This is a genomic window from Shewanella rhizosphaerae (assembly GCF_019457655.1).
GTDB classification, from domain to species: Bacteria; Pseudomonadota; Gammaproteobacteria; order Enterobacterales; family Shewanellaceae; genus Shewanella; species Shewanella loihica.
The window spans coordinates 514,882-572,552 of sequence record NZ_CP080420.1; the positions used below are offsets into that span (position 1 = coordinate 514,882).

44 protein-coding genes and 1 riboswitch (2 of these 45 only partly in view) are annotated in these 57,671 nt (G+C 56.4%); of the genes, 22 read left to right on the forward strand and 22 right to left on the reverse strand.

Annotated features, from left to right (window positions below; all coding sequences use genetic code 11):
• From K0I63_RS02370 to K0I63_RS02380, 3 genes are all read right to left on the reverse strand, one after another.
• Window positions 1-159 carry the 5' portion of a c-type cytochrome domain-containing protein gene (locus K0I63_RS02370; RefSeq protein ID WP_011864271.1) on the reverse strand. The gene continues 252 nt to the left of window position 1, outside the view, so 159 of the gene's 411 nt are visible here — the first part of the coding sequence; its start codon is at window positions 157-159; its stop codon lies off the left edge, out of view.
• A gap of 196 nt (window positions 160-355) precedes the next feature.
• Window positions 356-3,430, reverse strand: coding sequence for an efflux RND transporter permease subunit (locus tag K0I63_RS02375; protein ID WP_220082399.1), 3,075 nt, complete (start codon window positions 3,428-3,430; stop codon window positions 356-358).
• Window positions 3,431-3,433: 3 nt separating this feature from the next.
• Window positions 3,434-4,516, reverse strand: a complete 1,083-nt coding sequence (locus tag K0I63_RS02380; RefSeq protein ID WP_220082400.1) for an efflux RND transporter periplasmic adaptor subunit — start codon at window positions 4,514-4,516, stop codon at window positions 3,434-3,436.
• Window positions 4,517-4,712: 196 nt separating this feature from the next.
• Here K0I63_RS02380 and K0I63_RS02385 point away from each other — a divergent pair, with 196 nt between their 5' ends.
• Complete coding sequence (locus tag K0I63_RS02385; RefSeq protein ID WP_011864274.1) at window positions 4,713-5,657, forward strand: LysR family transcriptional regulator; 945 nt, start codon at window positions 4,713-4,715, stop codon at window positions 5,655-5,657.
• Here the strand turns inward: K0I63_RS02385 and K0I63_RS02390 are convergent, their stop codons facing one another.
• Both K0I63_RS02390 and K0I63_RS02395 read right to left on the reverse strand, forming a co-directional pair.
• The gene (locus K0I63_RS02390) at window positions 5,658-6,329 is read right to left on the reverse strand and encodes a Qnr family pentapeptide repeat protein (RefSeq protein ID WP_220082401.1); all 672 of its coding nucleotides are present in this window, start codon (window positions 6,327-6,329) and stop codon (window positions 5,658-5,660) included. It abuts the gene before it with no gap.
• 16 nt (window positions 6,330-6,345) lie between these two features.
• Window positions 6,346-7,713, reverse strand: a complete 1,368-nt coding sequence (locus K0I63_RS02395) for an MATE family efflux transporter (protein ID WP_011864276.1) — start codon at window positions 7,711-7,713, stop codon at window positions 6,346-6,348.
• A gap of 227 nt (window positions 7,714-7,940) precedes the next feature.
• Here K0I63_RS02395 and K0I63_RS02400 point away from each other — a divergent pair, with 227 nt between their 5' ends.
• From K0I63_RS02400 to K0I63_RS02415, 4 genes are all read left to right on the forward strand, one after another.
• Window positions 7,941-8,231, forward strand: coding sequence for a co-chaperone GroES (locus K0I63_RS02400; protein WP_011864277.1), 291 nt, complete (start codon window positions 7,941-7,943; stop codon window positions 8,229-8,231).
• A gap of 48 nt (window positions 8,232-8,279) precedes the next feature.
• Window positions 8,280-9,929, forward strand: coding sequence for a chaperonin GroEL (gene groL, locus K0I63_RS02405; protein WP_220082402.1), 1,650 nt, complete (start codon window positions 8,280-8,282; stop codon window positions 9,927-9,929).
• A 478-nt stretch (window positions 9,930-10,407) separates the two neighbouring features.
• Window positions 10,408-10,554, forward strand: a complete 147-nt coding sequence (locus tag K0I63_RS02410; protein ID WP_162838621.1) for a hypothetical protein — start codon at window positions 10,408-10,410, stop codon at window positions 10,552-10,554.
• 43 nt (window positions 10,555-10,597) lie between these two features.
• Window positions 10,598-11,254, forward strand: a complete 657-nt coding sequence (locus K0I63_RS02415; protein ID WP_220082403.1) for a hypothetical protein — start codon at window positions 10,598-10,600, stop codon at window positions 11,252-11,254.
• A 457-nt stretch (window positions 11,255-11,711) separates the two neighbouring features.
• On the opposite strand, the gene K0I63_RS02420 is transcribed toward K0I63_RS02415, so the two are convergent.
• Window positions 11,712-12,761 (reverse strand): nuclease-related domain-containing protein, encoded by a 1,050-nt coding sequence (locus K0I63_RS02420; RefSeq protein ID WP_220082404.1) that lies wholly within the window; start codon window positions 12,759-12,761, stop codon window positions 11,712-11,714.
• Between the two features lie 206 nt (window positions 12,762-12,967).
• Here K0I63_RS02420 and K0I63_RS02425 point away from each other — a divergent pair, with 206 nt between their 5' ends.
• Together K0I63_RS02425 and K0I63_RS02430 are read left to right on the forward strand one after the other, a co-directional pair.
• On the forward strand, window positions 12,968-13,993 hold the full coding sequence (locus tag K0I63_RS02425) for a tetratricopeptide repeat protein (RefSeq protein ID WP_220082405.1): 1,026 nt from the start codon (window positions 12,968-12,970) through the stop codon (window positions 13,991-13,993).
• A 135-nt stretch (window positions 13,994-14,128) separates the two neighbouring features.
• Complete coding sequence (locus tag K0I63_RS02430) at window positions 14,129-14,533, forward strand: hypothetical protein (RefSeq protein WP_220082406.1); 405 nt, start codon at window positions 14,129-14,131, stop codon at window positions 14,531-14,533.
• A 55-nt stretch (window positions 14,534-14,588) separates the two neighbouring features.
• Here K0I63_RS02430 and K0I63_RS02435 read toward each other — a convergent pair whose 3' ends face one another.
• Complete coding sequence (locus K0I63_RS02435) at window positions 14,589-15,245, reverse strand: Qnr family pentapeptide repeat protein (protein WP_220082407.1); 657 nt, start codon at window positions 15,243-15,245, stop codon at window positions 14,589-14,591.
• A 422-nt stretch (window positions 15,246-15,667) separates the two neighbouring features.
• Between K0I63_RS02435 and K0I63_RS02440 the strand changes: the two genes are divergently transcribed.
• Together K0I63_RS02440 and K0I63_RS02445 are read left to right on the forward strand one after the other, a co-directional pair.
• On the forward strand, window positions 15,668-16,834 hold the full coding sequence (locus K0I63_RS02440; protein WP_220082408.1) for a BamA/TamA family outer membrane protein: 1,167 nt from the start codon (window positions 15,668-15,670) through the stop codon (window positions 16,832-16,834).
• A gap of 2 nt (window positions 16,835-16,836) precedes the next feature.
• Window positions 16,837-17,649 carry a hypothetical protein gene (locus K0I63_RS02445; RefSeq protein WP_220082409.1) on the forward strand — a complete coding sequence of 271 codons (813 nt, stop codon included), beginning with the start codon at window positions 16,837-16,839 and terminating at the stop codon, window positions 17,647-17,649.
• Window positions 17,650-17,744: 95 nt separating this feature from the next.
• Here K0I63_RS02445 and K0I63_RS02450 read toward each other — a convergent pair whose 3' ends face one another.
• From K0I63_RS02450 to K0I63_RS02470, 5 genes are all read right to left on the reverse strand, one after another.
• On the reverse strand, window positions 17,745-19,016 hold the full coding sequence (locus K0I63_RS02450; protein ID WP_220082410.1) for a hypothetical protein: 1,272 nt from the start codon (window positions 19,014-19,016) through the stop codon (window positions 17,745-17,747).
• 34 nt (window positions 19,017-19,050) lie between these two features.
• The gene (locus K0I63_RS02455; RefSeq protein ID WP_220082411.1) at window positions 19,051-19,680 is read right to left on the reverse strand and encodes an excalibur calcium-binding domain-containing protein; all 630 of its coding nucleotides are present in this window, start codon (window positions 19,678-19,680) and stop codon (window positions 19,051-19,053) included.
• A gap of 92 nt (window positions 19,681-19,772) precedes the next feature.
• Window positions 19,773-20,789, reverse strand: coding sequence for a permease (locus K0I63_RS02460; protein ID WP_220082412.1), 1,017 nt, complete (start codon window positions 20,787-20,789; stop codon window positions 19,773-19,775).
• A 27-nt stretch (window positions 20,790-20,816) separates the two neighbouring features.
• Entirely contained in the window at window positions 20,817-21,065 is a 249-nt protein-coding gene (locus K0I63_RS02465) for a thioredoxin family protein (protein ID WP_011864293.1), read from the reverse strand.
• A 10-nt stretch (window positions 21,066-21,075) separates the two neighbouring features.
• Window positions 21,076-21,468, reverse strand: coding sequence for an ArsR/SmtB family transcription factor (locus K0I63_RS02470; protein ID WP_220082413.1), 393 nt, complete (start codon window positions 21,466-21,468; stop codon window positions 21,076-21,078).
• Window positions 21,469-21,745: 277 nt separating this feature from the next.
• Here K0I63_RS02470 and K0I63_RS02475 point away from each other — a divergent pair, with 277 nt between their 5' ends.
• On the forward strand, window positions 21,746-22,159 hold the full coding sequence (locus K0I63_RS02475; RefSeq protein ID WP_220082414.1) for a hypothetical protein: 414 nt from the start codon (window positions 21,746-21,748) through the stop codon (window positions 22,157-22,159).
• A gap of 118 nt (window positions 22,160-22,277) precedes the next feature.
• Complete coding sequence (locus K0I63_RS02480) at window positions 22,278-24,305, forward strand: dipeptidyl-peptidase 5 (protein WP_220082415.1); 2,028 nt, start codon at window positions 22,278-22,280, stop codon at window positions 24,303-24,305.
• Window positions 24,306-24,387: 82 nt separating this feature from the next.
• Here the strand turns inward: K0I63_RS02480 and K0I63_RS02485 are convergent, their stop codons facing one another.
• The 3 genes from K0I63_RS02485 to K0I63_RS02495 form a co-directional block, all read right to left on the reverse strand.
• Window positions 24,388-24,642: a DUF2999 family protein gene (locus K0I63_RS02485; protein WP_011864297.1), complete on the reverse strand. Its 255-nt coding sequence runs from the start codon at window positions 24,640-24,642 to the stop codon at window positions 24,388-24,390.
• A gap of 111 nt (window positions 24,643-24,753) precedes the next feature.
• Window positions 24,754-26,346 (reverse strand): bacteriohemerythrin, encoded by a 1,593-nt coding sequence (locus tag K0I63_RS02490; protein ID WP_220082416.1) that lies wholly within the window; start codon window positions 26,344-26,346, stop codon window positions 24,754-24,756.
• Between the two features lie 161 nt (window positions 26,347-26,507).
• A complete protein-coding gene (locus K0I63_RS02495) occupies window positions 26,508-27,014 on the reverse strand; it encodes a hypothetical protein (protein WP_220082417.1) in 507 nt (168 codons plus the stop codon).
• A 244-nt stretch (window positions 27,015-27,258) separates the two neighbouring features.
• Between K0I63_RS02495 and K0I63_RS02500 the strand changes: the two genes are divergently transcribed.
• Window positions 27,259-28,011: a hypothetical protein gene (locus K0I63_RS02500; RefSeq protein WP_220082418.1), complete on the forward strand. Its 753-nt coding sequence runs from the start codon at window positions 27,259-27,261 to the stop codon at window positions 28,009-28,011.
• A gap of 223 nt (window positions 28,012-28,234) precedes the next feature.
• Complete coding sequence (locus K0I63_RS02505; protein ID WP_041406326.1) at window positions 28,235-28,897, forward strand: hypothetical protein; 663 nt, start codon at window positions 28,235-28,237, stop codon at window positions 28,895-28,897.
• A 354-nt stretch (window positions 28,898-29,251) separates the two neighbouring features.
• On the opposite strand, the gene K0I63_RS02510 is transcribed toward K0I63_RS02505, so the two are convergent.
• Window positions 29,252-30,625 (reverse strand): alanine/glycine:cation symporter family protein, encoded by a 1,374-nt coding sequence (locus K0I63_RS02510; RefSeq protein ID WP_220082420.1) that lies wholly within the window; start codon window positions 30,623-30,625, stop codon window positions 29,252-29,254.
• A 176-nt stretch (window positions 30,626-30,801) separates the two neighbouring features.
• Window positions 30,802-30,921: riboswitch (glycine riboswitch) on the reverse strand.
• 518 nt (window positions 30,922-31,439) lie between these two features.
• Between K0I63_RS02510 and dauA the strand changes: the two genes are divergently transcribed.
• The gene (dauA, locus tag K0I63_RS02515) at window positions 31,440-33,149 is read left to right on the forward strand and encodes a C4-dicarboxylic acid transporter DauA (protein WP_258406990.1); all 1,710 of its coding nucleotides are present in this window, start codon (window positions 31,440-31,442) and stop codon (window positions 33,147-33,149) included.
• Window positions 33,150-33,154: 5 nt separating this feature from the next.
• Here the strand turns inward: dauA and K0I63_RS02520 are convergent, their stop codons facing one another.
• Complete coding sequence (locus tag K0I63_RS02520; RefSeq protein WP_220082422.1) at window positions 33,155-33,784, reverse strand: flavin reductase family protein; 630 nt, start codon at window positions 33,782-33,784, stop codon at window positions 33,155-33,157.
• A 145-nt stretch (window positions 33,785-33,929) separates the two neighbouring features.
• On the opposite strand from K0I63_RS02520, the gene K0I63_RS02525 reads away from it, so the two are divergent.
• From K0I63_RS02525 to K0I63_RS02540, 4 genes are all read left to right on the forward strand, one after another.
• Window positions 33,930-35,282: a M24 family metallopeptidase gene (locus tag K0I63_RS02525; RefSeq protein ID WP_220082423.1), complete on the forward strand. Its 1,353-nt coding sequence runs from the start codon at window positions 33,930-33,932 to the stop codon at window positions 35,280-35,282.
• Window positions 35,283-35,370: 88 nt separating this feature from the next.
• On the forward strand, window positions 35,371-36,387 hold the full coding sequence (locus K0I63_RS02530) for a DUF2846 domain-containing protein (protein WP_220082424.1): 1,017 nt from the start codon (window positions 35,371-35,373) through the stop codon (window positions 36,385-36,387).
• Window positions 36,388-36,631: 244 nt separating this feature from the next.
• Window positions 36,632-36,916, forward strand: coding sequence for a DUF134 domain-containing protein (locus tag K0I63_RS02535; protein WP_220082425.1), 285 nt, complete (start codon window positions 36,632-36,634; stop codon window positions 36,914-36,916).
• 9 nt (window positions 36,917-36,925) lie between these two features.
• Window positions 36,926-37,453 carry a NifB/NifX family molybdenum-iron cluster-binding protein gene (locus K0I63_RS02540; protein ID WP_220082426.1) on the forward strand — a complete coding sequence of 176 codons (528 nt, stop codon included), beginning with the start codon at window positions 36,926-36,928 and terminating at the stop codon, window positions 37,451-37,453.
• 5 nt (window positions 37,454-37,458) lie between these two features.
• Here the strand turns inward: K0I63_RS02540 and K0I63_RS02545 are convergent, their stop codons facing one another.
• Window positions 37,459-37,800 carry a thioredoxin family protein gene (locus K0I63_RS02545; protein WP_220082427.1) on the reverse strand — a complete coding sequence of 114 codons (342 nt, stop codon included), beginning with the start codon at window positions 37,798-37,800 and terminating at the stop codon, window positions 37,459-37,461.
• 259 nt (window positions 37,801-38,059) lie between these two features.
• Here K0I63_RS02545 and K0I63_RS02550 point away from each other — a divergent pair, with 259 nt between their 5' ends.
• Window positions 38,060-39,271: an NnrS family protein gene (locus K0I63_RS02550; protein ID WP_220082428.1), complete on the forward strand. Its 1,212-nt coding sequence runs from the start codon at window positions 38,060-38,062 to the stop codon at window positions 39,269-39,271.
• A gap of 56 nt (window positions 39,272-39,327) precedes the next feature.
• Window positions 39,328-40,686 (forward strand): ammonia-forming cytochrome c nitrite reductase subunit c552, encoded by a 1,359-nt coding sequence (locus K0I63_RS02555; protein ID WP_220082429.1) that lies wholly within the window; start codon window positions 39,328-39,330, stop codon window positions 40,684-40,686.
• A 68-nt stretch (window positions 40,687-40,754) separates the two neighbouring features.
• On the opposite strand, the gene K0I63_RS02560 is transcribed toward K0I63_RS02555, so the two are convergent.
• Window positions 40,755-41,672: a LysR family transcriptional regulator gene (locus K0I63_RS02560; protein ID WP_220082430.1), complete on the reverse strand. Its 918-nt coding sequence runs from the start codon at window positions 41,670-41,672 to the stop codon at window positions 40,755-40,757.
• A 127-nt stretch (window positions 41,673-41,799) separates the two neighbouring features.
• Here K0I63_RS02560 and K0I63_RS02565 point away from each other — a divergent pair, with 127 nt between their 5' ends.
• Window positions 41,800-42,891, forward strand: coding sequence for an alkene reductase (locus K0I63_RS02565; RefSeq protein ID WP_220082431.1), 1,092 nt, complete (start codon window positions 41,800-41,802; stop codon window positions 42,889-42,891).
• Between the two features lie 73 nt (window positions 42,892-42,964).
• Here K0I63_RS02565 and K0I63_RS02570 read toward each other — a convergent pair whose 3' ends face one another.
• On the reverse strand, window positions 42,965-44,122 hold the full coding sequence (locus K0I63_RS02570; RefSeq protein WP_220072991.1) for a putative sulfate/molybdate transporter: 1,158 nt from the start codon (window positions 44,120-44,122) through the stop codon (window positions 42,965-42,967).
• Window positions 44,123-44,387: 265 nt separating this feature from the next.
• On the opposite strand from K0I63_RS02570, the gene K0I63_RS02575 reads away from it, so the two are divergent.
• Window positions 44,388-44,813 carry a hypothetical protein gene (locus K0I63_RS02575; RefSeq protein WP_220082432.1) on the forward strand — a complete coding sequence of 142 codons (426 nt, stop codon included), beginning with the start codon at window positions 44,388-44,390 and terminating at the stop codon, window positions 44,811-44,813.
• Between the two features lie 52 nt (window positions 44,814-44,865).
• On the opposite strand, the gene K0I63_RS02580 is transcribed toward K0I63_RS02575, so the two are convergent.
• Both K0I63_RS02580 and K0I63_RS02590 read right to left on the reverse strand, forming a co-directional pair.
• Window positions 44,866-55,923, reverse strand: a complete 11,058-nt coding sequence (locus K0I63_RS02580; RefSeq protein ID WP_491573757.1) for a VCBS domain-containing protein — start codon at window positions 55,921-55,923, stop codon at window positions 44,866-44,868.
• Window positions 55,924-56,728: 805 nt separating this feature from the next.
• Window positions 56,729-57,671: the 3' portion of an HlyD family type I secretion periplasmic adaptor subunit gene (locus tag K0I63_RS02590; protein ID WP_011864317.1), read on the reverse strand. 383 nt of this gene lie beyond the right edge of the window; 943 of the gene's 1,326 nt are visible here — the last part of the coding sequence; its start codon lies beyond the right edge, outside the window; its stop codon occupies window positions 56,729-56,731.

The following is a 57,671-nucleotide window of genomic DNA, read 5'->3' on the forward strand; positions in this document are numbered from 1 at the left end:
GCCTTCGCCTGCACCCGAATGACAGCTGATGCAGGAGGCGTTGAGTATGGGCTGTACTTCGGATGAGAAGCTCACCGGCCGCTCACAGCCCAGTAGCGCCGTGGCGGCCAATGCTGCCACCAGTAATAGGCGCCTGTCGATGGAGTGATGAGCATACATAGTATCCTCCCAATAACCTTGTATTATGTACGGTTTAAGTATAGTCCCGCCGCGCCTAATCCTCCTGTGTGGTGAGTGAGACAAGGCGCCTGTGGTGAGCGGGTGTAAATCCAGCTTGCCGCTAAAACCGAGATGAACCAAAGAAAAAGCCCGACTCTCTCGAGCCGGGCACGCCGGGAAGCGAAATGGAAAGGGGTTATGCGGTCTTAGGCACCTTGATGCCGAAGACCAGGGTGTAGGCCACCGGCAGCACCACCAGGGTGAGCACAGAGGCGAAGCCCAGGCCGAAGATGATGGTGATCGCCATGGAGCCGAAGAAGGCATCCGGCAGCAGAGGGATCATCCCCAGCATTGTGGTTATCGCCGCCATCAACACCGGACGCACACGGCTCACCGAGGAGTCGAATACCGCGCGGTAGGCGTCCTTACCCTGGCTCAGCTCGAGGTTTATCTGATCCACCAGGACGATACCGTTCTTGATGATCATCCCGGTCAGACTCAGCAGGCCCAGCAGCGCCATGAAGCTGAAGGGGGCATCGAACAGCAGCAGGCCTGAGACCACGCCGATCAGCGCCAGCGGCACGGTAAACCAGATCACCAGGGGCTGTCTGACCGAGTTAAACAGCAGCACGGTTATCAGGAACATCGCCAGGTAGCCAAGTGGGATCGAGCTAAATACCGATTGCTGCGCCTCGCTTGAGGTCTCATATTCGCCGCCCCATTCCAGCTCATAGCCGGCAGGCAGGCTGATGGCCTCGACCTTAGGTCGTAGCTTTCTAAATACCGAGTCTGCGGTCTCGTTGCCGCCGTTCACCGGGTCGGCGAGCACAGAGATCACTCGCTTACGGTCGCGGCGCATGATCAACGGATCTTCCCACTCTGTGGTGAAGTCACTGACCACCTGAGAGATGGGCACGAAGACGTTGTTTTCCGTGCTCCACACCTGCAGCGCCGAGATGCTGTCGGCATTGAGACGCTCATCGGCCGGCGCGCGGGCGATAATCGGCAGCAGATGGCTGTTCTCACGATACAGGCCGACATGCTTGCCGCTGAAGTTGGTCAGCAGGGCATTATCCAGATCTTGCTTACTGATGCCGGTTTCCCGGGCCTGAGCCAGTGCCAGCTGTGGACGCACCAGGGTCACCTGGTTACGCCAGTTATGGCGCACGCTGGTGGCGCTCGGCTCGGCGAGGAAGATCTCGCTCGCCTGCTGGGCCAGCTGTCTCAGCACCTCTGGGTCTTCACCGTAGAAGCGCGCCTCGATCTTGGCCGCCGGGCTGGGGCCATTCTCCATATACTTGAAGCGATATTCCGCCTCTGGGTAGTGCTGTACCAGGTCCTGCTCGAGCCTGCGCATATAGGCATTGAGGGTCTCTAGGTTGCTCATCTCGATCAGCAGCTGGCCATAGGCGGCGTAGCCCTTCTCCGGCACATAGGGCAGCACGAAGCGCTGGGCGCCCTGGCCGACCACGCTGGTGATGTTTACCAGGCCGAGATCCTGTTTTGCCTGCTCCGCCATCAAGTCCTGCTCGATACGACCCAGCAGCGCCTCGGTGGCCTTGATGTCGCTGCCTTCCGGCATCCACACATCCACGAAGAAGATAGGGGTGTTAGAGGCAGGGAAGAAGACATTCTTCACCTGACCGAAGCCCATGACCGAGCCCACCAGGGCCAGCAGCACGACCAGCAGGGTCAGGCCGCGAAAACGCATCGCCAGGCTCAGGCTGCCGCGATAGAGCTGGAACAGCCAACCCTTGTAGGGGTCGCTATCCGCCTCATCGGGGATCTCGCCATCCTTAAACAGCAGATCACAGAAGAAAGGGGTCAGTGTCATGGCGGTGATCCAGCTGATAAACAGGGAGATCAGCAGCACCAGGAACAGAGAGATACAAAACTCACCCGTGGCGTTATCCGACAGACCGATAGGCGCGAAGGCGATGATGGCAATAACCGTCGCCCCCAAGAGTGGCCACTGGGTCTGGGTGATCACCTGCTTGGCGGTCTCCAGACGCGACTGGCCGCGCTTGAGGCCTATGATGATCCCTTCGGTCACCACGATGGCGTTGTCCACCAACATCCCCAGGGCGATGATCAATGCCCCCAGCGAGATGATCTGCAGCTCGATATTGAGCACCTTCATCATGATGAAGGTACCGAGAATGGTCAGCAGCAGCACCAGCCCCATCAGCAGGCCAGATCTCAGCCCCATGAAGATCAGCAGCACGCCGATAACGATGGCGATCGATTCCGCCAGGTTCACCAAAAAGCCGTTGATGGTCTGATCCACCATCTTGCTCTGGTCATAGACTGTGGTGAGCATCATGCCCACCGGCAGCTCGTCGCTCAGCGCCATCATCTTCTGATTGACCGCCTCGCCCACCTTGACCACGTTGACGCCGCTGGAGAAGGCGATGCCCACAGACAGCGCCATGTCGCCGCCGCTGTGATACAGGTTGCTCGGGGTCTCGTCCATCGCCTTGTAGATGTTGGCGATATCCCCCAGGTAGATCAGCTTGGCGCTGCCGGGCGCACTCACCACCAGGCGTGATAGCGCCTCGACGCTGTCGAACTCACCCGTGGGGTGGATGCGGATGCGGTTGTCGCCCACGCGAATGCTACCCGCGTTAGAGACCACGTTCTGGCTGTTGATCAGGCCATAGATATAGTCCTGGTTCAGGCCTAAGGCGTTGATCTTCTGAGTGGAGATCTCCACCACCACCTGTTGGTCGACGATACCTGCGATGTTGACGCGCTTGATCCCATCGACCAGCACCAGCTCGCGGCGCAGAAAGTCTGCGTAGTTTTCCAGCTCGCGTTCGCTGTAGCCGTCGCCGCTGAGGTTGAGCAGAATGCCATAGACGTCGCCGAAGTCGTCGATCACCTGAGGCGTCATGGCGCCACTGGGCAGACTCCCCTGGGTATCGCTTACCTTACGGCGCACCAGATCCCAGATCTGCGGCAGCTTCTCGGCGTCGTACTTGTCCTCCATCTCAATCTGGATCTGCGACAGGCCAGCGCTGTTGATCGAGGTGATATGTTTCACCCCATCGAGCTGCTGCAGTGCATCTTCCAGGGGCAGGGTGACTTCTTCTTCCACCTGCTCCGGCGAGGCGCCAGGGTAGGCGGTGACGACCAGTGCCTCTTTAATGGTAAATTCGGGAAATTCCAGCTGCCCCAGGCTCATGAACGACAGGCTGCCACCTATGAGGAGCAGCAGGGCAAACATCCAACTGACCACCTTGTGGGTGATCGAATACTCGGCAAAATTCATCTGTTAAACACCTCGTTGCCAGCGCAGAGGCTTGACCTGCTGACTCTCGTGCAGCTGGGCCACACCGGCAACCACCACACGGTCACCTACCGCTAGGCCCTGGGTGATCTCTATGCCCTGACTGGTCACCTTACCCAGGCTTACCTTGCGGGCGCTCACCTGGCCCGTGCCCAGATCATAGGTCCAGACGATGGGCTCGCCGTCTTGATCTCGCTTGAGCACGGCGCTCGGCGGCACTATGGCGCTCTTCTTTTTGGCATCGGGACCGGCGATATCCAAGATCAGCTGGGCACTCATGCCCGGCAACACGCTAAATTCGGTTGGGGTCGGTAGGGTAAACACCACCTCATAGCTCTGGGTGCCTGGCGTCACCTGAGTGGCGAACTCTTTCAAGCGCGCGGCATACTGCTGCTCTGGGTGATTACTAAAGGTCACCATGGGCAGTGAAGGCGAGTGTGGGTTAAAGGAGGTCACACGGCTGGCCAGCGACTCGGGCACTTGGATCACCACGTCGATGAAGCGATCTTTCTGCAGCACCAGAACCGGCTGGTTGGCCTGTACTATCTGAAAATTCTCTATCTTGGTCTTGGCGACCGTGCCGCTGAAGGGCGCCTTGATCACCGTATAGCTCAGCTGATCCTGGGCACTGGCCAGGTTGGCGGCGCTGGATTTCAGCTGGGCCTTGGCCAGGTCATATTCCGCCTGGGAAATCAGCGCCTGACGCAGCAGCTCGCCCTTACGGTTAAAGTCGGCCTGGGCCAGCTCATGATCTGCCTCACGGTTAAGCAGTTGGTTGCGTGCGTCTCTGTCGTCGAGACGCGCCAGCACCTCGCCCTTGGTGACGCGCTGGCCATCCACCAGAGAGAACTCGACCAACTGACCGGATAATCTGAACGACAGTTCCGCCTGCTTGGTGGCGGCGACCTTGGCGGGGAAGCTTCTTAGGGTGCCGCTTCCCAACTCGGTGATCTCCAGCAGCTTAACGGGACGAACACTCTCGGGAGCGATCTCGGCAGATTCTGTGCTGCAGCCGGCAAGTACTAGAGTTAATACGAGTAGTGAAAGTGACGTTGTAAGGGGTTTCATATCGTAAACTCCATCATTTGTGACAAGGTGTATCTCATGGCGGCTAAGATAGCAGCGCGATACATCTATTAAAATGGAATTATATGGAACCGTGAGTTCCAAAAATTGAAACTGTATTAACTTGATTTACCCCTGTGTCTGTGTGCAAAGTAATAACAGAATCAGGTCTGCCGCCTGTTATTGAAGTGAGACTGTGATGAAAACCGAAGATATTGCCCTGTTCCACCGCATCGTCGAGACAGGCAGCCTGGTCGAGGCTGCCGATATTCTCAATGTGCCTAAATCGACCCTGAGTCGGCGCCTGCAGACGCTGGAAGATGAGCTCAATGTTAAGCTGTTTCATCGCCAGAGTCGCGCCATGACCCTCACCGCCTCCGGCAGCCATTTCTACAATAAAACCACGCCCTTGCTGGCGACTCTGGAGCAGACCTTCTCCGAGCTGTCGGGGAAGGAAGCGGCGGTTACCGGTCACCTGCGCATACTGATCTTTCCGATCCCCGAGCTCTTGTATATCACTCAAGCGATATTCGAGTTTATGGATCTCAATCCGGCGCTAACGGTGGAGATCATCGTCAGCTCAGAGCCCAAGGATATGATCCGCAACAATATCGATTTGGCCTTCATGCTCGAAGATGCCTTTAATGAAAATGAGATGGTGGCGCGGCATATCATCAGCGAATTCGTGCATTTCTTTGCCAGCCCGGAATACCTGGAGAGGGCGGGTAAACCGACTAAGCCGGAGGAGTTGCCCGAGCATAACTCCATTTTGTTTCGCTATCCCAACGGTAGGATCTTCAACGAGGTGCCCTTCGGTAAAGACAGGATACTGTCGGTAACGGGTAACCTGTGTGTCAACAGCCTGAGTACCTGCCTAGAGGCCGCCTTGATGGGGCGTGGCATCGCCATGATGCCGCTGCCGATCGCCCGGGAATATGTGGAAAATGGCAAGCTGGTGATGCTATTTGAAGATATCGAGCCCTACGAGGGTAAGTGCTTCCTCGTCTATCCGTCGCGGCGTTTCATTAGCCTCGCCAGTCAACGCTTTATCGACCATGTGTTGCGGGCATTAGATGAGTGTCTTCAAAATGGTGCCTGCGATCGTGAGGCCAGGACCAAGGGGGCGATTAAGCCGTTAATTTAACTATTCGCCGCAGACAATTAAGCCGAAGGGCGCCAGCAGCTGACTCTGCTGCCAGGCGTCTATCATCACCCCTTCCAGCGCCACCTCGCGGGGATCCAGCCCCTCGAGATCCACCCTCGTCAGGTTGGCGCCCCTGAGATCGAACTCGCCCCACAGCTCCGGGCTAAACTCGCCGCCGCTGAGGTCGCTACCCTTAAGTGAAGCGCCGGTCAGGTTGGCGCCGCGCCAGCGGTTGTCGGTCAGTTCACACTCTTCCAGTATCACTTGAGACAGGTTAGCGTAGGCGAGGTTACAGCCGCTGAACACGGCGCTGCAGAAGTAGTGGTTGATGCCGATTTGATTGGCGAAACTGGCGCGGTAGAAGTCGGCGCCCTGCAGGTTAGAGTCTCTAAACTCGGCGCCGAAACAGCGGGCACCGGTGAAGCGCGCCAGGTTAAGGCGACAGTCGCTGAACTTGGCGTTGATCAGCGTAGCGTAGCTGAAATCACACCCCAGTAGATCGCCGGGCTCGACAAACTGACACTGCTCGAAGTGGCAGTCGGTCAAATCCGCGCGGTTAAAGCTGCAGCGCACGAAGCGGCAGCGACGAAACAGCAGCCCCTGCAGATCCTCACCGCTAAAATCATGCTCAAAGTAATCCCGTTCAAGTGTCTCGTGTTGTAAATCATCCATGGCGGCTAGCCCTCTGTTAACGCTTGTAGATCTCGACATGCTTGGGCGTGGTGTCCGGCTCAGTGATGCGACTGGCCAGGATATAACAGGCGATCCCCATCACGGCGTTGGTGATAGGTAGCGCCAGCAGCAGCCCCTTCACGCCGCCCAGATAAGAGCCCAGCGCAGCCAGCGGCAGCAGGAGCAGAAACAGGCGGCAGACATTAAGCACCAAGGAACTCATCGGCCTGTGATAGGCGTTGAGCGAGGTGGCGGTGAGGATCACCATCCCCAGCGGGCCATAGGCGGCGGGCAGGGCGATGATGTAGAAGCTGAGCCACTCGATCACCTGGGGATCTTTACTGAACAGCTGGGCGATAGGCGTCGCCATGAGTGCCAGCGGCAGATAGATCAGGGTCTGGAATACCAGCACGAAACGCAGCGACAGCATGAGGGCGTCGCGGGCACGCTCCGTCTGCCCCGCCCCCAGGTTTTGGGCGATAAAGGGCACTAGGCTGGAGGAGAGTGCCATCACGGCGATCAGCAAAACAGACTCCAAACGGGTACCGGCGCCGAAGGCCGCCACCGCGCTGTGGTCGATGCGGGCCAGCATGGCCATGATGATGGCGTTGGCCACAGGGTTGAGCAGGTTCATCAGCGCCGCAGGTTGGGCGATATGGGCCAGCTGGCGCCAGTTGCAGTGAATACGCTCAAGGTTAAATTCGGCAAAGTCCACCAGGTTGCGCTTGATGATAAGCAGATAACCCGACAGAGACAGCGCCACCACCCAGGAGATCAGGGTGGCGATGGCCGCGCCCTGAATTTCCAAACGGGGAAAGGGCCCCAGGCCGAAGATCAGCAGCGGGTCCAGCACCAGGTTGATCACCGCCGCCAGGGCCATGATCTTGGCAGGCGACTTGGTATCGCCGGTGGCGCGCAGCCCTTGGTTGCCCACCATCAAGAGCACCAGCAGCGGCGCCCCCAGATACCAGAGAAACATATAGTCGCGGATCAGCGGCAGGCTGTCGTCGTTGGCGCCCAGCAGGGTAAACAGCGGGCCGATAAACAGGCTACCCAACAGCGACAGGGCGGCGATCAGCCAGAAAGTGATCAGCAGGGCGTCGTGCAGAAACACCTTGGCCTTGGGGCTGTTGCCACTGCCGATAAGGCGGCCGAGGTTAGTCGATACCCCGGCACCTATGCCGATGGCGATGCTGGAGACGATTAGGGTGACCGGAAAGGTAAAGCTGATGGCCGCCAGGGCTTCTGTCCCCAACTGGCTGATAAAAAAGGTGTCTACAAGGCTGAACCCAAGAATGGTGAGAATACCAATCAGGTTCGGGAGGCTCATATTTAGCAGTACACGACCGATTGGCTGACTGAGCAGCCCGTGTCTGTCTCTCATGTATGTGGAATGCCTAGGTAACAGAAGGAGGGCAATTCTATCAGGAAAGGCTGATCTTTTATAAAACCCAGTTAAAAAAAATCAGATTTTTTTTGTAAAGCCCTTGGATCTGCTAAACCTTATCCCCATATATCGAACATCCCGCGGCGAAAGCAATCTCGCCGCACTTTTAATTTGATAAACCGCCAACGTTTGTTGGGCAAAAAAATCATTAGGAGAGTCCGTAGATGAATATTCGTCCATTACATGACCGCGTCATTGTTAAGCGTTCTGAAGTTGAATCAAAATCAGCCGGTGGCATCGTACTAACAGGTAGTGCAGCCGAGCAGTCAACTCGCGGTGAAGTTCTTGCAGTAGGCAATGGCCGAATTCTTGAAAATGGCACTGTGCAACCACTGGACGTGAAAGTGGGTGACATAGTGATCTTCAACGAAGGTTATGGCGTGAAGAAAGAGAAGATCGACGGCCAAGAGGTGTTGATCCTTTCTGAATCAGATTTGATGGCTGTAGTGGAATAATCCACTCAATATCCCGTTTAACCAGAATTTTATTAAAGGATACAGAACATGGCAGCTAAAGAAGTTTTATTTGGCAATGACGCTCGCGTAAAAATGCTTGCGGGCGTAAACGTACTGGCTAACGCAGTTAAAGTTACCCTTGGCCCTAAAGGTCGTAACGTAGTTCTCGACAAGAGCTTCGGCGCGCCGCTGATCACCAAAGACGGTGTATCGGTAGCTAAAGAGATCGAACTGGAAGACAAGTTCGAAAACATGGGCGCGCAGATGGTGAAAGAAGTTGCTTCTAAAGCCAACGACGCCGCCGGTGACGGTACCACTACCGCTACCGTACTGGCACAAGCCATCGTAACCGAAGGCCTGAAAGCCGTTGCCGCTGGCATGAACCCAATGGATCTTAAGCGCGGTATCGACAAGGCGGTTGTGGCTGCCGTTGCCGAGCTGAAAACCCTGTCTCAAGAGTGTAGCGACACTAAGGCTATCGCTCAGGTAGGTACCATCTCTGCTAACTCTGACGAGTCAATTGGCGAGATCATCGCAACTGCGATGGAAAAAGTTGGTAAAGAAGGCGTGATCACAGTTGAAGAAGGTCAGGCCCTAGAGAACGAGCTTGACGTGGTTGAAGGTATGCAATTCGACCGTGGTTACCTGTCTCCATACTTCATCAACAAGCCAGAAACCGGCAGCGTTGAACTTGAAAACCCATACATCCTATTGGTTGACAAGAAGATCTCTAACATCCGTGAGCTACTGCCTATCCTTGAAGGTCTGGCGAAAACCGGTAAGCCACTGATGATCATCGCAGAAGACGTTGAAGGCGAAGCCCTAGCGACTCTGGTTGTGAACAACATGCGCGGCATCGTTAAAGTAGCTGCGGTTAAGGCACCTGGTTTCGGTGACCGTCGTAAGGCGATGTTACAAGATATCGCTATCCTGACTGGCGGTACTGTGATTGCCGAAGAGATCGGTCTTGAGCTTGAAAAAGCGACTCTGGAAGACCTAGGTACCGCTAAGCGCGTGGTGATCACCAAAGATGACACTACCATCATCGACGGTACCGGCGAGCAAGAGCAGATCTCTGCCCGTGTTGCCCAGATCAAGATCCAGGCTGAAGAGTCTACTTCAGACTACGACAGAGAGAAGCTACAAGAGCGTATGGCTAAGCTGGCCGGCGGTGTTGCAGTGATCAAAGTCGGTGCCGCTACCGAAGTTGAAATGAAAGAGAAGAAGGCTCGCGTAGAAGACGCGCTGCACGCGACTCGCGCCGCCGTTGAAGAAGGTGTGGTTGCCGGTGGTGGTGTTGCCCTGATCCGCGTTGCCTCTAAGATTGGCGAGCTGGACGTGGCTAACGAAGACCAGAAGCACGGTGTGACTATCGCACTGCGCGCCATGGAAGCGCCTCTACGTCAAATCGCGACCAACGCAGGTGAAGAAGCCTCAGTGGTTGCCAACAACGTTAAGAACGGCTCTGGTAACTATGGTTACAACGCCGGTAGCGACGTGTATGGCGACATGCTGGAGATGGGTATCCTTGACCCAACTAAGGTGACTCGTAGCGCGCTACAGTTCGCTTCATCTATCGCAGGTCTGATGATCACGACCGAAGCTATGGTGGGTGAAGTTCCACAAGAAGCTGGTGCTGGCGATATGGCCGGCATGGGCGGAATGGGTGGTATGGGCGGTATGGGCGGCATGATGTAATTCTGCCTGGCTAAAATCGTCTATAGCGGCGTTATCTTGCCACTCGTTTAGACAGCTAAACGTCGCGGCAAGATGCCTTGCTCTAAAACGATTTTTCCTGCGCTAGAACATCTGTTCCATAGGCCTGAGTGCTTAGCTAAATGGCTAAGCACAACACCTAAAAAAATCCCTGATACTTAAAAGTGTCAGGGATTTTTGTATTAGGGGGAGAGTACGCTGCATTGCTTCACCACTGGCATGTAAGGTATTAAGCATCTTTTTCCCAGTTTAGATTACGCACTTAATTGTCCTATATGGACTCGGTTAGATTGAAGAATTGGTTGCTTTGCTATGCATCCTCCAATGCCAGTGATCTAGAAAAATTGAAAAATCAGAAAATATCAGTGAATATCACCAATTATCATCAAATCATCAGTCGCGTGATTTTTTGCCCTTGGTAGCATGTGCCTTGTACTTTTACACAAACAAGGAGACGAAAATGTCTAAGCAAAACAATCACAATTCAGATATGACAAACGCCAATAAGGGTACGTCTGGTACTAACAAGACTTACTCACAAAACCAAGGAAATCGAGGGTGGCAGATGAACCCTCAAAATCCGCAAAATGGCGGTAAGAAAAAATAAGTTGTGAAGGGGGCTTAATGCTCCCTTTCCTTTAAGGGACTACATGGACAAGAGCAAAAACAGTAAGAAAAAACCGTTCAAATGGACTAGAGAACTTGTTCGGCTTGCCCTGAACGATGGATGGACGCAACAAGAGATTGCTGAAAAATGCAGAACACAGCAATCCATCGTAAGTGCTTGGAACAAAGGTTCGAAACAAGGCACTGAACAACAACTGCTGCCGTTGCTCAATATCTATGGCAACAAAATTCGTCGTAACAGTTTTAAAGTTTATTGGTCATTAAACACTGAAACTATGGAGAAAACCTTTTACCGTGTTGAAGGAAAGGTAATTCTTAGCCAGGCATTCTATGATCCGAGAAGAGACCAACGAGGCAAACTGGTCAAAAAAGTTCCCAAACTAAAGCTTGTGATACACCATCAAGGTGCCGATCAGTTTCGCGTTGTCAGTCAAAGTCGATTGACTTTCAGGCATACGAATGAAGAACTTGATCATAGCGTAGAGGATGCAGTTTGGAATTCACAGGTGCTCGAACCTGTAACGGCGACGCAGCTAATCGATTTCATTGATCATTATTCTAATGAACAGTTAAGCAGATACCCAAGTGATGCTAATACGTTGCCGTTCTTAATCAGACAATCTCTTTTAAACCATGGATTTCCAGTATCGGGTATTGTTGAATATCCTGCCGTTTGGTAGTGTGTAAATCCAACCCAAGAGGAACGAGCGCCTAAAGCTCAAAATATCAGGCTAGTAGCCTGTTTGAATGTGCTCCTACAGGGAAAGCCCCGCTAACTGCCCTTTGCAGTGGCGGCGCTAGCATTCTTTTCGGTATTCATGGCCGCTGCTTGAAATGAAGCTAAGTGAATGGGAAACCTATTAACTGAAACGCCGTCATGATAAACGGGTACGGGGTGGGATGACGCCCAAGCCGTCAGATATCTGGCCGCTTGGGCGTTTTTATTGTTATCAGGTGCCCAGTAATACGGCGCTGATTGCTGGAACTGTTGTGCCAATCACTTCTTGAGTGCTGGCAACGACAGGTAAGGTTGCAGACATAACACTTTCAACCACTGTAGAGGTGTTGTGGAGACCCCTACCGCCACAAACATGTAAGTTAAGTAATGAGTCACGTCACATTAAACGTTCCTTATCACTAAATCACCTGCTGACTAAAGCAGCAATCTTGGCAGTGTAGCGTGTAAGTTTCTTGTCTTTTCTGTACTCGGGTAAGTTTGCTTTGGCATTGAGGACAGTCCTGTTTCATCGGCGTGTTTTTAGTGCACTGGTTGCAGTGGATGTAGTATCCGTACTTACCATACATTGGCTGGTAATTGGCTGATTCACCGCAGTGTTTACATGTCAGTTTTAATTGAGGGACTGCATGATTTTGTGGCGTAAGATAAGAGGGATGGGCTTCTTGTAGCTGCATTATGGGCTGTGGCTGAGCTGCCTGTTGCAACGATTGCGTCTCTAGGAATATAGCTTCAGCGTCTTTGATTTTTGTTGGTTCTTCTGTCGACTCTCTCGATTCGGATTGCTCTTGCGTGCGCTCGCTATTGATGTCTTGATTAATTAAGAAGTCGCCAATTGAGTTGAGTTCATCTTGGCTAAAGTCGGGTCGGGTATCGGTAAAATTAACCAATCGTGTAAACTTGCCCTTGAGATTCATTATCTCGTTGAGTTTGTCGACCAGGAACTCGGTTTTCACTAGTTTTTCTGAGACCTGCTTAGGCATGGTGTCGCGGTTAATTATTGCATCGCTCGATACGGCGCAAAGATGATCCCATCCTCGTAACCTAAAGCCCTGCTGTTTGATGCCCAACAGCTTACCGAGAATTTCACTTCTGTGATGCGTTAATAATTGCAGCAAAAGCGCCTGTTGGAGTTCGACTTGTTTGATGGGCGATGCCATACCAAACCAAGTGCCCTGATGGCTGCGAGTCCACTCTTCCTGTTGATTAACCTTAACCTGACCCTTTATGCTCTTTGACTCGATTAATACAAAACCATAGGTGTAGATGATCAGGTGGTCTATCTGTGCCGTTTCATCGTTAAAACTGAACTTGAAGTCATTGATGACCAACACTTGTGGATGGTCTTTAAAGGCTCTGCGTAGAAAGAAAGCAACGTCCAGTTCTTGCTTTTGTCCCGCATAGGCTTGCGCCGATTGCACCGCTTGAAGTGATTTGTTTTTCAGAATCATTTATCAATTGCATCCATTCACTGCTCAATAATGAGCAAACTGATAATGGGCAAGTGTATCTGATTTCATACTGGTGACAAAACATTGAAGCATGTTCAGGGTTTTGTCTATGTGGACTTGGTTTTCAATGCACTTCAATCAATAATGCGGCTTTCATTTCTCAAGGAATAACAGCCCCTCGGCTGTCGATGGTATGGATACACAATATGCATGAAGATCTTATGCCGGTTTTGGTGATCGCCGTGATGTTGGCGTTGCTTGTTGCCGTCATGCTTTTTATCGAGGGGCGGCGTAAGCCGACCATAATGCCGGGCTGGTTAGATCTGCAGGGCTTTGAGCGCCTGTTCATCTACTGGGACGCGCCGAGCGCGAAGGAGTATGGCGAAAAGCATCCCCGCCGTTATCAGCGTCTGCTCGAGGCCTGGCAAGATCTGCCGCCAGATGAGGCCTGGTTTCACTATAACCTCTCCTGCATCGGCGTGACGCCTGTGGGGTCGAGTGTGCGTAGCGCGAAACGTTGGTGTCAGAAGGCCTGGCTGAAGAAGCAGGATGTGGAGGCGGCCTATCATCTGGGGATGATGCAGCTTATGGGCTTAGGTGGAGCGCCGGAGTATCGCTCGGCGCTGACACTGTTTGAGGCGGCGGAGCAGGGGGGCATCATACGCGCCACTACCGCTCGCGGCCTGATGTTGCTGCGTGACCCTGGTTTTATGAATACTGGCTATGTAAATACTGGCATTGGCAATTCAGATTTAGTTGAGGACTGGCCAATCGAGATGCCAAAGGCGCAGCGCCACGCCGAGGCGCTGGCGTGCTTCATGGGAGCGTTTGCACAGGGCGATATGTTGGCGGCGCTAAACCTGGGTTACATGTTGGAGCATGGCCTTGGTTTAGATGCGGGTGCAGAGGCTGAGCGCGCGGCCAATCTGGATCGCGCCGTCGAGAGCTACCTGCTGGCGGCCGATGCCGGCTTATCCGCGGCTCAGTATCGTCTGTCTATGCTGTTTGAGGCTCGCGGCGAGCTGGTCGATGCCTATCGCTGGGCCTATATTGCCGCGGCCTGCTCTGAGTCCGACATCCCCATGGCCCGCAGCCAGAGGTTGGCGACCCTACTGGATGGTCGCACCCTGCAGCAGGCGCAGGAGTCGGCCAGGGCAACCGCCCACAGGATCATGACGCCACGTGTGCTCGCCATGCTACATAACCTTAAGCATCTGCGCAGTGCGGCCTAATCCTCTGTCTGGCCTCTTGCGCTAACGCTCGGCTTTAACCTGAACAATTACCCATTTTTAAGATTTGCCTCAGCTTGCTTGGGTAGCATGGTGACTGATTTGTGTCTGGAATGGTTATCAAAGGGAGCGAGCGGCATGGGAAATCAGCATTTAAATGGGACTAAGCGGGGGCCTTGGGTGGCGATTGGGGTGAGTCTGGCCGTGGTGGGCCTGATCGCACTGCTGCTTATGATGATGCCCAAGGGCTTTAAGGCGACCCATGAGGAGATAGGCAAGGGCACGCCGGCGCTGGTGTTTGTCTACGACCCAAATCTGGCGGTGAGCCATACCCAGACAGAGCAGATGAACGAGGCGCGGGGGCATCTAGGCGATAATGTACTGTTTCTGCTGGCCAGAGTCGGCACCCCTGAGGGTGAGCAGCTGATCGCCAAATACCGCGCGGGCGCCGCCGAACTTCTGCTGTTTGATGGTTCGGGCAAGTTGGTTAAGCGCCAGCTCGCGGTACAAGACGCCAATCAGCTAATGCGTTGGGTACGCTAATTCTAGTGGGTAAGCCTGCCTATGGAGCATGTGCTCAAGGTTAACCCTATGGCGATTAGCCAGGCATCACGACTATCCCTAGTGGTTCTAGTAATTGCTCCGTCTGCCAGGCACAGATCTTCACGCCTTCCAAGTTGATGCTTCTGATGTCGAGCCCCTCAAGCTCTGCATGGGTGAGGTCACACCCGCGTATGTTCAAGTTCTGCCAGCAATCTTGAGAGAAGCTGCCGCGACTAAGATCCGAGCCCATCAACGAGGCCCCGTTAAGATTGGCGCTGCGCCAGTTGTTTTCAAATAGTTCGCACTTTTCCAGGCATTGGTCGTTCAAGTTGGCGTAGGCGAGGTTGCAGCCCGTGATGTAGGCGGAGCAGAAGTACACAGTATGACTGATCTGGTTGTAAAATCGACTGCGGGAAAAGTTGGCGCCCTTAAGATCGCACTCTCTGAATTCGATGCCAAAACAGTTGGCACCGGCAAAATTGGCCAGAGAGAGTCGGCAAGCCTTAAAGCTCGCATCACGCAGGTCGGCGAAGTTAAAGTGACAGCCTTCTATGGCGCCAGGTTCGATGAAATGACACTCTTCGAAGCTGGCATCTCGCAGGTTGGCGTGGCGAAAATCGCACTGGTAGAAGTGGCAACGTCGAAAACGGCGGTCGCTCAAGTCTTGGCGCGAAAAGTCCTGCTGTGTAAAAACTTTGTCGATAAGATCCATACTTACTCCTCAAATAAACCGCCTGCACCTTAGCACTCAGATGCTCAATTTTCACCAAAATTAAACCCTTTAAAATCAGCGTTTTAAGATGTGCTTAAATCGCGATTTTAAGGGGGCAAAACGGCACTGTAAGCCACGTTCGACATCGAATCGGTATGAACGGGTGGTGAAAAAAGTTTTTAGCCTTAGCGCGTTTGATTAAATTCGACTCAATTCAGGCGGTGAACCGTATCTTTGCGGCACTTTAGTTGAGCCATTGGCGGCATTTTTGAACATTTGTTAATCGAAAAAGTCGTTGTTGAAACCCGCTGGGGTGTTAAAATGCCGCTCGGCTTGCGTTTGCTGTTGTTTAAGACTGCAACAAATACGCTGGCACATAACTCCTAACATCCTATTTTTCCTGACTAATCATTAGAGTGTTTATGAAACGGATTTTATGCTTGTCCCTGCTGGCCTGTTCTCAAATGGCCGCCGCCGTAGAGCCCCTGATTGAAACGCCAAAAGATATGCAGCCTACCTGGGTCGATGAGATCCTGGACGTCTTCGGCGCCGACGGTGAGTTTGACGAGAGCAAGACCATAGACATGAGCTACCTGCCGACCGCCTATTACACGCCCGAGAAGAAGTTCGGTGTGGGCCTGCTGATGGTGGGCCTGTATAAGACAGATGGCGCGGCGCCCGAGGAGCAACCTTCCTCTTTGGTGCTGAACTCCTTCGTGTCGATGAACAACTCCTACGGCGTCGAAGTGGAAAACATGACCTTCTTCAACGGCGGCAAGCAGCGTCTGCTGCTGGGGCTGGAGCTGCATAACGAGGCGTCTGTCTACTACGGCCGTGGCATAGCAGCCGGCAACATCGATAGCAATCATCATGAGTTCGACGAGCAGCTCTACAGCTTCACGCCGCGCTGGATGACTCAGGTGGCCGACAACTATTTTGTTGGTGTGGGCGCCGACTTTACCTACGCCAGTGCCGACAAGTTCACTCGGGTAGAGGGTGATATTCCCCTGCCATCCGACGGCATCTTGCCAAGCAACTTCAGCTCGGGCCTGGTGGTGACCAGCATCTATGATTCCCGCGACTACCGCCTCAACGCCACCAAGGGCTGGTTGTTCCAGCTCGATGCGGGCCTGTATCAAAACAGCGAGTACGACAGCTTCGCCAAGTATGACCTCGAGCTGGCCAACTATATCGATCTCAGCACCACCTCTTGGTTGAGCCAGATGCCAGGGCTTATCGCCTGGCAGGTGCAGGGCCACTTCACCAGCGGCGACGTGCCTTGGAACATGCAGCCGGATCTCGGCGGTTCCAGCGCCATGCGCGGTTACATCAAGGGCCGCTACCGTGACAAGCAGATGATGATGGGCCAGGTCGAGTACCGTCTGCCCATCTTCCAGCGTTACGGTATGGTGTTCTGGGGCGGCGTGGGTAGTGTGGCCGACAAGGTGAGCGATCTAAACGATGAGCTGCTGACCTCTTACGGCACAGGTTTCCGCTTTAAGATCAAAGACAACATCAACCTGCGTCTGGATGTGGGTGTCGGCGAGAACGAGACCAACTTCTACCTCAACGTCAACGAAGTCTTCTAGCCATGACTGTGCTGCCTGTTCGCTTGTGTGTTAACGCCAAGCCTATGCTTGTCGCCTCGGCCGTTGTTGCGGCCCAGGCTTTGAGCCAGCCGGTGCAGGCGGACGAGACGCAGAGCCGTGATGCACAGGGCAAGGCTGTTATCGATGCGGCCCACAAGCAGAAGCCACGGTGTACTCGCCGCTCGGATTACGACATCTATCTCAGCGGCATACACACGGGCACCATGAGCCGTACCGAGCAGTGGCAGGGCAAACGCGCCGTGGTGACCTCAAACAGTGAGGCCAGCATCTTAGGCATAGGCACCCGCTATCGGCAGCGGGCCGAACTCAGCTGGTCGGAGACCACAGAGGAGTGGATCACCCAGGCGTTTCATCAGCAGGTGAGCGGCTTTCGCGCCAGAGACATGCAGGTGCTCTTCAGTCACAATGGCCGCGCCGCGCGGGTGGATCTGGATGGTGAGGTGACCGACTATCGCTCCAAAGACAAGGCCCTGCGGGACGTAGACACGCTGGCGATAGAGATGCGCCGGCTATTGATGCAGGGCAGGCAGCAGTTTGCCCTGGTTCGTCAGGCGTCCGATGCCATGGAGCCCTATCAATTTTATGTTAAGGCTCCGCAAGCCGCCGAAGTGGCGCCTTGGGGAGAATTGATGCTGGTGCCCGTGGAACAGACTGGCGCCGAAGAGGTGACCTACTACTTCGCTCCCGAGCTGGATTATCAGCTGATCAAGGCGCGCTATCATGGCATCTTGCTGCAGGGCCTCATCGAGCTGAACCACTACAGCTCGAGTTGCGAATCCGCCCCCTCGGCGTGAGTCGCCCGCTTTCTTTCCTAATTCAAGCGCGGCGGCTAACATAAACGCCCAAGATAAACGCCTAGCTTAAGCGACTAATTTAACCCAAGCGCCTGCTAGTTGGTTTCGTAGTGGGCGATCGGCAGCTGGCTGACGCTATCGAGTCGCCATGCACCCTTCTCATACACAAAGCTGACGCTGTGCAGGGCATCCTTAAAGTCATAGCGTTCGCTTGATTTGGGCAAGGCATCTTTAAATTCGACCTGAATGTTTTGGTAGCCTTGCTCGAGCGACATCTTACTCAGATGGCTGGGTAGGTCTATCAGGCGGCTCAGCGCCTTGTCTAACTCACGATCCTTGATCGGTAGCTTGAGTTTAAACTGCTCGCTGAACAGCGCCGAGAAGGCCTGTTTATCTTTGCTGTGGGTGTAGGCGGCAACAGTCCAGTCGGCCAGCAGCAGTTCGAATGCCTTGTCGGCCTGGGTGAGCGAGGTGATAGGCGTCTTGTTGTCGTTGGCTAGGTATGCCTTGAGCGTCACCTCGGCTTCTTGGTAGCCGTCGATGAAGATCTGCGCCACCTGAGTCGCCGCCGGATCTTGGCTCGCCTTAAGCTCATCGGTTACCGCCGCGATGGCGTCCCCGCGGGCCTGCCAGCTGTCGAAGCCCTTCATCAGGCCTTGTAGCGAGGACTTATGTTGTTTCACCACCTCGGCAACGGCCTTATCCTGTTGGCGCGCCTGTCTGATCTTGGTGCCGACATACTCGCTGTAGGTGCCGCTGAGCAGGCTGGCTGGCGACTCGAAGTAGAGCCCGGCACCGCTGTAGGGATCGACCCAGGAAGCGCTGCTATCTATCGGCGCCATGGTCTTGGGCGTCATGCCGTTAAAGTAGAGATCTGTGAGTGCCGTCTTGTGCTTTGCGAAGAAGGCGCCTATCGCCTTGCTATCCGTTGCGGGCACTTGTCGGTATTGCGCCGCAAGTTGCTGCAAGCCTTGGGATGCCTGGATTCTCTGACTGGCATAGTAGCCGCAGCGCAGGTCACAGGCTTGCTTGGTCAGGCTAGAGGCTGGCCCTATGTTGATTGTCTTGCTCTGCACGAAGACCTCGGCGGTATAGATGCCCCTGGGGATAGCGCCGCTTTTATCCATCAGGTAGATGGTGTTGTTGGGGCTATGGCGGCCGACGACCTGGAGATCTTGCTTGCTGGCGCAGAGGGAAAAGTCACGGCTGGTGACCGGCAGCTCCTTGTTATAGGTGGAGACCACTAGCTTCTCCAGGCTGACGCCCTCGGGCACTGTGCCTGTGATGCTGAGATCACACTGCTGAGCGTTAGCGCTCATTGTCATCGCGCCTAAGCCTAGGCCGATGATTAGACATCCTTGTTTCATAAAGCTTCCTTGTCGCTATTAAATTAAATTGACTTTATATGCTTCCCCAGCGGCACCATTGTCGCTCACAGGGGATACCGTCGCCATCGCCGTCCATTTCTGTGCCCGGGCAATGACGAAGGTAATAGGTGGCCTCCTCGCAGGAGCGCATATGACTGCAATGTGTCTTACCTGCCTCACAGCGAAACTTAGGCGTAGCCGGTTGCCACTCTTGGGTCTCGACTGTAGGGAGTTCTTCGTAGGTGATCACCGGAGTGGCGTTGAGTGCCTGATACTGTTTAACAGCGAAGCTGCCGATACTCACGAGTATGATAATGAAGATCATCCGCTGCAGGCGTGAGCCGGAGCGGTGATGAGAATAGTGGGACGACTGCGTATGGTCTCTATATTGGGAGCGAGTCGGTTTATTCGCGAGGCCAGAAACCCTTCCCGAAGCTATGCCTGAAACCACGGCGACGCCTTCAATACTGGCCTTGACCGCCTTTATCTTGCCATCGCTCTGTTGCTGGCTTTGGTAGACAATCTCGTCGCCCACCACAGGCTTTCTGGCCATCTGTTTCAGGGCCGAGATATGGATAAACACATCTTGGGCATTGGGCGTGTTCGGCTTGATGAAGCCAAAGCCTTTGTCATCGTTCCAGCGAACCAGGGTGCCTCTTTCCATGGCTAAGATTGTCCTTTTATGAATTATTTGCCTGTTGATTCAGCGGCTAAGCAATATTGTTCGTCTATGCTATCGCGAATTCTCCTGCTTTGTCATCCGCTAATGGTGACCAGGTTCAGCACCCAGCCCATCAGGGTGAAGGCGACCAGTAGCAGGGCAAACAGCAGGGCCAGTAGGCGCCACTGCATCACCTGTTTGAGCATGACAAATTCGGGAAAGCTGGCGGCGACTGTGCTCATGCAGAAGGCCAGTGTGGTGCCCAGGGGCACGCCCTGGATCAACAGGCTCTCCAGTACCGGAATCACCCCGGTGGCATTGGCATACAGGGGGATGCCCATCAGTACGGCGATGGGCACTGACCACCACTGGCCGTCGCCTAGGTTGGCCTCAAGATAACCTGCGGGCACGAAGCCGTGCAGCGCCGCGCCGATACCGACCCCAATAATCACCCATTTCCACACCCGGCCGAAGATGGTGAGTGTCTCCTCCCTGGCGAACTGGTGACGCTGGCGCCAGCTCATGCCGGGCGTGCTCTCGTCTGGCGTGTAAGTGTCAGACGCAGAAGTTGTGGTTTGCGTCTGGGTGGCGCCGCGTCGGTAGGCGTTGGCGGCGAGGGGCTGTAGCCAGCGCTCGGCATGCAATAGGTCGAGCAGGGCGCCGCCGAGCATGCCAATGGTGATGCCGGTGAGGGCGTAGAGCAGGGTGATCTTGGCCCCCAGCAGGCTAAACAGCAGCAAGATGGCCACCTCGTTGATCAGCGGCGAGGTCAGCAGGAACGCCATGGTGATCCCCAAGGGGATCCCCGCCGTGGTAAAGCCGAGGAACACGGGAATGCTGGAGCAGGAGCAGAAGGGGGTGATGGCGCCAAAGCCGGCCCCCAAGCCATAACCCAGCAGCTTAGGCTTGCCCGCCAAATAGTCGCGCACCCGCTCGACATTGAGCGCTGCCCGTAGCCAGCCGATCAGGTAGATCATCACCACTAAGAGGGCGAAGATCTTACTGGTGTCTTCGACGAAGAAGTGCAGCGCCTGCCCGGCGGCGCTCTGGCTGGAGAGGCCGAGCAGATCGTAGACCAGGAGATCGGCGAGTTGGGTAAACCAGGCTAGCATGGGGCCTCCCTAGAGGTGACTGAGGCGCTATTGCACCTTGTTAATCTTGGTCAGCAGCTGGGCGAGCTCTTCTTCGCTGGGCAGGCGACCGGCGGCCAGGACTTCGCCGTCGATCACTATGGCTGGGGTCGACATCACGCCGTAGGCGGCGATCTGTGCCATGTCGGTCACCTTGGTCAGCTCAATATTGAGGTTAAGCTCATCGGCGATCCTGGCGATGTCGCTGGCGAGGTTAGTGCAGCGTTTACAGCCGCTGCCGAGTACTTCTATCTTCATCTGTTTCCCCTTATCTCACGGATTGAATAGCTTTGGTTTTATCTGTTTTGGCTGCTAATGACTTGGCGCAGCAGCCGGGTGATTGCGCAAGGGCGGTTTCGATACAGCTCAGCATGCCGAGCAGGCAAGGCGTCTCCAGCCGGTAGTAGATCTGTTTACCCTCGCGGCGGCTGGCTACTATGCCCGCCTGCCGCAGTAGCGCCAGGTGTTTGGAGACGGTGGAGATGTCGGCGTCGACGCCATCGGTCAGCTCGCAGACGCAACGCTCCTGATGTTCCAGCTGTTCAACCAGCCAGAGACGGGTCGGGTGGGCCAGCGCCTTGAGCAGGGCGGCGCGGTTGTTGAGTCGCTCTTGGCTCTGGCTATGAGCTTGAGTCTGGGTCTGTGCCGTCGTTGCTTTCATGGTGCGCCTCAAAAAGTGGAGCCTTCATTTGGCATAATAGCCAAATGTTCTGGGGTGAGTCAGCTTTATATCAAGGGTTTAGCTCGGGTTTGTGATGGGCCTGTCAACTGCAGAAGGCTTTGTGAGCCCTGGCTGATTTGCAATATGAGTGAAGTAGATTTGCAGTTTGTGCAACTCTGCCTGGCCCACTGTGTGAGTGTGTTTGATGATGCGGCGAAAATTTGTACTTCGGCCACTTGGTGATAGAGTGAACAGATGCTGATCACAAGGAATTAAGATGAAGGCACTCAAATTATCCCAGAGGCTGGCATTGACGCCTGCTCTGTTAATAGGGCTTGGCCTGTTTAGCGCCCAGGCGTCGGCCAGCAATGGTTTTAACAGCGAGGCGAGTCACGCCGCTGGAGGCGCCGCCATGGCAGGGGCGCTGGTGTGGGCATCGGATGCCTGGACACCTCAGTATGACAGGGCCTGGGTGGGCTTCTCCGTCAGCGCCGCCATCGGCATCCTGGTGCAATATCATGAGTACGACAAGGGCACCAACACCGCCAGCGAAGCCCTGCTGGACGCCGCCTCTCACACCCTGGGGGCTGCCATCGGCGCCTATGTGACCGACGGCTATCTGCTTAGCCCTGTGGTCAAGCCCGAGCCGGGCGGCAACTATGTGGGCGTGGATCTCTCCTTTCGTTTCTAGCGCCTTCCCTCTATGGTGACTGACCCTGGATGGCGTTTGACAGATTAAGCTTGGTTTAAGTGTTAGGGCCGATCATGTTGGCCAAATCACAATAAAAACAACTTGAAGGAGAGGACGCGTGAAGAAGATAGCCATTTTGTTGCTGTGCATCTTGATGCCGGTGACGACGGTTTTTGCCCAGACGGGCAAGCCCCTGTCGGTGGAGGTGCTGTGGCAGCTCAGCCGAATAGGTAACCCCAGTATTTCCCCCAACGGCGATTACATCATCGCCCTAGTCACCGAGTACGATGTGCCCGAAGACAAGGGCAATACCCAGCTGTGGCTGTTTAGCCAGGATGGCAAGCAGCAGCGGGCGTTGACCGCCAAGGGGATGCGGGTGAGCGAGCCGGTATTTTCACCAGACAGCAAGACCCTGGCCTTTATCAGCAAGCGCGATAAGGATGAGGCGGGGCAGATCTATCTCTTGCCTATGGATGGACCGGGCGAGGCTCAGCGCCTGACCGATGTGCCGAGCGGCGTCTATGGCCTCAAGTGGGTGGGCGAGCACCTCTACTTCATCAGCTCTGTCTATCCGGGTAAGAATTGGAAAGAGATCGGCGAGCAGCTCAAGGCCGACAAGGACAACAAGGTGTCGGCCCATCAGTGGAACGCGCTGCCCTATTCGAGCTTCGATCACTGGATAGACGAAGGCCGTCAGGCCCATGTGTTCCGTATTGCCGCCAAGGGCGGTGAGGTGGAGGCGATCACTCAGCCCCTGAATATCGAGCTGCCACGCTCCTCCCAAAGTGCGGGCAGCTATGACATCAGCCCGGATGAAGCCTGGATCGCCTTCAACGCCAACGGCAGCGACAATCAGGTGAATCCTAAGCTAGATCTCTTCCTCGCGGCCATCGGCAGCGGCAAGGCGGAGAACATCACCCCAGACAACCTGGCGCCAGACGCCAGCCCGCAGTTCAGCCCCAACGGTAAGGCGTTGGCCTTCACCCGCCAGCACATTCAGGGCTTCTATGCCGACACCGCCAAGCTGATGCTGTTCGACTTGAAGAAGCGCAGCACTAAGATGCTCGCCAAAGAGTGGGACCGCTCTGTGGCCCGCTTCGTGTGGACCCCAGACAGCAAGGGCTTCTATGCCGCCATCGACGATGCGGCCACCAGGCGCCTGTACCATATCGACGCCAAGAACGGCAAGGTGAAGGCGATCACCAAGGCGACCAATTTCGGTCAGCCGGCCATCGCCAACAATGGCACACTAGTGGCGACTAACGACAGCTTCCTCTACCCGGCGCGCCTGGTGAAGGTGAATGGTAAGAACGGCAAGACCAGCCGTCTGGACAGCTTTAACGACGAGATCCTCGCGGATGTCGATCTGGGCAGCTATGAGTCGGTGACCTACAAGGGTTATAACGACCAAGAGATCCAGATGTGGGTGCACTACCCACCAGGGTTTGATCGCAGCAAGAAATATCCACTGATGATGCTGGTTCACGGCGGGCCACACAACGCCATCTCGGACGGTTTCCATTACCGCTGGAACGCCCAGACCTTCGCCTCTTGGGGTTATGTTACTGCCTGGCCAAACTTCCACGGCTCCAACAGCTTCGGCCAGGCGTTTGCCGACAGCATCAACCCGGACTGGAAGAACAAGTCACTGGAAGATGTGCTCAAGGCGGCCGACTGGTTTAAGCAGCAGTCCTGGATCGATGACAAGCGCATGGTGGCCGGTGGTGCCAGCTATGGTGGTTATCTGACCTCTATCATCCTGGGGCAGAAGCATCCCTTCAACGCTCTGCTGATCCACGCCGCCGTATACAACATGTACTCGCAGATGGCGGCGGACTTCTCGGTGCATAGCCCCCGCTTTGGCAACTACTGGGATAACCCAGAGATCTACCAGTCTATCTCGCCTCATTATGGCGCGGGCAACTTCAACACCCCGACCCTGGTGATCCATGGTCAGTTGGATTATCGCGTGCCTGTGGGTCAGGGCTTCGAGCTATTCAGAACTCTGCAGACCCGCGGCGTGGAGTCGCGCATGATCTATTTCCCCGACGAGAACCATTGGATCATGAAGCCCAACAACTCCATCTACTGGTATCACCAGGTGAAAGACTGGATGACCCGCTTCGCAGAGCCGGGTGGCAAGTAGCAGAGCAATCTAGCCGTTAAGTCAGCAATAAAAAAGGCTGCCCCATTTACTGAGGGCAGCCTTTTTTGATGAGATGAAAAGCTTAAGACTTCTGAAGTTGGGCCTTGGCCGCCTCGACCTTGGCGAAATCCAGGCCTAGCTCGGTCACCGCCTCTTTGATCAGGGCGGGGTTTTGCATCACCAGTGCCATCAGCTGTTGTAGCTTTTCCGGGGCGATCCCCAGCTGACCAATGGTGCCCATGGCCATCAGAGGGTTTTCGGTCAGGGCCTGAAACAGCTCCTGGATCTGCGCGTCGCTGACGTTGTGTTCTTTTAAGATCGCAATAATAGGATTCATTGCACTACCTTATCTCGGTTGAAAGTAAAACAGGCCGCAAGTGTAGCATCCTCTGCGACCAGCTCAAGCGATAGCTTCTAATGCCAAAGCTTCTAGTTCATGCCACAGTTTCTAGTTCATGCCATTGCGCTTGAAGCAGTCCACATAGGCCTTGTCCTCCTTCTGGATGTGCTGGCTGAGCCAGCTCTTCAGAAATGCCATCAACTCATCGCCAATATCTTCGCCCTGTTCCACCCGGCGCTGAAACGCCAGCACCTTGCCCACTAGCTGGTGGTGAGAGTCGGTATGCTGCTTATCCTGGGGGTAGCCAAACTGCTCGAACAGCGTCTCTTCATATTTGAAGTGATTGGCCGTGTAGTCGATCAGCCCCTGTACCACCCGCTTGATGGAGGCCAGGCCATAGTTGTTGTTGAGCAGGTAGTAGAGCTCGTTGATCAGGTGTACCAGGGTCTGGTGCTGTCGGTTGATCTCGGCGAGGTTGAGATCCAGGGCGTCGCTCCATTCGATCAGCTTGTCGCGGCGTGTATCCTCTCGGCCGATCTGCTCGCTGTCGGTGGCAAAGCGGTGCAGCAGGGAATCGATCTCACCCGCTAAATTACGCACCGTGATGCTGGCCAGCAGTGTCTCCTGGGTAGCCTTGACGTTTTCATCGGATACCTTGTCGACCTCCACCAGACAGGTTTCCAGCATCTGAGTCTGCTCGACCTGATGCTGAGAGGCGACGGCGATCTCCTGGCCCAGGGCGTCGATGGCGTCTATCTGGCTTACCAACTCTTCGAAATGGGATTCGGCCTCGTTGGCCACGCTCTGGGAGTGTTGCACGCTCTGGCGGTTTTTCTGCATCGCCGCGATGGCACCATTTATCTGGGTCTGCAGGTTAACTATCTTGTTGTTGATATCTTCGGTGGCCACCTGGGTGCGTAGCGCCAGGGATCGAACCTCGTCTGCGACTACGGCGAAGCCTCGGCCCAGCTCGCCGGCGCGGGCACTCTCGATGGCGGCATTGAGCGCCAGCAGGTTGGTCTGCTCGGCAATCCCCTTAATGGTTTCTACCACCTGACCTATCTGCAGGCTCTCCTGCTTGAGCTGCTCGAAGTTCTGGTCCGAGGCGGCAAACTGTTCGCCAACTTCTTCCAGTGCCGTCTCGAGGGAGCGCATCTCCTGCTTACCACGATCCGCCTGACGCTTGGACTCGCTGGCCAGCTGTGAGGTGGACTCACAGAAGGAGGAGACTTCGGCGGTGGTCTCAAACAGCTTGGAGACTATCTGTTTGGCCTCTTCGACATCGCCCTTCTGTCTGAGGGCGCCGGTTTTGGAGACTTGGGAGTCGGCCTGCACTGTATCGGCCACCCTGACCAGCTGCTGGGCAGACTTGCTCAGGGAGAAGACGGTGCGCGACACATCCTCGCCTATCTGATTGAAGGCCTTAAACAATGGGCCGCCGAGGGCCTCCTGGGTGTCGAGCCTTACCCTGAGATCGCCCTCGGAGAGATGGATGGCGGCGCTGCGCAGCCTGCCGAACATGCTATTCAGGGCTAGTAGCACGGAGAGGATAAACAGGTAATCGATAACTAACAGGGCCAGCCAGCCCCAGGCGCCTTGGCGTATCAAGAGGTAGGCTATCGGCACCAGTGGCAGGCCGGTCAGCAGACTCCACTGCAGGGCGCTAAGCGAAGCGATCCTTTTCGCAATTTTATCAATCATTCCCAAACCTTATGTTGAGTGTGACTCTATAAAATTTAGTCCAAATTCACTAAATAGGTTATCTGTATCCGCTAATAAAAACCGCTCGGCCCGGCGCTGATTTAGCCGGGCCGAATGTTGGTCGAATGCGGGCTGAATGTGGGGGGAGGGAAGGTGAGCGCCTAGAGGCGGGGATCGCCGGACTTGCTGTCGACCTTGCCGATCACCTCGATATCGCTCAGTTTAGAGAGTATGCCCCACTGTTGTATGGTCATCATATCCTTCACTTCCTGGGCCTTGAAGCTCAGGCGCAGGCCATCCTTGCGATACTCCTGGGGGAGGTTTTGCGGCAGTATGTGGCGGCCATCGTCGGCGACTATGCCCCAGAAACCACCCTCGAGATTGAAATACCTAACCGTGCCTTGTGTCATGGTGATCGCCTTCTGCAGTGAGTCGCTGGTCTCCTTAGATAAACCTTCGGCGACGATTTTAAGATCCTCGGCCTTGGGCTGAGCCTTGCTCGTTTCGACTTGAGTCGCCTTGGTCTCATCGGCCTTCATTGCGACTGTCTCTTCAGTGCTTTGCTTTGCCGCAGGTGGCTGCGCGGGGGCTGATTGCTCTTCCTGGTTACAGGCCGAGAGCGCCAGGGCCGCGAGTAGGGGGAGTGACAGCTTGGTGATTACACCCATAGGTAAGTTCCTCATGCACTTTATGTTTATCTTAATTACTCTAACAGAATCCCCAGGAATGCCTAGCCCAAGGAGTGGGGCAATGCTTGCGGTAAGCGAGCTCGTACAATAGCCGCCACTTTGCTGGTTGGCGCCAGCGGCGATTATCTATTGGTTTTTCGCATATTAACTGCCAAGGCTGATCGTCCCAGCGGGGATAAGATGGCGCCCCATTACCTCTGTGATAACCAATAAGAGAAGACCCATGAAAAAATTACTCCTTGTTCCGGTGTTGCTCTCTGGCGCCCTAGTCGCCGCTACTCCGGCATCGGCGGCGACCATCATAGGTGGCCTAGGCTTCGAGTCGGCGCGCACAGTGCAGCCCACGGAGAAGAAGGAGAAACAGCAGGTCGAAGCCATCTTACAGGCGGTGAATGTGGAGTTTCTCGGACTTAACTGGAGCAACACCACGGCGGCCAAGATAAACCGTAACGGCGATATGACGGTGGCGCGCAACTGGGCCTACGGCTTCTGGAACGACAATTTCGGTGTCTCAGTGGATCTTATCAAGGGGGACTGGCTCGGCGCCGGCCCCAATATCGCAGCGGTGGGTCTCGCCTATCAGGATTGTTGGGACAAGTTTTGCCTGCGGGTTAACCCGACCCTGGCGGCGATCGACATGAAGGGCGCCGATGGTCAGGTGTTTAAAGATAATGGTGCCCAGCTCAATCTCAAGGCGGACTATCAGTTTAACGATACCTTCAGCGCCACCTTTCATCCCCAGTATGCCAGCTGGAACGACGACGAGCTGGGGCAGACCCTTAAGCTGGAGTTTAACCTGACCGCTAATCTGACGGACGATAAGCGTCATAAGCTAATGCTGGTGAATGAACATTTTCTGGTCAATAACGCCTCCACCGACCACAGGACCCGTTACATAGGCGAGAACTCTCCCTTCGGCGGTTATGTGGTGGGTACCGAGTCGACCCTGAAGCTGCGTTATTTTTACGTCTTTTAAATCAAACCTTTGCCTACAAATTTGCCGACACTACCCTCTCTCCTGGTGTCGGCGATCTCCGCCTGGGCCCACCCTTAGGGTGTGGCCCAGGTTTTCTTCTTCCCCTTAGCCAAGTACCATAGCCTGCAACAGACTGATTTATAGCGCCGCGAATTACCCAGTTCGGCGGCCATAGGAAGGCGTGATGCTTGCTAACAAATTGCTTGCTAAAAAAAGAGGCCCCATGACAGCGATGCGCCGTCAGCGAGGCTTTAGCGGAATGCAGATCTTCTTGATCGTGCTCCTGACCATGGTGCTGACCGCGCTGGCCAGCTTCTTTATAATCAAGACCTATATCTTTCCCTCGCCCTTTACCCCAGTGACCCTCAATGCGAAGGAGGAGCAGCGGCTGGATAACAAGCTGTCCCAGCTGGGCTGGCAGGTGGAGCGCAAGGATGATCGTCACGGCGGCGCAGGTAAACTCGAGCCAGAACCCTATCGTGAGCGCGACGCCGACCGCCGGGTGACCTTCAGCGAGAAGGAGGTCAACGCCATGATTGGCCGCAACCCTGATTTTGCCGAGCGCGTGGCGATAGACTTCTCCGACAATCTGGCCAGCGCCAAGATCTTGATCCCCATTCCCCAGGACTTTCCCATCATGGCCGGTGAGATCCTGCGGGTGAACGCCGGCTTGGATATCCATCTGGACGCCAGCCGTCGCCCTGTGGTTGCCCTGGTTGGCGTGAGCCTGATGGGCGTGCCTATCCCCAATGCCTGGTTGGGTAACATGAAGAACGTCAATCTGGTTGGGGAGTTTGGCGATCGCGGTTTCTGGACCGCCTTCGCCGATGGGGTCGAGGATCTGCAGATCCGCGATGGCGAACTCTATCTTAAATTACGCCGCTAGAATCGCCCGGCCTCAGCTGAATTGGAGGCAAAATAAAAGCCGGTGATGAGGGCCGGCTTTCGATGCAGTGGTGTAGGGAGATGGTGAGATGGCGCCTAGTCCTTGCTCTGCTGGGTGTCGGCCTCCTGCTCTGCTGCCTTCTCTTGCTTAGTCTCTTCCTGTTTAGGTTTCTCGGCCTGTCCGCCGCATCCGCCACAACAACTCATAACAACTCCTGTTGGTTCGATTAACTGGCCACAGAGTACTTGATTAAATTACTCAGGTATTTGATCTCGATCAGCTTTTGTCGACTTGTTGTGATCGCCGCCGCGCTCGGCAGCGATCCTTTAAGCGTTCTGGCGAGCATTTAAGATCTCAGGCGGTCAGCTCCTGCTGCGCGCCCTGGCTATCCCGGGCGGCGAAATAGCTCAGGGTGTCGGCAATGATCACCTTGCGCAGGCCGATGAGGGCGATCAGGTTAGGGATCGCCATCAGGCCGTTGACGGTATCGGCCAGCAGCCAGATGAGATCCAGCTGAATGAAGGCTCCCACGGCGATTAAACCCAGAAAGATAAACTGGTAGATCTTGATCCCTCGCTCGCCCAGCTTGTGGCCGGTGAGATAGTACCAGCAGCGCTCGCCGTAGTAGTGCCAGCCCAGTATGGTGGTGAAGGCGAAGCAGACCAGGGCTATGGTCACCAGATATTGGCCGATGACGGCCGAACCGCCGGTGGCGAAGGCGGCGCTGGTCATGGCGGCACCGGCGGCGTCGCCTCTCCAGACCCCCGTGATGATCAGCACCAGTCCCGTCATGGTGCAGATGAGCAGGGTGTCGAAGAAGGTGCCCGTCATGCTCACCAGTCCCTGTTCGACCGGCTCCTTGGTCTTGGCGGCTGCCGCTGCGATGGGCGCGCTACCCAGACCCGACTCGTTGGAGAAGACGCCGCGGGCGATCCCTATCTGAATCGCTTGGGCGACCGTGGCACCCAGGAAGCCGCCGGCGGCCGAGATGGGGCTGAAGGCCGAGTGGATAACCAGCTGCAGCGCCGGGATGATCTGCTCGCTAAAGGTCACCAAAATCCACAGGCAGGCCAGCACGTACCCCAGCGCCATGCTGGGCACCAGCTTCTGTGCCACCTTGGCGATCCGCTTAACGCCCCCAAGGGTAACAGCGGCTACCAGCAGGGTGAGCACCAGGGCCGTGACCCAGGCGGGCACGTGGAAGGCGATGGTCATGGCATCGCTGATGGCGTTGACCTGGGCAAAGGTGCCTATGCCGAAGAAGGCGACGCCGACGCCGAACAGGGCGAACAGCTTGGCCAGCCAGCTCAGACCCAGGCCGCGCTCTATGTAATACATGGGGCCGCCGGCGATATTGCCGCGTGCATCTGTGGTGCGATACTTGAGCGCCAGCATACACTCGCCATACTTGGTGGCCATGCCGAAGAAGGCCGCCAGCCACATCCAGAAGAGGGCGCCCGGGCCGCCTACCTTGATGGCGGTGGCCACGCCGACGATATTGCCCGTGCCTATGGTGGCCGACAGCGCGGTGCACAGGGCGGCGAAGGAGGAGAGATCCCCCTGGCCGCTGGCGGGTTTGAACAGCAGCCTAAGTGCCAGGGGCAGTTTGAATACCTGGATCAGCCTGAGGCGCAGGGTGAGATAGAGGCCGGTACCGACCAGTAGGCACAGGGTGATAGGGCCCCAGACGATGGCGTTGATCTCGCTTAGTAACGCGTGAAAATTCATGATGTTCCTCGAATATTAAACAACAAAATTAATATGGAGGAGGAAAAGAAATGTCTGTGTGGAGACCGGCGTTTGTGGCTATTAGCTGTGACAAGCATTTACATTGGTGGATACCAACTGGGCAAAAGCACAAACGACAGTGACTGAATATAGCCGGGGCTATAACCGCTACAGTCATCCTCTCCTCTGTCCTTTTGCCTGAGCGTTTCGCGCAGCCATTGGGGCTGCACTTTCGCCTTCGGCGCCGTGATACCTAGGGGTTATCCTGGGCTCACAGTCTCTCCAGAGGCTCGTCCAGTAACAGTCCACGCCACAATATGGCACCTGAAAGAGTGGTTTCTCGCCGATAACGCCTGGCGACAAACTTGCCTCGTCGGTGTGGGGTTGACTCCCCACTCTCCTGCTACCTTCATCCGAACGGAATCCGGGGGCGGCAGCCCCCGGGGCTGTATAGCATGCGCTAAACACCGCGCCAGCTCAAGGGGCGAAGTCACACTTTTGGTTGAGAGAGTAGCAAGGATGGTCGCCAAGAGAGAGGAGAGGGGATGAACGCCAGGCTTAGACCAAAGGCGTACGATTTTTTTCGCCCAGCCCCTTACCTTGGCGCCCGCCCAGGGTTTAGAATAAAAGCTCATAATCACGTTGTGGTTATACTGGCATTCATTGCTTAGCAGTCCAGCCTCTACGCTCACAGAAACTTCAGGTGTATCGTCACCTCACGACTTGCCATTTTTTGCCAAGTGCAGACAAGCCTTGATCTCGACTCGTTACACTCAGATGTTCGCAACTGTGTTGCGGCCGCAAGCATTATTTCATCGGGATCAACATGTTTTCAGCAGTCAAAAAAAGCATCAGCGCTAAACCCTCTTTTCAGGAGATACAGACCAACATCTTGGCGGGATTGACCGTGGGGGTGATTGCCCTGCCACTCTCTATGGCACTGGCGATCGCCAGCGGCGTGCCGCCTCAGCACGGCCTCTACACGGCGATGATCGCCGGCATAGTGATCGCTCTGTGTGGCGGCTCTAAGGTCAACATCTCGGGGCCGACGGCGGCCTTCGTGGTGATCTTGCTGCCCATAGTGCAGCAGTTTGGTTTGGGGGGACTCCTGCTGAGCGGCCTGATGGCCGGGGTGATACTGCTGCTGATGGGGCTGGGTAAGCTGGGCAAGTTGATCGAGATAGTCCCTTATCCCGTGACCGTGGGCTTCACCGCCGGGATAGGTGTAGTGATCGCCACCTTTCAGATCAAAGACTTCTTTGGCCTTGAGGTGGCCGCCGGTGGCGAGCATTACCTGGAAAAGCTCTCCTATATCCTCCAGGCATTGACCAGCATCAGTTGGCAGGAGACGCTGATCGGCGCCCTGACCCTGGCCGTGTTGCTGGCCTGGCCTAAGCTCAAGTCTAAGGTGCCGGCGCATCTGGCGGCGCTCTTGGTGGGCGCACTCATCGCCTGGTTCATGACCCAGATGATTAGCGGTTTCTCGGTGGCGACCATAGGCAGCCGGTTTCACTATGAGCTCGATGGCCTGCTGGGCAGCGGTATTCCGCCCATCATGCCCAGCTTCGAGTGGCCCTGGAACCTGCCGGGCGCCGATGGCAAGCCCATAGGCATGAGCTTCGAGCTGGTGCGCGAGCTGCTGCCCTCTGCCATCACCATCGCCATCCTGGGCGCGCTGGAATCCTTGCTGTGCGCCGTGGTGGCCGACGGCATGTCGGGCAAGAAGCACAACCCTAACGATGAGCTGATCGGCCAGGGGCTGGGTAATATGTTGGTGCCTCTGTTTGGCGGGATTCCAGCGACGGCGGCTATCGCCCGCACCGCGGCCAACGTCAAGGCTGGGGGGAGCATGCCGCTGGCCTCAGTGGTCCATGGTTTGTTTATTCTGGCGGGGATCCTCCTGCTGGCGCCGCTGCTGTCATACATTCCTATGGCGTCCATGGCGGCGCTGCTGCTGGTGGTGGCCTGGAACATGAGCGAGGCCAAACACTTCGCCCGCACCTTAAAGGTGGCGCCGAGGGATGATGTGTTGATCTTGCTGCTCTGCTTCGCCCTTACCGTGCTATTCGACATGACGATTGCCGTGGCGGTGGGCATGGGGCTGGCGGCTATGTTGTTTATTCGCCGCAGCATCAGCCTGACCGATGCCAGGGCGGTGGAGACCAACCATCAGGCCTACCAGGTGCCTGAGAGTGTGGTGGTGTACGACATCAACGGGCCGCTGTTTTTCGGCTCTGCTCACAAGGCGCTCAAGACGATCGCCCTGGTGCGTCCCGACGTGCGGGTGGTGATTCTGGATATGTCCGAGGTGACTCTGCTGGACATGAGCGCCATCGTCGCCATGGAGTCTATCGCCCAAGATCTGTCGGGCAAGCAGGTGGCGCTGATCATCAACAACCTGCAGCCGCGCATGTTGCTCAAGCTCAGGCGGGCGGGGATCCGCAAGCGCCGTGGTCAGGTGGAGTATGCTCGCACCATGGACGACAGCTTCGCCCTGGCCCAGCGGATGACGGCGCAGGCATAAAGCGATTAGGGCACTTGGGGTCGCTGCATGTCGAAGCGCAGCGCCTCAGAGATGCCATAGTAGGCCGAGGGGCCACCGGCCCTGAGGATAGGCTCGGCCTTGGCGGTCTGATAGCTGCCATCTTCTATTAGGCTGGGGTCGATATGCACGGCGACCACTTCGCCCAGCACCAGCCAGGTCTCAATCTTCTCGCCGCTAGCCGATTGCAGCTGCAGCGACTGGGTCAGTCTGCACTCGAAGTTGACCGGGCTCTCGGCCACCCGCTCGACCCCCACAATGCTGCCCGGTACAGGCGTGAGCCCGGCAAAATCAAACTCGTCGCTGCCCGCTGGCAGGGCCGCCGAGGTGAGGTTCATCTTCTCGGCCAGCGGCCGGGTGGCCAGATTCCAGACAAATTCGCCGGTAGCCAATATGTTGGCCAGGCTGTCCTTATAGCCGACGCTGGCGAAGCCTATGATGGGCGGATGGTAGTTGAAGCAGTTGAAGAAGCTGTAGGGCGCCAGATTTCTATGGCCCTCGGGGCTGCGCGAGGCGATCCAGCCGATCGGCCTCGGTCCGACGATGGCATTGAGCGGATCGTGCGCCAGCCCATGGCCCTTGCTTGGTTCATAGTAATAATGCGCCTGTGTGTCCATCTCATCACCCTCTGCCAAGACCGTCGTCGATTAGGTTAGTCGATTAGGTTATTTAACGCCGCTTCAGCTCGAAAAACAACTCTCTGGTCTTGGGTTGAGTTTTTGATTAGTCTAAAAAATTCCCTACCTAACAGTGAGAGCTCGAATGCTTGCCAATAAGAATAATAATTTAAGCCTCTTTGCGATTGTTATCTCGCTCGTCTGCCTACTGGCACCTCAGCTTGGTCGGGCGGCCGCTACCGACGAGATACTGCCGCTGCGCGAGCGTGCGGCGATGATCGACAGCCTGACTCAGAAGCGTGTGCAGCAACTGCTGCCCGACTTGATGCGCGAAACCAATATCGATATGTGGCTGCTGATCAGCCGTGAATATAACGAAGATCCCGTGCTGCAAACCCTGCTCCCTGCCACCTGGTTGTCGGCGCGGCGCACCACCATACTGGTATTTGCCCGCGATAAAGCGGGCGAGGTGAACGCCTATGCCATCGCGCCTTATAGCGTGGGGAATCTGTTTACCAAGGCCTGGGATAAGGAGGCGCATCCCAGTCAGTGGCAGGCGCTGAACGCCTTAGTGGAGCGTTATCAACCCAAGCGTATCGGGGTGAACCGCTCCGGTAGCTGGGCCCACGCCGACGGCCTGGTAGCGGGAGACGAGCAGCGGCTCTTGAGTCATCTGCCCGAGCGTTATCAACAGGCGCTGGTGTCTGCCGAGCCACTTGCGGTGGGCTGGCTTGAGCGCCGCATCCCAGAGGAGGTTGAGCTCTACCCCAGCCTGGTCAAGATGGCCCATGAGATCATCGCCCAGGGTTTTTCCAATCGGGTGATTAAGGTGGGGCAGACGACCAGCGAGGATCTGGTGTGGTGGTTTAGGGAGCGGGTACGTGAGCTGAAGCTCGACACCTGGTTTCAACCCAGCGTCACCATTCAGAGGGCTAAGCAGCAAGACCTGTCTGGCGATAGCGTAATTCTGCCGGGTGATCTCCTGCATGTGGACTTTGGTATCACCTACCTGAGATTGAATACCGATACCCAGCAACTCGCCTATGTACTGCGCGATGGCGAGACCCAGGCGCCCGACTATCTGGTAAGGGCGTTTAACTCTGGCAACCAGCTGCAAGACCTACTCACGGCTCAGTTTGCCGTGGGCAGGACGGGCAATGAGGTGCTCAAGGCGGCGCGCGAACAGGCCATCGCTGCTGGGCTGAAACCCACCATCTATTCTCATCCCATCGGCTATCACGGTCATGGCGCTGGCACTAGTTTAGGGATGTGGGATGCCCAGCAAGGGATCGCGGGATCCGGGGATCACCCTCTGCATCTCAATACCGCCTATTCCATCGAGCTCAATAACGCCGTGTTTATCCCCGAATGGGAGCGCGAGATCCGTATCATGCTGGAGGAAGATGCCATGTTTGACGCCAGCGGCGTCTGGTATCTGGATGGCCGCCAAACGGTACTGATCTTAATCGAACCGGAATTAAGTATGAGAGGTAAGTGAGCGGACTAATACATTTGTTGTATTTTTGTTGGCAGTCGATTGGCCTGGCAGTAGCTTCTAGTTTCTTTTTTTTGAGGGAACAAAAATCGTGACTAACTACAAGATACAAAAACATTTTTCGCTTATTTTAGGGGTTGTTTTATTAGGCCTGACCACAGGTTGTGCCACCTCTTATAAGGTTGATCCTGAGCTGGTGAGCCAGTTTAAACCTGAGGCGACGCCGACTCAGGAGCAAACCTTCGTCTATGTGATCCGCGGTGCTAACTTTCAGGGGGGCGCCCGCGGTGCCTGGGTAGCGGCTAACAAAGATGTGGTTGCCGATCTCTCTAACGGCAGTCATACCCTGTTAAAGCTGGCAACCGGGCTTAACTCTGTGCATCTGGTGCAGGGGCTGGTGGGCTTCGGTTATAGCCGGGTAGATAATCGTCCCGGTGAGACGGTATACCTGACCATAGACTACAACACGGGCAAGATGAAGGAGGTCGAGCGTGACCTTGGTGTCTCCATGATCATGCAGACCAAGAAGGCCAAAGATATCGGCGCGCCGAGAAAGAACGATGCCTACGATAACCTGTTGGCCAATCCAGCCTTGCTGGGTTTTCCCGTGATGAAGACTGGTGTCGAGCCGATTAAACCCGATGAGCACTCGGCGGTGATCAACTTCTATCGCATGGAGACGCTGATCGGCGAGGTGCCGTTCGATGTCTGGTCTGAAACCGGTTATGTGGGCAGTACCAAGGCGGGCACCTATTTTCAGGTAAGAGTCACTCCGGGCAAGCACACCTTCGTATCACTCTCCGAGCGTTATTCTGTGCTCGAAGCTGAGGTCGAGGCTGGCAAGGAGTATGTGGTCGAGTACGATGTCGACATGGGATGGAACCAGGCCCATGTGCAGATCTTGCCGATCGATCCCGTCAAGTCGGCTAAGACCATCAGGAAGTGGCAGGAGAAAGCCAGGCTGATGGAGCTGGATGAGACTGTGGTGCAGCAGCCCGAGTTTGCCCAGCGTGTTCAGATGGCGAAGGAATACCTGACGCCAAAATTTAAGAGCATAGATGCTGGCGAGATGAGCACGCGTGCCTTGACTAAGCAGCACGCGCTCTAGTCTCTAGGCTCTAGGCTCTAGGCTCTAGGCTCTAGTCTCTAGGCTCTAGGCTCTAGTCTTTAGGGACTAGGCCTTGCCTCTCATAAGCGGATCACTCTTAGGTGGTTCGCTTTTTGTTTTTTAGCCACCGCGAATATAAGCCAGTGTGAGCCAGCCCTCAGTTTCATTTCATAAGATCTCCCACAATTAAGTTATTGGCGTGCGCCAATAACTCATCAACATTTAATCGATAAAGGGAATGGCCATGCCAAGACCCAAAAAATGTCGCCGCCTGCAGTGCCGTCCACCCTGCAGCCTGTTTAAGCCTAATGGGATCCCAAGCGTGGAGCTGGAGAAGATCCAGCTGGAGGCCGACGAATTTGAGGCCCTGGCGCTGGGAGATGTGCAGCGTCTCAGCCAGTTGGAGGCGGCCGCGTCCATGGGGATCTCCCGCCAGACCTTCGGCAATCTGCTGGCCAGTGCCCGCCACAAGGTGGCGACGGCGATCACTCAGGGGCAGGCCATAGTGCTGCCGATATCGAACCAATAAGGAATCATCATGATAATTGCTATGCCCATGAGCAGGGGCCGTCTGGCGGCGCATTTTACCAAGGCGCAGCGCATCGGCTTCTTCAACGAATATCACCAGCTGATCACCAGCTTCGATAACCCGGCCATAGGTGGCGGTGGTTGTCGCGCCAAGAGTGAGCTGCTCAGCCTGATCAAGGCGCAGAAGACAGACATAGTGATAGTGCAGCATATCGGCGAGCGCATGCTGGGTAAGTTGCTGGCGGCGGGGATAAGCGTCAGCCAGGGTGACAACACTGAGAGTATCGAAGTGCTGCTTAGCCAGACTCAGCTGCTGGAACGTCGTCTGCTGGACGCCTCACAGGGACGGGCTTCCCTCAATCACGCCAAGAAGGGCGGCTGCTGCGCCAGCGGGGGAGACTGTGGTTCGGCCGAGGGCGGATGTGGCTGCGGCGGTCATAAGCCTATGTCTGCGGTATCGAGTTTGCTACAAAAGCCTGAGTCAGCCCAGGGTGAACAGGCGTCTGTCTCCTATAGCGGCTTTCGACCCCTGAGTTAGGCCCATCAGTCCAGCAATTGATAGGGGCGAGCGATCGCCTCTCTCACCTCGGCCATGGCAAACACCTTCATGAAGCGAGCGAACGCCTGACCTTGAAAGTAGAGCTCGACGACGGGAAGGCTGAACACCCTGTGGGCGGCGGCAATATCGGCCTGCTGCTCACAGTCGATATAGCAGAGGCGCATCTTGGGAAATTCCTCGGCCAGCATCTGTAGCAGCCTGGGCTTGATACTCTGACAAACGCCACAGTGGGCGCCGCCAAAGAGCAGGAGCACGGCCTCATGGGTGGCTAAGTAGTCGTCCAAGGCGTCATTCGACTCTATGTTATCTGCAATTAACTGTGCCATCTGCATTACCCTTGTCTTTCATGCTCTCTTTCGCCTCGAATCTCTCGAGAGGCTTCGCAAGTGTTACGCCACTTATTGAGCATGCCTCTAAAGAGGTATTTAAATTCAATATCATAGCCTAATTTACCTACCTGGTTCACACTTCTTTTGTTCGGCTCGAATATCCGTTGTCCGCCATCTCTGCTCTGAGTAGACTGGCGGTAATAAAGCTATATTCAAGATGTTTGTTTAGTCCCTTATTCAGACTGAGGCGCAGCAGATGCTAAATATCGATGATCCTAGCGTGGTCGACAAGACACCGGCGATTTGGCGCCTGGGGTTTAGGCCCTTCTTCCTGGGTGGCGCCCTGCTGGCGACCCTGTATGTGCCCCTGTGGTTGATCACCTGGTATCTGCCTGAGTTGAGCCTGCTGAGATCTCAGTTCTGGGTCAAGGTGGTGCCGCTCTGGTGGCATCCTCACGAGTTACTCTTCGGTTTTGCCATGGCGATCGTCTCGGGCTTCCTGCTCACCTCGGTGCAGACCTGGACCAATCAGCCTAGCCTCAAGGGCTGGCCCCTAGCCTTGGTATTTGCCTGCTGGTTGCTGGCGCGGGTGCTGCTATTGTCGCCGTTTGAGCTGCCGGTGTGGCTGCCCGCGCTGTTTGACAGCCTCTTCTTGCTGCTGACGGCGGCCAAGCTCTGGTCTTGCATCTACCGGGTCAAGCAGTGGCGCAACATAGGCTTTCCCATCATGTTGCTGGTGGCCACGGGGATCAACCTGCTGAGTTACTACGCCCTGAGCCAGCGCGATTTCGTGCTGAGCCACCATATCTGGCAGGGGATGCTCTGGTGGCTGGGGCTGTTGATCACCATAGTGGGCGGCCGGGTGATCCCATTCTTTACCGCTGTGCGTATCAAACAGGCCAAACCCGAGCCGATTAAGGCGTTGGATCTCAGCCTGATTGCCTTGATGATCTTGTTGATTGCCCAGGGGATCACTAAATACCTCGCGCCCGGGGGCGAGCAAGCTTTGCTGGCGGTGACGGCGCTGGCACACCTGCTGCGCTGGAGTCGCTGGCAGCCCCACAAGACGCTCGGCGAGCCCATGCTCTGGTCCTTGCAGCTGGCCTATCTCTGTCTGCCCCTGACCCTGGCGGCGCTCGCCTGGAACATAGATGATGAAAATGCCTATCGCCATCTGCTGCATCTGTTTGCCATCGGCACCATGGCGGGGCTCTGCCTGTCGATGATCTCCCGGGTCTCCTTGGGCCATACCAGCCGTAACATCTATAAGGGCCCCAAGATGTCACTGGCCTTTATGGGCATCACGCTGGCGGCGCTGTGCCGGGCCGTGATGCCGCTGTGGTTTCCCGAGTATAGCGAGCTGTGGCTGTGGATAGCCGGCAGCTGCTGGAGCCTGGCCTTCGGTTGGTTTGTCTGGTGCTACGCGCCCATATTAACCCGGCCCAGAGTCGACGGACGTCCGGGTTAGCCCAGAGACAATCTATCCCAGACACAAGTAGTCATTTAAATGAGTGTGGAAGTGTAATGAAGAAACTAACTGCCATCGCATTGAGCCTGCTAGGCTGGTGCACCCTGAGTCAGGCGCTCGCCGCAGATATTAGCCCCGAGAAGATGAAGGCCAAATATCCTAATCAGTATGCCAGCTGGCAGGCGACTTCGACCCAGGCGGCGCGCAGCGACATGCTGGCCAGCTATCCCGCCGCCATTATTCTCTGGGCGGGCTCGGCCTACGCCAAGGAGTACCATAGCCCTCGGGGGCATCAGTTTGCGGTGGCCGACGTGACCCATACCCTGCGCACAGGTGTACCGCCGGGAGAGGGCAAGAAGGGGCTGTCGGCGAGCTGCTGGACCTGTAAGTCCCCCGACGTGCCAAGGCTTATCGATGAGCTGGGGGTCGAAGGCTTCTCGGCAAAGAACTTCACCGATCTCGGCACCGAAATGAACAGTGTGGTCTACTGCAGCGACTGTCATGAGCAGGGCAAGGCGGAGTTGACCCTGCCGCGTCCTCACGCCCGCGACGCCATGGCCAAGGTCCATCTGCCCTTCGACAAGCAGGATGAGGCGATGCAAGGGGCGCAGGTGTGTGGCCAGTGTCATGTGACCTACTACTTTCAGCCGGAGCGCAGCAACAAGGTTAACATTCCCTGGATCTTCGGCAGCAGCGCGGATCTTATCGAGAAATATTACGATACCCGCCGCTTCTACGAATGGATCCATCCCGTCTCTAAGACGCCCATCCTCAAGGCGCGTCATCCTGAGTTTGAGCATTGGAGCCGCAGCGAACACGCCAAGGTGGGTGTCACCTGCGTGACCTGCCACATGCCGGCGGCAACCGACGGTGAGGGCAAGGCCTACACCAACCATCAGGTGGGCAAGGCACTGCCAAACTATGACGTTGTGTGTCAGGGCTGCCATGAGAATAAACAGGCCTTGATGAAACAGCTCACCTCGGCCAAGTCCCAGATAGCCGAGAAGGCGAGACGTGTGGAGCAGCTGCTGGTCAAGGCTCACTATGAGGCGGGAGCCGCCTGGGATGCGGGCGCGAGCTGGGCAATTATGAACGATGCCATCATGGCGATCCGTCATGCACAGTGGCGCTGGGATTTCGCCATGTCATCCCACGGCAGCTATGCCCATAACCCCCAGGAGGCTAACGCCCTGCTGGACACGGCGATCCTTCAGGCCGAACATGCCCGCCGCGCGCTTAGCGAAATTCTCAGCATGTTGTCTGTTACCCAGGTGAACTACCCGGACATCTCCACCAAGGAGGCAGCGCAGCAGGCGGTGGGGATCGAGCTGGATAAGCTGACCGAGGCTAAGCAGGCCTTTATCAAGCAAGAGGTGGACAAACACTGGCCCGCGGTGAGCCGAACTGGTTACTAATCTACTGGCTTTCAAGTTTACGTAATTAAAAGCACCGGCCTGGATATTGGGCCGGCGTTTTTTTGTTGCTAGCGTTTGAGCAGCGGATATTGGTTGTCGAAGGCCTGGCATTTCTCTTTAAGAAACTCGATGCAGGTGCGGACCTTGTGGTTTGGGTATTCCGTTTGCAGATAGGTGAGCTGCAGAGGGATGGGGTCGGCCAGATAGTCGGTCAGCAGCAGCTCGAGTCTGCCCTCTGTGACCTCCTGGGCCACATCGAACCAGCTCTTATAGGCGATCCCTTCTCCCGCCAAGGCCCACTCCTTAATCACGGCACCGTCGTTGCAACTCTTGCTGCCCGTCAGCTCGACCTCTAGGGGCTGTTGTTTGTCGGCAAAACGCCATTTGTGCCATGGGGTGTTACCGCGGTTGAGCAGTAAGACCTTATGTTGGCTAAGCTGCTGGGGATGGCTCGGGCGACCATGTCGCGCTAAGTAGCCTGGGGAGGCTACCGTCACTCTGTGCATGCGCGCCAGTTGCCGACGCATCAGGGAGGAGTCCTGCAGCTCACCGTATCTCAGCGCCAGGTGGACATTCTGAGCGATGAGATCGTCCAGCTGATCGCCGAAATAGAGCCTCAGGGTCAGCTCGGGGGCCTGGGCCGCTAGCTCATCCAGCCAGGCTCTTACCCGGTTGCGGCCAAGATCTGAGGGGAGGGCGATGCGCAGCTCGCCCCTGAGTTCGCCTCGCTTGTCGGCGAGGGCGTCGCTGGCACCTTGCAGCAGGCTGAGGGCCTGACGCCCGGTGTCGATGAAGGCCTGGCCCTCCTCGGTGAGCTGCATGTTGCGGGTCGAGCGGGCGAACAGCTGACAGTTGAGCTTATGTTCCAGACGTTGCAGGGCGGCGCTGGCGGAGGCAGGTGTCATGCCCAATTCGCGGGCGGCGGCCGATACGCTGTGCAGATCGGCGATGCGGATCGCCAGTTGCAGATCTTTGAGATGATACATATCAAAAATTTTTTGAAAATGATTTCAATACTAGCCTAATTATCAAATTATGTAACTGGTAATAGACTCTGTTTCATCGAACAACTTGAACTGCATCTGCCGCGACCTGTCGGCATAAGGAAACCCGATGAAACTCTTTAACTCCTACCAGATGGGCCAGCATACTTTGGCCAACCGTATCGTGATGGCGCCCATGACACGCTCACGCACCAGCCAGCCGGGCAACTTGCCCAACCAGATGATGGCCACCTACTACGCCCAGCGCGCCTCGGCGGGGCTGATAGTGACCGAGGCGACCCAGATCTCAGGCGATAGCCAGGGATATTCCTTCACTCCTGGCATCTATACCCAGGCGCAGATCGACGGCTGGCGTCAGGTGACAGATGCGGTGCACAGTGCGGGCGGTAAGAGCTTCAATCAGCTCTGGCATGTGGGCCGGGTGTCTCATCCTGTTTTTCAGGGTGGCGAGGCGCCCATGGCACCCTCGGCCATTAAGCCGGAGGGAACCCAGGTCTGGGTGGTCGATGAAGCGCACCCCGAGGGGCAGATGGTCGATTGTCCGACGCCCAGAGAGATGACCCAGGCGGATATCGACCGTGTGGTCAAGGACTTTGCCGATGCGGCGAGCAATGCGGTGACCGCCGGCTTCGATGGGGTGGAGATCCACGGCGGTAATGGTTACCTCATCGATCAGTTCCTGCGTACCAACTCTAACAAGCGCCGGGATGCCTACGGCGGCAGCGGTGAGAAACGTATTCGCTTCCTGCTTGAGGCGGTGGCGGCTGTGAGCGAAAGAATAGGCGCCGGTCGGGTCGGCGTGCGTCTCGCTCCCTTCGTGACCTTTAAGGATATGAACTGCCCGGAGATCGTCGATACCATCTTGCTGGCAGCCGGCTCGCTGTCAAAGATGGGGGTCGCCTATATTCATCTGTCAGAGGCGGATTGGGATGATGCGCCGCAGATCCCCGAGTCTTTCAGGGTGCAGCTGCGCCACCTGTTCGACGCCACTATTATCGTTGCCGGACGCTACGATCTTGCCAGAGCCAGCGAAGTGCTAAGCAAGGGCTATGCGGATCTGGTGGCCTTCGGTCGTCCCTTTATCGCCAACCCGGACCTGCCCCACAGATTGCAGCAGCAGTTGCCGCTGGCAAGCTTCGACAAGGGGCCGCTGTTTGGCGGTGGCGAGGCGGGATATACGGACTATCCCGCTGCGAGTTAGGCATAATAAAAATCTGATGGGAGGTATTCCCTTAGCCCCAAGGATTAGTACAAGGGCTAGGGGATTAATCGACTCAGTGCCTGAGATCAGAGATCAGGTGCCACTGCCGGCGGCCCATCTCCAATATCACCCCAACGGCGAGTCCGGCGGCGGTATTGATAGTCAGGCAGACGGCGGCGGTGGATAAGATCACAAAGATGCAGAAGGGTTTGCCATCGAGGAAGCGTTTCGACCAGGCCAGTTGCAGGCCGGCGATCGCCAGCAGACTTCCCAGGATCGCAAGAGGGATCAGGGACAGCACCTGGGCTATGGTATCGCCCCAGCACAGGGCGACCAGCAGGCAGCAGATACCGAACAGGGCCGGGGCGCGCCAGCTGCGGGCACCAAAGTGATATTGCACCGCCAGGCCGCCCGCGCCATGGCACATGGGTGTTGCGCCAAGTGGTGCCAGCAACAGGTTTGCCCAGCCCGAGCTGGTGGCCAGGCGCCGCGGCGCGAAACGTTTGTCATCGATTAGCCTATCTTGGGGAAACTTCTCTCCGGCCATGGCCGAAGTGGCAATCACCGCATTGGTGAGTGTGAGTGCCAGTTGCGGTAGCACTAACAGCAGGGCGGCAGATTGCCACTCGTCGATATTGGGCCAGCCCAGTTGCCAGTCAGTGGTGGCCGACAGGGTGAAGCTGGGGGCCGAGCCCTGGTTTGCCTGCCACAGCACGCCTAGCACCAATACCAGGGGCATGGCCAGGTAGGGAAGCGGCATGAAACGGCTCATAAACAGGGCGCTGAAGGCCAGTATGCCGATGAGCCAGGTGCCGCTCATCATCTGCCCGCCCATCCAGATGAGTTGCAGGCCGATAGCCAGTTGTATACCTATGCTCACGGCGGGGGATAGCTGTTTGGCCATCCAGCCGATGGCGCCGCTATAGGCCAGCAGCAAGAGTATGAGTCCCATCAGGATACCGCTGGCCTGCAGCATGCCGGGCGTGAGTCCCTGGGCGATCACCAGAGCCGCGATCACCTTCATCGGCTGCACAGGAATGGGCCGACGATAGAAGTAGGCGGTAAAGAGGGCGAACAGGCCGAAGCCGAGAAAGATCCCCTGAGGGGAGAAATGGTTGATGGCGATCAGGCCGAGCACCAGTGGCAGAAAGGTGCCGAGATCGGCGAAGGCACCGCTGAATTCTCCTATGTGTTTGTTTAGCTGGTTAACGTCTTGGGTGTTACATCTCATATTACTTGCCGTGGGAAATCATCACTCATTTCATGGCAAATTTAATGCCATGTTTTTTGTAGGCTTTTATCGGTAAAACCGAGGCAAAATGGGCCATTTGGCTAAAGCGGGTGAGACAAGTTGTCACACTCTTGGTCGACATTGGGTCAAGAGATCTCAACATTAATTATTGCTAATCATTCAAAAAGTGTGCGATTGCTGCGGATTTCTGGTCGGATGTGTGTGTTAGTGTTTCGCTTCTGTCAAATGAAAAAGGGGTCAAGTGATGGAAGAGAAGCAGTTAATCAAATTGGGGATTGTGCCTTTGCTGGTGGCTACGTCATTCTTGCTGTCGGCTTGTGCCAGCCAGAGAGACATCATGATAGACCAAGGATATCCGGTCGCCTATGCCGATGGTTACGACGATGGATGCCATAGTGGCAATAAGGCGGGCGGCAGCCTGTTCGATCAGTTCAAGAAGGATGTCGCCAAGTTCGACGCCGATAAGCAGTATGCTCAGGGATGGTCCGACGGCTTCAAGCAATGCGAGTCTGAGCAGGAAGCGATTCAGCGCCAGGTGAGGCTGAATCTGGAGCAGCAGAAACTCGACGAGCAGAAGAAACATAACGCCTGGGAAGAGAAGAAGGCGATGGAGCGCGAGGCGCTAAAGGGGGTAGACACCAGCGGCCTGAAGAGCCTGTCTCAATCTTAGCGACTAAGCTTAGGTTAAATGCAAAGGCCCGCGAGCGGGCCTTTCTTATGCCTTAAAACTGGTTGTGCATATCATTTAAGGCGTTGTGTAGCAGGTCGTCGTGATGGGCACTGGCATGCTGATCGTCTCTGGGATCGTCGATATCCACAAGCGATGGATGAGGCTTCTCTTTCTCATGCTCCTCCAGCAGCGGGTTGTCGAACTGATCCGCCTGAGTCAGGGTGAGATCGTCTGCGTCGAAGTGCTCCGTGGCCATCAGCGGCGTCTCCAGATCTGGCTGAGGCTTAGTGTGACTCTCGACTTGAGCCAAATCATGCTGACTAAGCCCCACCATCTGCAGATAGTGGTCCACGGGGGCGAGCGCCGCAGCCGCCAGTGGGCGGCCGTCTGCCTCTGTATGAGAGGGTTCGGTGCCACGTGCCGCCAACTCATGGGGCTGGCTATGCACTGGCTTGTCATCCAGGTCTGCAGCATGCTTATCCTCTTCCTTACCTTCGTCCATCGGGATGACAATTACTTGGGCATCATCGATCGCATCTTGGTCGCCATCCCATTGGGGAGTATCGTGCAGCTCAGGCGGCGGTGGCGGCGGGGCAGGGCTAGTGGTGACAGGGGTGACCGTCATATCTACCAACTGGGTCGATAGTTGGTTGTGACCACTGTGGCCGTGAACATAGGTGATATCCAAATTTACTTCCACATCCACATTGGAGGAGTGGCTGTCGTGATAGAGGATATGAAAGATATCGTGATGGGTTTCCGAGGTGGTTTCCCCCGCCCAGTGGGTGCCGCCGGCAGCCTTATCGCCAGGTGTCGGTGCCTGGTTATAGACATAATCCACATGGCCGGTATCTGGATCTATGGTGAGTGTGCCGTACTGACCCCTGAGGCTCAGGGTGGGGTGACCATGACCGTCATCGATTGCCCAGGCGCCCTTGGTGGGAGCATTGGGGGTAAGCTGTTGCAGTAGCGGCGGCGCAATGAGATCGCCCGAGATGTGGGAGCCTATGGCGCCAGTCCCCGTCGGTGTAGGCGGCGTGAGAAAACTCATGCTGGGGATCGGGTTGGCGTGGTCGACCACATACAGGGGGCTGCTCATCTGGGCGTGGTTACCCGCCAGATCGCTGACCATGGCCTTGATCTCCAGGCTGCCGCCCGGCAAGGCATCGACCTCGGCGGCGCTCAGCTGAGTGCTCCAGCAACCGTTATGCACGTTGGCATGGTATTGCTGCCCACCGATGGAGACGGTCACCCTCTGCCCCTCTTCGACATTAGTGACCGTGCCGCTGATGGTGAGAGCTTGATGCTGCTCGCCGGCTTGTAGCATGTTGTCGCCGGCGATGGGGTTCATGTCTATGCTGGCCTGGGTATCGACCCGGTATTGATGGCTCTCCGTGGCGCTTCCCTGGTTGCCGGCAAGATCTGTGGTGATCAGTGAGGCATTGATCTCATGGGCGCCGGCCAGTGCACTACCGGGCACCTGCACGCTGAAATGCCCCTGGCTGTCCACCTGTCCCTGATAGGTCTGTTGCCCTATGGCCAGGGTGATTGGCGTACCGGCGGGCACCTCGCTGTTGACGCTGCCCGTGACCGCTATGCTTCTGCCCGCCTCGGCGGCATTGACCAGATTATCTGGCGTGATGGCGTCGAGTCGTATCTGGGGGAGCGGCGCCTGATTATCCAGCTCAAAGTCGAGTTGGGTGTGGGGCGATGCGTGGCCGAAGGCGTCGGTCTGACGCACCCACAGTTGGTTGTGGCCCTGCACCGGCGTAAATTGCGACTGCCAATGCTGACCGCCGTCGATCGAATATTCCACCCGCATGCCGGCGAGCTGGCCACCTATGGTCAGGCTGGCGTCTGTGGTGATGCCATCACTGCTGGACTGGCCGGTATCATGGGTCAGCGCCAAGGTGAGGGGCGGTATATTGGTGTTGAGGCTGAGCGGTAAGCCGTTAAATTGGCTGCTGCTGGCCGAGGCCTGATTGCCCGCTACGTCTTGCCCGCGCACGCTGATGGTGAGCTCGCCATCGGGCAGCGATGAGAGGTCGATATGCTCGAAATTAATATACTGATGATCGGGATGACTCACGCTGCCACCAATGGCATCGTGGTGTTGAGGGTCGATCACCAGGGGCTGACCGCCGCCACTGCTGCTGATCACCAGCTGAGTCAGCTCGCTATCCTTGGGCAGGTAGACCTGCACCACCAACTCGCCATGGCCATTCAGTGAGGCGCTATGTACGGCTATGTCTGTCTGGGTGTCGAGTGTGAGCGCGAGCGGTGTGGCCTGCACAGTTTGTTGACTGCCGGGGGCCTGGGCAGTGGCAGTGAGCTGGTGCACGCCTTCGCTAAGGCCGCTGAGTGCAACGCTGTAGTGTCCCTGAGCATCACTTAACACACTGGTGAGCTTGTTGCCTTGCTCATATAGGGTGACCAAGGAGAAGGGAATGTCGGTCTGCCCCTCGACCACAGGGTGGGTGTCATGGGTGATCCCGTCGCTGTCGGAGACTCCGGTATCGCTGCTATGACTCAGTACTAGGGTGATGGCGTTGCCTATGGTCTGTGTTGGTGTCTGCTGGGGTTTAGTGTCCACCAGCTGTGATGGGCTGGTGACTGTGGCATGCAATTGGGGTTGCAGGCCTGTGCCGGTTGGCATGGTGAGGCTAACCCTTGCATCGAAGCTGATAAATTTGGTCTCGCTGCCGCCATGGTTGTCACTGACCTGCACCTCGAAGGTGTCTGTGCCTTGGTACTGACCGCTGGCCTTGTCATAATGCATGCCGGCGACGCTCTGATTGAGGCGGTAGCTGTAGGCGCCTGTGTCCGGGTCGACAACCAGGGTACCAAATTGTCCCGTTTGCTGGGCAACCGAGAAGCTGTGGCTGTCTTGGCTGTCGGGGTCTTGTACCGTGAGATGCCCAGTGGTGCTGGAGAGCTGCACCACACCTAGCTTGGGAGCATCGTTGGTGCCGGTTATCTTGATGACGATATCCTGCGCCGTGCCGTCTAAGGTATAGACTCTGTGGGTAACCAAGACCTCCTGATGTTCGCTCAGCTGTTGTAGCCTGGCGTTGTCGACGTCGTAGGTCCAGCTGCCGTCGGCGCCGATATGCAGACTGCCGCCGAAGGGATCGTCCACTTGTGTCGCCGTGCCTGCTTGGAAGGCCGCCTGTCCCGCGTCGGGATCCTGCACATTGAGCTGGCCCGAGATGGCTATCTGGTTGTGGGCGTCCTGATGTTGATCTTCGACAAGCTCGCCCTGGGTATCCCCCGAGACCTGGGCCTGGTCACTCACCGCCGCCAGTGTGGTGCTGGCGCCTGTGTGAGTCACTCCGCCGTGAGCATCTTTGACGTCATAGGTAAAGTGTACCGCGCCGTTGTAGTCCTTCTCAGGGGTGAAGGTGAAGCTGCCGTCGGGGTTGGTGGTGATAGTTCCATGATCGGCCTGGAGATTGGCGACCGTGAGTTGGCCGGCGTCGTTGTCGTCGACATCCTTGGCGTGGGCCAGCAGCTGCGCCGGGGTGAGCCGCATCTGGGTATCTTCCTGGCCGTCGCCGAGACGGACGGCAGAGCTGATCACCGGCTTATCGTTGGTGCCATGCACAGTCACGCTGATGGTTTGGCTGGCACTGCCGTCGATGGAGGTGACGGTAAAGGTCTTATTGAATGACTCATTAGAACCTAAGTGCTGCACATTAGCGTTGTCGATAGTGTATGACCAGCGTCCGGAAGCATTGATTTGGAAATGCCCCCCTTCAGGTGTGTTGATGCTTTGTGGGATAAAGCCCGCCTGGTCATGGTCTGGATCGATCACAGTGAGGTTGCCGCCACTCCAGATCTGATTCGGCGTATTGCCTGGACTGAGATGATCTTCATAGGCATGGTTATTCAGACTCGAATACTTACCGACTTCGATGCGCGCCTGGTTATCTTCGCCGATGATCTTGACCATGATGGTGAGGCGCTGGCCGTCACTGGTTTTTATCTCATAGGGAATTTCCATCGACTCGCCGCTATGCAGACTGCCGACAAGATCATCTGCATGGTGATTTAAGGCCGCATCTAAATCGAATTCATATTTACCACCAGGCCAGATGGTAAGGTGGCCTGGTTCCATGCCTTGACCTATGTATTTCCCACTAAACATAAAGTCTGTTTGGTCGCCGCTGTCGGGGTCGAACAGCTGTAGATGGCCCCGGTAGGTGACCTTCTGGCTATCGATCGCTTGTGTCTCCGTCATCTGGATCACGTTAGAAACCAGGGATGCCTTATCATCTGTGCCTTGTATGATCAGTTTGGCCGTCTGCTCTGTGCTGCCGCCGTGGCCATCCTCGACCCGATAGGAGAGGGTGATCGCCTGGTTTTGTCCCTTGGCAAGGTGCTCGAAGGCGGGATCTGTGGCATCGACCACTAGGCTGTGGCCATCCGGCGCCAGTGTTACGCCCGCCGGGAGTTGGCTCGAGGTTGGCTGGCCATCGACGCTGATGCTGAGGTGGCTGATGGATAAGCTATCGCCTTCCTTGTCGGTGGCTCCTTGAAGCAGATCTATCGCGCGTAGTTGGGGTTCGCCTTCCGTTATATGCTCTTCGAACGGCGACACATCCGGCGCGTCATTGACCGCCGCCAGTGTGGTGCTGGCGCCTGTGTGAGTCACTCCGCCGTGAGCATCTTTGACGTCATAGGTAAAGTGTACCGCGCCGTTGTAGTCTTTCTCCGGCGTGAAGCTGAAGCTGCCGTCGGGGTTCGCGGCAATCGAACCGTGGTCTGCACGCAGATTTTCGATCGTGAGTCGACCTAGGTCATTGGCATCGACATCGACGGTATTTTGTAGCAATTGGCTCTGGGTTAATACCTGCGTCGTATCTTCTCGCCCCGAATGTAATAACACTTCCGAGGAGCAGTAAGGGCGATCATTGTCACCATGAATCGTGATGACAATATCATGGGATGTACCGTCTTTGGCGTAGACTGTGATGGTATCGGTGAAACTCTGCCCTTCGCCAAGCTGATCTATCTTACGGCCTACTGTATCGGCACCTGCTGAGACGTAATAGGACCAGCTGCCATCTTGCTGCATAATAACTTGACCGTATTGGCCTGTGTAGGGCTTGCCCTGTTGGGTATTGAATGAGGCCTCATTGTTATCGGCATCTATGATAGTGAGTTTGCCGTCGATGTGAATGGTATCGTTCCATAGCTTAGCGATATTGCCATGACTGTGATCGGGTGAGCGGTCGGTGTAGTCGTTGCCATTGTCTTGGTAGCTATGATTTTCATGCACGTCGGCGGTATCTACGCCGCCAATTATGGCTTTATCATCGGTTCCCTGAATAGTGATAGTTACCGGAGTTTCGGTGCCATCGACACTGTGAACAAGCAGCGTTTCGGTGAGTGACTCGCCTGATTTGAGCCCCTGAATGGCAGTTTGAGAATTATCGGTGCTGTAGGTCCAGTGACCGAGATCGTTGATGGTAAGGGTGCCGTATTGGCCCTGTAGGCTGGTGGCGATGAACTGGTTTTGGCCGCTGTCGGCATCGGTCACCGTCAGCGCACCGTCCACTCTCAGTTGCCCTTGATAGAGGTCTCTGTCTTCGGTCACTGTGCCCGTTGACGTGCCAACAATGATCGCCTTGTCGTCAGTACCATTTATGCTGACTGTGACTTTATGTTCGCTGCCGTCGATGCTATGAACAAACAGGGTCTCGGTGAGTGACTCGCCGGACTTGAGCCCCTGTATCGCAGTTTGTGAGTTATCTGCAGTGTAAGTCCAGTGGCCGAGATCGTTGATGGTCAGTGTGCCGTATTGGCCCTGCAAACTGGTGGCAACAAATTGGTTTTGACCACTATCGGCATCGGTCACCGTCAGCGCGCCATCGACCCTGAGCTGACCCTGATAGAGGTCTCTGTCTTCGGTAACCGCCCCCGTTGAAGCGCCGCCAATCACCGCCTTATCGTCCGTGCCATTTATGCTGACTGTGACCTTCTGCTCTGTGCCATCAATGCTGTGAACAAACAGAGTCTCTGTGAGTGACTCGCTGGACTTTAGCTCCTGAATCGCGGCTTGGGCGTTGTCGGCTGTGTAAGTCCAGTGGCCGAGATCGTTAATAGTCAGGGTGCCGTACTGACCTTGGAGGCTAGTGGCAATGAACTGGTTTTGGCCGCTATCAGCGTCGGTGACCGTCAGCGCACCGTCCACCCTTAGCTGTCCCTGGTAGAGGTCTCTATCTTCAGTCACGCTGGCTGTTGCGGTACCGCCAATCACCGCCCTGTCGTCCGTGCCATTGATGGTAACTGTGACTTTCTGTTCTGTGCCATCGACGCTGTGAACAAACAGGGTTTCTGTGAGGGACTCACCAGACTTGAGCCCTTGTATCGCGGGCTGGGAGTTGTCGGCTGTGTAACTCCAGTGGCCGAGATCGTTGATGGTCAGGGTGCCGTATTGGCCTTGCAGGCTGGTGGCGATGAACTGGTTTTGCCCGCTGTCGGCATCGGTGACCGTCAGCGCACCATCGACCCTGAGTTGTCCCTGGTAGAGATCTTTGTCCTCAGTTACAGTTCCCGTGGCCGTGCCGCCAATCACAGCCCTGTCGTCTGTTCCATTGATGGTTACCGTGACTTTCTGCTCTGTGCCATCGATGCTGTGAACAAGCAGGGTCTCGGTGAGTGATTCGCCGGACTTGAGTCCCTGAATGGAGGCTTGGGAGTTATCGGCCGTGTAGGTCCAGTGGCCGAGGTCGTTAATAGTCAGAGTGCCGTATTGGCCTTGCAGGCTGGTGGCGACAAATTGCGCCTCACCATGATCGGCATCGGTTACCGTCAGTGCACCATCGACTCTCAGTTGTCCTTGATAGAGGTCTCTGTCCTCGGTCACGCTGGCTGATGCCGCGCCGCCAATCACAGCCTTATCGTCCGTGCCATTGATGGTGACAGTCACCTTCTGCTCGCTGCCGTCAATGCTGTGAACAAACAGGGTCTCAGTCAGCGACTCAACAGATTTGAGCCCTTGTATTGCGGCCTGTGAGTTGTCGGCTGTGTAAGTCCAGTGGCCGAGATCGTTAATAGTCAGAGTGCCGTATTGCCCCCGCAGGCTGGTGGCGATGAACTGGTTTTGGCCGCTGTCGGCATCGCTCACTGTGAGCGCGCCATCGATCCTGAGCAGCCCCTGATAGAGGTCTCTATCTTCGGTAACCGCCCCGGTTGAAGGGCCGCCAATCACAGCTTTATCGTCGGTACCATTAATGGTGACGGTCACCTTCTGCTCTGTGCCATCGATGCTGTGAACAAACAGGGTTTCTGTGAGCGACTCACCGGACTTTAGCCCCTGAATGGCGGCCTGGGAGTTGTCTGCTTTGTAGGTCCAGTGGCCGAGGTCGTTAATGGTGAGGGTGCCGTACTGACCTTGCAGGCTGGTGGCAATGAACTGGTTTTGGCCACTGTCGGCATCGGTCACCGTCAGCGCGCCGTCCACCCTCAGCTGTCCCTGGTAGAGGTCTCTGTCTTCGGTAACCGCCCCGGTTGAAGCGCCACCAATGACCGCCTTGTCGTCCGTGCCATTGATGGTGACGGTCACCTTCTGCTCGCTGCCGTCAACGCTGTGAACAAACAGGGTTTCAGTCAGCGACTCGCCGGATTTTAGTTCCTGAATAGCGGTTTGAGAATTGTCGGCCGTGTAGGTCCAGTGGCCGAGATCGTTAATAGTCAGAGTGCCGTACTGACCCTGAAGCGTGGTGGCAACAAATTGCGCCTCGCCATGATCGGCGTCGGTGACCGTCAGCGCGCCATCGACCCTAAGTTGGCCTTGGTAGAGGTCTCTGTCCTCATTAACAGTCCCCGTGGCTGTTCCGCCAATCACAGCCCTGTCGTCTGTGCCATTGATGGTTACCGTGACTTTCTGCTCAGTGCCATCGACGCTGTGAACAAGCAGGGTCTCGGTGAGTGACTCGCCGGACTTGAGTCCCTGAATGGCGGTTTGAGAGTTGTCGGCCGTATAGGTCCAGTGACCGAGATCGTTGATGCTGAGGGTGCCGTATTGGCCCTGTAGGCTGGTGGCGACAAATTGCGCCTCGCCATGATCGGCATCGGTGACCGTCAGCGCGCCATCGACTCTTAGTTGGCCTTGATAGAGATCTCTGTCCTCGGTCACGCTGGCTGATGCGGCGCCGCCAATCACAGCCTTATCGTCTGTGCCATTGATGGTGACGGTCACGTTCTGCTCGCTGCCGTCAATGCTGTGAACAAGCAGAGTCTCGGTAAGGGATTCGCCGGACTTGAGCCCCTGAATGGCGGCCTGTGAGTTGTCGGCTGTGTAAGTCCAGTGGCCGAGATCGTTAATAGTCAGAGTGCCGTATTGCCCCCGCAGGCTGGTGGCGATGAACTGGTTTTGGCCGCTGTCGGCATCGCTCACCGTGAGCGCGCCATCGATCCTGAGCAGCCCCTGATAGAGGTCTCTATCTTCGGTAACCGCCCCGGTTGAAGCGCCGCCAATCACAGCTTTATCGTCGGTGCCATTGATGGTGACCGTGACCTTCTGCTCACTGCCATCAATTGAGTGAACAAACAGGGTCTCGGTGAGGGACTCGCCGGATTTCAGCCCCTGAATGGCGGCCTGGGAGTTGTCTGCTTTGTAGGTCCAGTGGCCGAGGTCGTTAATGGTGAGGGTGCCGTATTGTCCCTGCAGGCTGGTGGCGACAAATTGCGCCTCACCATGATCAGCGTCGGTGACCGTGAGTGCGCCATCGACCCTTAGCTGCCCCTGATAGAGGTCTTTGTCTTCGGTAACCGACCCGGTTGAAGCGCCGCCAATCACAGCCCTGTCGTCTGTGCCATTAATGGTGACGGTGACCTTCTGCTCTGTACCATCGATTGAGTGTACATAAAGAGTTTCGGTGAGCGACTCGCCGGATTTGAGCCCCTGAATGGCGGTTTGAGCGTTGTCGGCCGTGTAGCTCCAGTGGCCATTTGAGTCAATCGACAAGGTACCAAATTGGCCTTGTAGTGAGGTTGCTTGGAACTGAGTTTGACCACTGTCCGCATCGGTGACCGTCAGCGTACCATCGACTCTCAGTTGTCCCTGGTAGAGGTCTTTGTCTTCGGTCACGGCTCCCTTGGCGGCGCCAATTACCGCCCTGTCGTCTGTGCCGTTTATGGTCACTGTCACCTTCTGCGCTGTGCCATCGACACTGTGAACAAACAGAGTCTCTGTGAGTGACTCACCAGACTTGAGCCCCTGAATGGCGGTTTGAGAGTTGTCGGCGGTGTAAGTCCAGTGGCCGAGATCGTTAATAGTCAGAGTGCCGTATTGCCCTTGGAGTGTGGTGGCAATGAAGTGAGCATCGCCGCCATCGGGATCGATAACCGTCAGTTGCCCCGATGTCTGTAGCTGCCCGGCCACTAGGTCTCTGTCTTCTGTCACCGAGCCGCTGGCCATGCCATGGATGATGGCTCGCTGATCTGCGCCGTGAACTGCTATTGTCACTATCTGGCTGACGGGTTGTCCCGAGCTGTCGGTTGCCGTGACTCTGAAGGTCTCAGTGGCCACCTGGCCCGCATGAAGGGCCAGGGTGTTGGGCGAGCTATTATCGAGCCGATACTGCCAGACACCTGTATCTGGGTCGATAACCAGTTCGCCATAGACGCCGGATGAGTGGGGCACGGCCCAATGAATGCTGTCACCCGTGTCCGGATCCGTAGCGATCAATTGCCCCGACACCCGATCAACCGAGCCCAATTCGTTGAGACTGGCGTGATGAACGCCGGAGATCACCGGCAGATCGTTACTGCCCTCGACGGAGACGCGTATGACGCTGCTGACTCTGTTGCCCAGATTGTCTGTGGCCGTAATGGTAAAGGTTTCATTGTGGTGCTCGCCTTCGAACAGGGCATTGGTCTTGGCATCGAAGTTGTTGAGATGATAGTGCCACTCACCCGTGCTTGGATTGAGCACGAGATCGCCATATTGTCCCTTGCTGGTCTCCACCGACCAGGTGACGGCGTCCTTAGTGTCGCCGCTGGCTGCGAGTTTGCCCGATACCGTATCGATAACACTATTTTCTTTAATCGTTTGAAAATCTTGTTGACTATCAATATGTAACGGATTTTCATGCGTGCCAGTGCCAGTGCCAGTGCCAGTGCCAGTGCCAGTGCCAGTGCCAGTGCCAGTGCCAGTGCCAGTGCCAGTGCCAGTGCCAGTGCCAGTGCCAGTGCCAGTGCCAGTGCCAGTGCCAGTGCCAGTGCCAGTGCCAGTGCCAGTGCCAGTGCCAGTGCCAGTGCCAGTGCCAGTGCCAGTGCCAGTGCCAGTGCCAGTGCCAGTGCCAGTGCCAGTGCCAGTGCCAGTGCCAGTGCCAGTGCCAGTGCCAGTGCCAGTGCCAGTGCCAGTGCCAGTGCCAGTGCCAGTGCCAGTGCCAGTGCCAGTGCCAGTGCCAGTGCCAGTGCCAGTGCCAGTGCCAGTGCCAGTGCCAGTGCCAGTGCCAGTGCCAGTGCCAGTGCCAGTGCCAGTGCCAGTGCCAGTGCCAGTGCCAGTGCCAGTGCCAGTGCCAGTGCCAGTGCCAGTGCCAGTGCCAGTGCCAGTGCCAGTGCCAGTGCCAGTGCCAGTGCCAGTGCCAGTGCCAGTGCCAGTGCCAGTGCCAGTGCCAGTGCCAGTGCCAGTGCCAGTGCCAGTGCCAGTGCCAGTGCCAGTGCCAGTGCCAGTGCCAGTGCCAGTGCCAGTGCCAGTGCCAGTGCCAGTGCCAGTGCCAGTGCCAGTGCCAGTGCCAGTGCCAGTGCCAGTGCCAGTGCCAGTGCCAGTGCCAGTGTGTGCCAGTGCCAGTGCCAGTGCCAGTGCCAGTGCCAGTGCCAGTGCCAGTGCCAGTGCCAGTGCCAGTGCCAGTGCCAGTGCCAGTGCCAGTGCCAGTGCCAGTGCCAGTGCCAGTGCCAGTGCCAGTGCCAGTGCCAGTGCCAGTGCCAGTGCCAGTGCCAGTGCCAGTGCCAGTGCCAGTGCCAGTGCCAGTGCCAGTGCCAGTGCCAGTGCCAGTGCCAGTGCCAGTGCCAGTGCCAGTGCCAGTGCCAGTGCCAGTGCCAGTGCCAGTGCCAGTGCCAGTGCCAGTGTCAGTGCCAGTGCCAGTGCCAGTGCCAGTACTCGTTCCTGTCAGCGAGACCTGAGGGTCGGTAGTGGGGCGGTCAGTTGTTGGGGGCTGAGTGCCTGTTTGCTGTGTGCTCGGCTGCTGTGTCGAGCCAGTGCTCGGCTGTGGTGGCTTGTGAGCAGGTGTCTCGCTGCTCGTCAGGGTCACCTGAAAGGCGGGCGGCGTGCCGCCTGAGGTGAGGGCGTGAGCAAGAGGCGTCAGGTTTGGGGTCTGGGCTGTGCCTTTTTCGAAGCCGCTAACCTCCTCTATGCCCGTGGTCTGCACTGCGCGGTGGGCCAACTTGTTTTGCACCTGCGCCGCATTTGCTTGTGCTTCTGGCGTTTGAGTTTCTTGTATCAGGGCTTCTTGTGGCTGAACCTCTTGAGACTGACTTTTATGTGACTGAGCCGCTGACGCTATCTTATCGTCTAATTCTGTTGAGCTTGGTGCTTGCTCTCCCTGAGCCATTGGGCCCTGATCTGCACTATTTGCCAGATCTGCGTCTAGTTGCTCTGACTTTGACTCTGGCTCTGCGCCTGCGCCGGCGGCCGTGTGCCAAGGCTTATCTGCCACCAGATCTTGATTGAAGCGGCTCGTCGTCTTGCCATCGCGATACTCTTCGGCCTTGAGCTTTTGGACCGCCTTATCCTGCGCCCTGGCGAGACGTTTCGCCTCGCGCTCACGTCGCTGAGCCTCTGTTAACTGCTCCGGCTCGCTCGCCGGCTGCGAATTGGTTTGCGGCTTCGCCTGATTAGTAGCCTGATTAGACTCGTCCTGAGGTGGCGTGTTGGGGCGCTTATCTTGGCTCATGGTGTTCTCCTAACGTTCACCAAAGGCTTCGGTCACATTGGTAAAGACGGGCTTCCACAGGTACTGGAAGACAGTCTTGTCGCCTGTCACTATGTCGGCTTCTCCCGTCATGCCGGGGATCAACGCCAGCTTGTCGGGTTGGTCACCGAAGTAGGGTTTGTCGATGGCGATCTGTACCTTGTAGAAGACGCCTCCTTTCTCGTCGGCGTCCGTGCTGGGGGAGATCTTCTTCACCAGCCCATCGATGGCGCCGTAGCGGCTGTAGTCGAAGGCATCTATCTTGATGCGGGCCTTCTGCCCTACGGTGACGAAGCCTATGTCTCTTGGGGACAGCTTGGCCTCCAGCAGCGCAGTGGGTGTGGTAGGGACGATTACCGCCACGGTACCACCTGGCTGGATCACGCTACCCGCCGAGTTGTTGGGGATAGATTGAATGATGCCATCTACAGGTGAGGTGACCCGGTTCTGCTGCACCAGGGAGTCAGAGGATTTGAGCCGGGCAACTATGCCCAGCAGTTCGGCCTGGGCGTCGGTGCGTTTCTCGCCCACCTCGTTGAAGAGGCTCGCCTGCTTCTGGGCCAGCTGTTTCTCTTGATTGTCTATGTTGCGTTGCAGCACGCTGCGACGCCCCTCCAGCACCTTGAGCTCACGGATATAGGCGTCGAGCTTCTGTTGTGACTCCAACATTCTAAGCTTAGAAACTGCCTGCTGCTCCTTAACTGAGTTCATCATCTTGAGGGTCTGTTCTACCGAGCGGATCTGATCCTTAAGCGGGGTGATCTCCTGCTCGACACTGGCCAGCTCAGCCTCAGACTTTGCCACGTCAGATTCGGACAGGGCGATGATCGCCTGCTTCTCCTGATTCATACGTGCCAGGGCGTTGATGTGCTGAGCCACCAGGGCGGGGAAGCCGAGCTGATAGGCATTAAAATCAGGCTCGCGCTCCTCGAGG

What these genes read in the sequence shown, in the direction of transcription:
- K0I63_RS02465 (WP_011864293.1), bottom strand. Translation starts at nt 21,065, where the DNA reads ATGAAGATAGAAGTACTCGGCAGCGGCTGTAAACGCTGCACTAACCTC.
- K0I63_RS02575 (WP_220082432.1), top strand. Translation starts at nt 44,388, where the DNA reads ATGGAAGAGAAGCAGTTAATCAAATTGGGGATTGTGCCTTTGCTGGTG.
- K0I63_RS02375 (WP_220082399.1), bottom strand. Translation starts at nt 3,430, where the DNA reads ATGAATTTTGCCGAGTATTCGATCACCCACAAGGTGGTCAGTTGGATG.
- K0I63_RS02420 (WP_220082404.1), bottom strand. Translation starts at nt 12,761, where the DNA reads ATGATTCTGAAAAACAAATCACTTCAAGCGGTGCAATCGGCGCAAGCC.
- K0I63_RS02440 (WP_220082408.1), top strand. Translation starts at nt 15,668, where the DNA reads ATGAAACGGATTTTATGCTTGTCCCTGCTGGCCTGTTCTCAAATGGCC.
- K0I63_RS02415 (WP_220082403.1), top strand. Translation starts at nt 10,598, where the DNA reads ATGGACAAGAGCAAAAACAGTAAGAAAAAACCGTTCAAATGGACTAGA.
- K0I63_RS02385 (WP_011864274.1), top strand. Translation starts at nt 4,713, where the DNA reads ATGAAAACCGAAGATATTGCCCTGTTCCACCGCATCGTCGAGACAGGC.
- K0I63_RS02430 (WP_220082406.1), top strand. Translation starts at nt 14,129, where the DNA reads ATGGGAAATCAGCATTTAAATGGGACTAAGCGGGGGCCTTGGGTGGCG.
- groL (WP_220082402.1), top strand. Translation starts at nt 8,280, where the DNA reads ATGGCAGCTAAAGAAGTTTTATTTGGCAATGACGCTCGCGTAAAAATG.
- K0I63_RS02540 (WP_220082426.1), top strand. Translation starts at nt 36,926, where the DNA reads ATGATAATTGCTATGCCCATGAGCAGGGGCCGTCTGGCGGCGCATTTT.
- K0I63_RS02435 (WP_220082407.1), bottom strand. Translation starts at nt 15,245, where the DNA reads ATGGATCTTATCGACAAAGTTTTTACACAGCAGGACTTTTCGCGCCAA.
- K0I63_RS02390 (WP_220082401.1), bottom strand. Translation starts at nt 6,329, where the DNA reads ATGGATGATTTACAACACGAGACACTTGAACGGGATTACTTTGAGCAT.
- K0I63_RS02380 (WP_220082400.1), bottom strand. Translation starts at nt 4,516, where the DNA reads ATGAAACCCCTTACAACGTCACTTTCACTACTCGTATTAACTCTAGTA.
- K0I63_RS02545 (WP_220082427.1), bottom strand. Translation starts at nt 37,800, where the DNA reads ATGGCACAGTTAATTGCAGATAACATAGAGTCGAATGACGCCTTGGAC.
- K0I63_RS02495 (WP_220082417.1), bottom strand. Translation starts at nt 27,014, where the DNA reads ATGGGTGTAATCACCAAGCTGTCACTCCCCCTACTCGCGGCCCTGGCG.
- K0I63_RS02470 (WP_220082413.1), bottom strand. Translation starts at nt 21,468, where the DNA reads ATGAAAGCAACGACGGCACAGACCCAGACTCAAGCTCATAGCCAGAGC.
- K0I63_RS02535 (WP_220082425.1), top strand. Translation starts at nt 36,632, where the DNA reads ATGCCAAGACCCAAAAAATGTCGCCGCCTGCAGTGCCGTCCACCCTGC.
- K0I63_RS02395 (WP_011864276.1), bottom strand. Translation starts at nt 7,713, where the DNA reads ATGAGAGACAGACACGGGCTGCTCAGTCAGCCAATCGGTCGTGTACTG.
- K0I63_RS02560 (WP_220082430.1), bottom strand. Translation starts at nt 41,672, where the DNA reads ATGTATCATCTCAAAGATCTGCAACTGGCGATCCGCATCGCCGATCTG.
- K0I63_RS02565 (WP_220082431.1), top strand. Translation starts at nt 41,800, where the DNA reads ATGAAACTCTTTAACTCCTACCAGATGGGCCAGCATACTTTGGCCAAC.
- K0I63_RS02455 (WP_220082411.1), bottom strand. Translation starts at nt 19,680, where the DNA reads ATGGAAAGAGGCACCCTGGTTCGCTGGAACGATGACAAAGGCTTTGGC.
- K0I63_RS02410 (WP_162838621.1), top strand. Translation starts at nt 10,408, where the DNA reads ATGTCTAAGCAAAACAATCACAATTCAGATATGACAAACGCCAATAAG.
- K0I63_RS02400 (WP_011864277.1), top strand. Translation starts at nt 7,941, where the DNA reads ATGAATATTCGTCCATTACATGACCGCGTCATTGTTAAGCGTTCTGAA.
- K0I63_RS02500 (WP_220082418.1), top strand. Translation starts at nt 27,259, where the DNA reads ATGAAAAAATTACTCCTTGTTCCGGTGTTGCTCTCTGGCGCCCTAGTC.
- K0I63_RS02475 (WP_220082414.1), top strand. Translation starts at nt 21,746, where the DNA reads ATGAAGGCACTCAAATTATCCCAGAGGCTGGCATTGACGCCTGCTCTG.
- K0I63_RS02555 (WP_220082429.1), top strand. Translation starts at nt 39,328, where the DNA reads ATGAAGAAACTAACTGCCATCGCATTGAGCCTGCTAGGCTGGTGCACC.
- K0I63_RS02570 (WP_220072991.1), bottom strand. Translation starts at nt 44,122, where the DNA reads ATGAGATGTAACACCCAAGACGTTAACCAGCTAAACAAACACATAGGA.
- K0I63_RS02505 (WP_041406326.1), top strand. Translation starts at nt 28,235, where the DNA reads ATGACAGCGATGCGCCGTCAGCGAGGCTTTAGCGGAATGCAGATCTTC.
- K0I63_RS02520 (WP_220082422.1), bottom strand. Translation starts at nt 33,784, where the DNA reads ATGGACACACAGGCGCATTATTACTATGAACCAAGCAAGGGCCATGGG.
- K0I63_RS02460 (WP_220082412.1), bottom strand. Translation starts at nt 20,789, where the DNA reads ATGCTAGCCTGGTTTACCCAACTCGCCGATCTCCTGGTCTACGATCTG.
- K0I63_RS02490 (WP_220082416.1), bottom strand. Translation starts at nt 26,346, where the DNA reads ATGATTGATAAAATTGCGAAAAGGATCGCTTCGCTTAGCGCCCTGCAG.
- K0I63_RS02425 (WP_220082405.1), top strand. Translation starts at nt 12,968, where the DNA reads ATGCATGAAGATCTTATGCCGGTTTTGGTGATCGCCGTGATGTTGGCG.
- K0I63_RS02525 (WP_220082423.1), top strand. Translation starts at nt 33,930, where the DNA reads ATGCTTGCCAATAAGAATAATAATTTAAGCCTCTTTGCGATTGTTATC.
- K0I63_RS02450 (WP_220082410.1), bottom strand. Translation starts at nt 19,016, where the DNA reads ATGAAACAAGGATGTCTAATCATCGGCCTAGGCTTAGGCGCGATGACA.
- K0I63_RS02550 (WP_220082428.1), top strand. Translation starts at nt 38,060, where the DNA reads ATGCTAAATATCGATGATCCTAGCGTGGTCGACAAGACACCGGCGATT.
- K0I63_RS02445 (WP_220082409.1), top strand. Translation starts at nt 16,837, where the DNA reads ATGACTGTGCTGCCTGTTCGCTTGTGTGTTAACGCCAAGCCTATGCTT.
- K0I63_RS02510 (WP_220082420.1), bottom strand. Translation starts at nt 30,625, where the DNA reads ATGAATTTTCACGCGTTACTAAGCGAGATCAACGCCATCGTCTGGGGC.
- K0I63_RS02485 (WP_011864297.1), bottom strand. Translation starts at nt 24,642, where the DNA reads ATGAATCCTATTATTGCGATCTTAAAAGAACACAACGTCAGCGACGCG.